The organism is Pseudomonas sp. RC2C2, assembly GCF_018390435.1.
GTDB lineage: Bacteria > Pseudomonadota > Gammaproteobacteria > Pseudomonadales > Pseudomonadaceae > Aquipseudomonas > Aquipseudomonas donghuensis.
Genome location: NZ_JAHBAX010000001.1, coordinates 1,020,636 through 1,078,306, shown reverse-complemented (window position 1 = coordinate 1,078,306; position 57,671 = coordinate 1,020,636). Strand labels below are relative to the sequence as shown.

The window sequence follows — 57,671 nt, the reverse complement described above, 5'->3', positions numbered from 1 at the left end:
GCTCCTGCCAGTTCAGTTGCAGCAGGTCATCGAGCAGTTCTTCCTGCTGGCTTTCGCCCAGCAGACGGTCCGCCAGGCCCAGGTCCAGGGCATCGGTGGCGTTGATCGGTGCGCCGGTCAGGCCCAGGAACAAGCCCAGCTTGCCGGGCAAGCGGGACAGGAACCAGCTGCCACCGACATCCGGGTACAGGCCGATGCTGATTTCCGGCATGGCCAGGCGGCTGCTTGGCGTTACCACGCGCACATTGGCGCCTTGCAACAGGCCCATGCCGCCGCCCAGCACGTGGCCATGGCCCCAGCAGATCAGCGGTTTGGGGTAGGTATGCAGGTGGTAATCGAAGCGATACTCGGCGCTAAAGAATTGCGCCGCCAGGGGCGGTACCCGGCCGGGATGGTCGCTGCAGGCCTGGGCCAGGCTGCGCACCTCACCGCCAGCACAAAAGGCTTTGGCGCCACTGCCGCGCAGCAGTACGCAGACGATGTCCGGGGCATCGGCCCAGGCCTTGAGCTGTTCATCGAGTACCTCGATCATTGGCAGCGACAAGGCATTGAGGGTTTGCGGCGCATTGAGCGTGGCGACACCGATGCGCGCGCCGTCGACGCCGGTGAGTTCTTCGCACTGTACTGCAGCCATGGGCGACCTCGTGGTTGATCCGCACAAGTATGGCCGCTGCTGGTGATTTCGGCGGTCGCCGGTCGGATCGATTGACAAGCGCAGGCAGCTTTCCTAGTGTCGCGCCATTGTTTTACGGACCCGACCATGACTGACGACGACCGCATCAAACTTGAACCGAGCTGGAAAGAGGCCCTGCGCGCCGAATTCGACCAGCCCTACATGCACCAGCTGCGCGAATTCCTGCGTGAGGAACACGCCGCCGGCAAAGAGATCTACCCGCCAGGCCCGCTGATTTTCAACGCCCTCAACTCCACGCCGCTGGACCAGGTCAAGGTGGTGATCCTCGGCCAGGACCCGTACCACGGCCCGGGCCAGGCCCATGGCCTGTGCTTCTCGGTGCAGCCGGGGGTGGCGCCGCCGCCGTCGCTGGTGAACATCTACAAAGAGTTGCAGCGTGACCTGAACATCGAGATCCCCAAGCACGGCTGCCTGCAGTCCTGGGCCGAGCAGGGCGTATTGCTGCTCAACACCACCATGACCGTCGAGCGTGCCAATGCCGCGTCCCACGCCAACAGGGGCTGGCAGTTCTTCACCGACCGCATCATTGAGGTGGTCAGCGAACACCAGCCCAACAGCGTATTCCTGCTCTGGGGCGCCCATGCCCAGAGCAAGCAGAAGCTGATCGATGCCACCAAGCACCTGGTACTCAAGTCGGTGCATCCATCGCCGTTGTCGGCCTACCGGGGCTTTCTCGGTTGTGGGCATTTCAGCCAGGCCAACCGCTTCCTCGAGCAGCGCGGGCTGACCCCGATCGACTGGCGTTTGCCGCCGGTTTGAGGCCGGGTACCTAGCATTTTTGTCAGTTTCGGCCGATTTGAAATAGGCATCTAATACTTCCAGGTTTTCCACCGCAGCCGGCGACTAGCGGGCTGCCACGGTCCTCTTCTCTGGAAGGAGCTGTCGCCATGGCTCACGATGCTGATGATCCTGTAAATCCCCGGGAACGCTACGCAGCGCCGGTCATCCCGGCCGCAATGGAGCTGACGGACGATGACCTATTGGGGCATTTGGTCCGCAAGGAAGATCAGCTACGCCCATTGGACATCAGGATCGAGGAGATCTGGGCTGATTACAGTGCCGCTCCTCCGAACGTGGATACGAAAGTTGAGTTTCTCTGGCGAAGCGATGTGGTTGAAACATTTACCTTCACTCAGCCAGTGATTCCGGAAGATGTGATCCCGGTTGTCTGCAAGATGCCCTCGGAGTACATGGCGGCGCCTGGCCCCGCCCGGGTCGAGTACCGCGTTACGGTATCGTTTAACCCGTCCACTTCTCACGCAACGCACCTGTTCATCGATAAGCAGGCGCCCAATGGCGACGAAGAAGGTACACCCCTGCAGTTTGACCAGGAAGTCCTGATCAGCGGCGTTACCGAGGATTATCTCAGCCGGCACGACACGGTCGATGCCCGGGTCGAGCCTTGGCCAGATATCAGGGGGGGCGACCTGCTGACCTACTACTGGGAAAAGTTGCCCGTTATCGATACGGATGAGCAATCACGCGAACTGCCCTATGCCGGTGAGTTGCGCATCACCGATGTCAATGCGCCGATCATCGTGCAATACGATGCGATGCTGGTCCGTGAGAGCGGTTCAGGCCCGCATAAAGCCTACTATCGCCTGGAAGATCGAACCGGTAACCGCGGGCCAAAATCCGAGGTCCAGCCAATTGAGGTAGTGCTGGATGAATTGCCGGGCGACCTGCCTGACCCTCGGGTGCCCAGGTTCGATATCGATGGGCTGATTGACCTGGAAGATGCCCGCGCAGGTGTCGAGGTTCACATCGACGTCATCAGCGATGCACAGCAAGGCGATCAGGTTCAGGTCTACTGGCGTAGTTTGGCGCTTCGCCTTATCACCATTGCCGAGAACCAGCAGTGGCCTTTGAGGGCCCCGGTCAGTTGGGCAATCCTCGCGGCGGGAGGCTTTGCTGCACCTTTTGTTGATCGGGTGCACTATACCTGGCGACGTGGCGGGGCTTCGCTCACTTCTACGACCCTATGGGTGGACGTCGACCTGACGGTGGCCGGTCCGCCTCCGGGTCCAGGCCCGGTCAACCCCTTGTTGCTACCGGCTGTGGTCAAGGGCCTGACAGCCGATGATGTACTCACAGGCGCCGATGCCGGGCAGGACGCGCGCGTCGAGATCCTTCTATACGACAACCCGCAAGACGGCCAGGTGCTGGAATTGTTCTGGGGGAGCCATCCGCAGGCGGTAGATCGCTACGAGGTGAAGGCTGAGGATGTCGGCGGGCAATTGATCGTGCTGAGCGTTCCTTGGGCGATTATCCATAGTGTCGGCAATTCACCTGCCCTGCCGATGCAGTACACCACTTTCAACGGGGTTAACCGGCAACGGTCGCCCATTACATCCGTGCGTGTCGAGGTGCGAGTCATCGAAGGCCTGGCACCCGCCACTTTCCCAGACGCCGATCGAAACCAGTGGATCAACTGCAGCAACGAACCGTGGCTGGGCGTGCGGGTTGAAATTCCGAAAGACTCGCAATTTCAGGTAGATGACAAAATTACCCTGCACTGGGAAGGCGACTACGGCCAGATAGGCAATAACCCTATTCCCGGGACCCAGGCAAGTTTCGAACATGTGCTGACGCGTGAGGATCTTGAGTCCGAGCAGGGTTACATCTTTACCGTGCTGCCCTACGACCCGTTGATCAAGTTGGCAGCACGGGAGGACGGGCGTGGCGGCGGGAATGTCCGTTACCGACTTGATAAGGCTGACGGAAGCGGTGCGGGCAACTCTGGATTAGCGCGCGCGACTCTCTGTCCTCGATCTGAGCACGGGTTTGTACTGTGATCCGGAAACTTGAACAGTGTTGTGCATGAGGTTTTGTTCAGCACGGTGAAGTGCTGAACACCCGTACTTAGGGTGACGTTCTGCTTTTAACAATGTTTGGCTTTGTTACCACTTGGCTGCTGGACGGCAGAGTGGCGGCTGGGGCCGACGGTGTGGTGCTGATGGTGTTCCAAATCTATTTATATTTTCAGGAGATACCAAGATGACCAAGTTTGAAGAGACAACCGGTGTGCCGACTGTAAAAGCCAAGACGCGAGCGCCGCAGCCTAGACGTTTTCGGAATTTTTTCAATCCGCCTGTTCCCACTAACACAGAGCAAAATATTGAAGGGGGACAGATTAATTTGCTGCGTACACCGAAAATCCCCGAAGGGCTCAAGGTGGACATTCCGGCTTTTACTACAGTCGGGCCGCCCAGTACGATCGATACGGTAACCGTTTACATTAACGAAAAGCCCGTTCACAGTTTTGAGTTGCCGGTGCCCCATGTGGTCTCGTTTCCCATTCCCGTGACGCTGCAGGATCCGGTGCTTGAGTCTCACGGTGAGAAAATCGTCTACTTTGATGTCGTCAACTCCATAAATCCCAATGATGGGGTTTCGCAAAATCTTACGGTAACAGTCGACAGGCTAGATCCGAATCTTGGCGCTTTTCCAGCGGCCATCATTCTTCCGGCGGATCTGCCGGATGCCACGGTGACGCCTGAGTATCTGGAAGCGCACGACAATCAGTTAGTGTTGCAGATTCCAGACTACCTTGACCCGCAAGTGGGTGACTATTGGGCAATCCTCTTTGGCGATGAGCAGTCGCAACCCAATAAGGGCGGGCTGGTCAGTGAAAGGCCCATCAATGTAGTGCTGACAACAGACGAGTTGCTCCTTGCTGGGCCGGGTACCAAGCAGGTGACCTATATACTGGAAGACCGGGCCGGCAATCCGAGCAAGCTGGCACACCGTCAGCAAGTATTCGTAATCCTCGAGCCAACGCCCATCGACCTGCTACCACCCAGGGTGGATGCAGCGCCCATTGATATTGTCGAGGCACGTGAAGGCGTGCTGATCGAGGTGGATGAATATACCAATGCCCTGGCGGGCGATGAAGTACGTGTGTACTGGAATGATATTTATGTGAATCGAGCCATCCTGCCGCCAACGCCTAACTGGCCTTTGCCGTTTACTGCATCGTGGGCGACTATTTCCAACGGGGTCGAGGGGACCGCGCATACGGCCAAAGTGCGCTATGAAGTCATCCGCAGCAAAACCTACCCTTCTCCTGTCCTGGACGTGGAAGTTGACCTGGAGTTGATTGGGCCGCCTAACCCGGGCGAGCCCGATCCGGTCAATCCGGAGCTGGATGTTCCGCTCCTGACCTCGTCGACGGGGGAACTGAATCTTCTGCGCCCAGAGGATGCAGGCCAGCCTGCCGACGTCAGTTTTACCCTGTATGATCCTGCGCAAACGGGGGAGGTTATTCGGCTTTACTATGGTCCGGAAAACCTGTTGGTGGCCACCTACACAGTGCTGAGCACAGACACTCCCGGTGATTCGATCCCGTTGCAGATCAGCTGGGACGATATTGTCACGGTCGGCAATGGAACGGACATTCCGCTGTTCTATAAAACTTTTGCCAATGCGACCACCACCAACTTCCAGTCGTCGGGCAGTCAATTGGTGGATGTCAGTGCCATTCCATTGGCAGCGGTCAACGAGCCTGAGTTGAATTTGCTCGGTAACCAAGTGGGTATCAGTTGTTCCGATTTTCCATGGCGAGGTGTTAATGCCAGGATTCTTGATGCTCAACATCTTCAAGTGGGCGACACCATTACTTTGCACTGGCTGGGCCTGGAAGGTTTTACCAATTCGGTGCCTGTCGAAGCGACGCGTTCATCTTTTACACGGGAAGTACTCAATCAAAACGAAGTTGACACTGGGGTAAATCTCATAATCCCATGGATTCCCTGCATGGAACCGCTACGCAGCGGCTTTGTCGAGCTGTATTGGATTCAGGAACGTGGTGGCCAGGCAATTGGCCGTTCTCCAGTGAAGTCTTACTACTACTTTGGCGAACAGGGGACCGGGCTTTGCCCAGGAAGGCCATAAGCTGATTGTTTGATAATGAATGAAGCCGAGCAATGCTCGGCTTCATTTTTTCTATATAGACGCGACACTACCTGTTGATTGCGCCTACTTCTTATGAGGAATATTCCTACATAAGATTCTGTCAGAAGTTTCTATTCTGCGCTCCGAACAAACGGGGCTTGAACTAGTTGGCTCTGTTTAATCCGGAACTGAATAGTCTCAATGCTGCGGAGTAGAATCTCATGACCAAGCCAAGCATCTTCAAACCCTCGGCGCTTTCGTGCGCCTTGCAGGCAGCCCTTGTCGCACCTTTGGTGATGGCATCGGCTCAGGCCCTGGCTATCACCAAGGTTGTCGAAAGCAACCAGACCTTTACCGCTACCTCGGGGACGCCGTCCTACAACTATCGCGTAATGGAAAATGCCACCCTGAATGTCCAGGGTTCCCGTACCGAGCACATTCAAGTGCGCAAGGGGCTGTTGAACATCGACGGTGGCACGGTCACTGCCGGGGGCTCAAACAACGCTGTTGCCCTGGTCAGTGGTACCGCCCGCATCGCTAACGCTCGTATCGATAGCGCCCAAGGCAGTGGCCTGACGATTGGTCGATTAATGGATAGCTCGGCAACCGGTTCTGAGGTCCAGGTCCAGAGCAGCGAAATCACCGGTGGCCGATTCGGTGCAACGCTCAGCGCCTATAGCAGCCTGTCGCTCAAAGACTCGAGCCTGAGCGGCGCTACGGCTGATGGTCTGCTGATGATCGGCGGCCAGGCGCAGACGTACAACAGCGTGATAGAAGGCGCCGAGAGCGGCGTGCGCTTGTCCCATGAATACTATGGCTCTGAAGCCAACGAGCAGGCCCCGACGTTGCTCCTGGACAATAGCAAAGTGATCGGGGGGACTGGAGCGGCCCTGGTGGTGGACTCTGCAACTACCGCCCGTATCGACGTGCTCAATGGTTCGAGCCTGGAAGGCGCCAACGGCAACTTGCTTGAGCTCAAGAACGCCGGCTCGGCGGATATGCAGGTCAGCCGCAGCACCCTGGTCGGTAACATCCTGGTTGGTGAAGGCAGCACTGCAAATCTGGACTTGAGCAACGCCAGCCTGGAAGGTGACGTGATCGTCGCCGCGGGCGGCGCGGCGCAACTGAGCCTGAACGATCAATCGCTGTTCAAGGGGCGCCTGGAAAACGTCGACGCATTGGCGCTCAATGGCGACAGCACCTGGGCGCTGATTGACGACAGCCAGGTTGAGCAGTTGAGCCTGCAGGGCGGTCATGTGCAATTCGGCGAGCCTGGCCAGTTCTATCGCCTTGACCTGGGAGAGTTGTCTGGCAACGGCACCTTTCATATGTCGGCTGACTTCGCCACTGGCGAAGCCGACCTGCTCAATGTCAGCGGTCAGGCCAACGGTCAGCACACCCTCGCCATCAGTGCCAGTGGTCACGACCCGGCTAACGTTGAACGGATCACCGTGGTCACTACCGGCGGCGGCGACGCCGAATTCAGCCTGTTGAACGGTCCTGTAGACCTAGGTGCGTTTTCCTACGGCTTGACCAAGGAAGGCAACGACTGGCACCTGGACACCGAGAAGAAGGTCATCAGCCCAGGCACCCGTTCGGTCCTGGCGCTGTTCAATACCGCACCAACCGTGTGGTACGGCGAGCTGTCGTCGCTGCGTACCCGCATGGGCGAGTTGCGCTACAACGAAGGTAAAAGCGGCGCCTGGGGCCGGGCTTATGGCAGCAAGTACAACGTTGCCGAGTCGTCTGGCACCGCCTACAAGCAAACCCAGCAGGGCTTTACCCTGGGTGCCGATGCCCAGGTGGGCGACAGCCAATGGCTGGTCGGTGTGCTGGCCGGTCATAGCAAGTCCGACCTGGACCTGAGCCGCGGTACTACCGGTACTGTCGACAGCTACTACGCCGGTGCCTATACCACCTGGCTGGACCAGGACAGCGGTTATTACTTTGACGCGGTGGCCAAGGTCAACCGCCTCGACAACAAGTCCAAGGTGGCGATGAGCGACGGCAGCCAGGCCAAGGGCAACTACAAGACCAGCGGTGTGGGTGCATCGGCCGAGTTCGGTCGTCACATCAAGCTCGATGACGGCTACTTCGTTGAACCCTTCGCCCAGGTGTCGGCCGTGAGCATCCAGGGTGCGTCCTACGACCTGGACAGCGGCCTGAAGGCTGAAGGTGACCGTACTACCTCGGTGCTTGGCAAAGCCGGTGCCACGGTGGGTCGCAACTTCGACCTGGGCGAGGGCCGTTTTGCCCAGCCGTATCTGCGCGCTGCCGCGGTGCATGAGTTCGCCAAGAACAACCAGGTCAAGGTCAACGACAACGTGTTCAACAACGACCTGTCCGGCTCGCGTGCCGAGGTCGGTGCCGGTATTGCCGTGTCGCTGTCCGAGCGCCTGCAGTTGCATGCCGATATCGATTACAGCAACGGCGACAAGATCGAGAAGCCGTTCGGTGCCAACGTCGGGGTGCGTTTCACCTGGTAAGCGCGTAAAGAAGAAGAGGAAGCCTTGGCTTCCTCTTTTTTTGTTTCAGTCGCAGCGTTTGTCCCAATGCCTGAACAACGGCTCGGCCAGAAACAGCACGAACAGCAAACGCATCACCTGCAGCGCCGTGACCAGCGGTACCGACAGTTGCAAGGTTTCGGCGGTCAGGCTCATTTCGGCGATGCCGCCGGGCATCATGCCCAGGGTCAACGAGCGCAGGTCGAGGTTGGTCATGACGCTGAGCACGCAGGCGGCGATACCGGCGATCAGCATGGTCAAGGCCGTGGCGATCAAGGTGCGCCCGAGAAACGACGGCGCCCGGCGAAAGAACGCGCGGTTGAAGTGGCAGCCCAGGCCGCTGCCGATCAGCCATTGGCCGATCTGGCTGGCGCCGTCGGGCAGGGCAACCTGCAGGTTGGCGCTGACACTGGCCACCGCCGCCACCAGCAACGGCCCGAACAGCCACGGGTTGGGTTGTTTCAAGCGCTGCCAACCCAGGGCCAGCAACACGCCCAGCGGGCAGATCACTACCAGCCAGCTCCAGTTGACGCTGCCGGTGTGGGTCAACGGCACGCCATTGCCGAGCAAAAACTTGAACAGCGCCGGCACGCACAGCACCACCGCCAGTACCCGCAAACTCTGCGCTGCCGCCACCTGGCTGAGCACCGCGCCGTTGCGGGCGCCGAGGTTGACCATCTCCCCGGAGCCGCCGGGCATGCTGGAAAAGAACGCCGTGGCGCGGTCTTCACCAGTACGGCGCAGCAACCACACCCCGACCACACTGGAGACGCTGGTGATCAGTGCCCCGCAGAAAATCAAACCGAAGTTGCTCGCCACCTGCTCGACCACCGCCGGGGTGAAGTGCAGGCCGATACCGATGCCGATGATCCACTGCCCGCATTTGCGCCCACCGGGGATCTCGCTCAGTTGCCAGGGCGTCAGGCAACGCACCAGGATGATCGCCAGCAACGAGCCGACCATCCATGGCAGTGGCCAGCCGACCCTGCTGGCGAGGTAACCGCCAGCCAAGCCGACCAGGCCGGTGGCCCAGTACAGTTTCAGGCGGCCATCAGACATCGGCCAGGGCACGGCGCTGAAGGCTGCGCTTGCGCCAGATGCGCAGCAGCGGCAGGAGCATCATGGCGATGGTCAGGCCCCACACGCTGACGCTGATCGGGCTCGACCAGAGGATGTCCAGGGCGCCGTTGGAGATCGACAGCGCACGGCGCAGGTTCTGCTCCATCAGCCCACCGAGGATGAAGCCGAGGAGGATCGGCGACAGTGGGAAGTCCAGCTTGCGCAGGATGTAGCCGAAGATGCCGATGCCGATCATCAGGAACAGGTCGAAGGTGGTGGCATGCACTGCGTACACACCGATCGCGGTGATGATCGCGATCACCGGCACCAGTGCCCAGTTCGGCACGGCGAGGATGCGGGTGAAGATGCGGATCATCGGGATGTTGAGGATCACCAGCATGATGTTGGCGATAAACAACGAGGCGATCAGGCCCCAGACGATGTCTGGCTGCTGTTCGAACAGCATTGGCCCCGGGGTGATGTTGTACAGGGTCAGGGCACCGATCATCACCGCCGTGGTGCCCGAACCGGGTACGCCGAGGGTCAGCATCGGTACCAGGGCGCCGCAGCAGGAAGCACCGATGGCGGTTTCCGGCGCCGCCAGGCCGCGTTTGTCACCCTTGCCGAAGGTGCCGCTGGCACCGGCAATGCGCTTCTCGGTCATGTAGGCCACGGCGCTGGCCAGGGTTGCGCCGGCACCGGGCAACACGCCCATGATGAAGCCGAGCAGGCCGCAGCGAATGTTGACCAGGAACACCGAGGCCGCTTCCTTGAAGTTGAACAGCATGCGTCCGGTGGCTTTCACCGCTTCGTGGCCGTGATGGGTTTTTTCCAGCAGCAGGAGGATCTCGCTGATGGAGAACAGGCCCAGGACCAGCACCACGAACTGGATGCCGTCGGCGAGGTGCACGCTGTCACCGGTAAAACGGTACACACCGCTGTTGGCGTCGATGCCGACGCTGGAGAGAAACAGCCCGATCAGCGCCGCGATGAAGGTCTTCAACGGCCGGTCACCGGCCATGCCGCCGAGGCAGACAATGGCGAACACCATCAGCACGAAATATTCCGCCGGGCCAAAGGCGATCGCCCATTTCGCCAATAGCGGTGCGAACAGCACCATGCCACAGGTAGCGATTAAGGCGCCGATGAACGAGCTCCAGGCCGACAGCGACAGCGCCACTCCGGCCAGGCCCTGGCGGGCCATGGGGTAGCCGTCGAGGGTGGTCATTACCGTCGAGGCTTCACCGGGGATGTTGAGCAGGATCGAGCTGATCCGCCCACCGTATTCGCAGCCCAGGTACACCGCTGCCAGCAGGATCAGCGCCGACTCCGGCGGCAGGCCGAGGGCAAAGGCAATCGGGATCAGCAGCGCCACGCCGTTGATCGGGCCCAGGCCCGGCAACAGGCCGACCACGGTGCCGATCAGTGTGCCGGTGAGGGCAGTAACCAGGTTGTAGGGGCTCAGGGCGACGCCGAAGCCCTGGCCGAGATAGCCAAGCGTATCCATGTCAGTTCTCCAGAACGTCGAGCAGGCCGAGGGGCAGGGGCACATCCATCACACGGTCGAACAGCCAGTACAGGGCGATGCTCATCAGGCCGATGATCACCACGCTGGGCAGCCAGCGTCCGCCATACAGGCGCGCCATCGGCACGCCGATGAGGATGCTGCTGACAATGAAGCCCAGCGGCTCGAAGGTAGCGGCGAAGACCAGCAGCAAGGCGACGCAGAGGCCGATCTTGTTCAGGGTTTCGCGGTCCAGTTTGGGCTCGTCATCCTTGCGGACGATGGGCGTGGGGCGAAAGGCCAGGTACACAAGGCCCGCAGCCATCAGGCCGAGCATCAGCAAGGGATAGGCGCGTGGCCCGACCGGTTCGTAGGAAAAAGCTGCCTGGTAGGGCCAGGCCATCACTGCCAGGGCGGCGCACACCGCCAGCAAAAACAGGGCGAAGAGGCGTTGCAGGATCATTGGGGAATCCTCTTTTCGCGGGGCAAGCCCGCTCCCACAGGTCAACGCTGCGTCTGTGGGAGCGGGCTTGCCCCGCGATGCGTTCGAAAGGGGAGAGGCTTACTGAATCAAGCCAAATTCCTTGGCCAGGGCCTTGTAGTCAGCCACCTGTTTCTTCACGTAGGTGTCCAGCTCGGCGCCGGTCATGGCGAAAGGGAACAGCTCGCGCTGGTCGCGCAGCTTGGCGAACTCTTCCGAGGCCAGCAGCTTGTCGAACGAGGCTTTCCACCAGTCGTACTCTTCATCGGTCACTTTCGGCCCGAGGTAGAAACCGCGCACCACCGGCCAGACGATGTCATAGCCCTGTTCCTTGGCGGTGGGGATGTTCTTCATTTCCGGCTCGTCCAGGCGGGTTTCGGCAAACACCGCGAGCAGGCGCATGTCTCCGCTCTGGATGTGCGGCATGGAGTCGGAGATATCGGTACTGCCGACCTGAATATGGCCGCCGAGCAGCGCCGTGGCGATTTCGCCGCCGCCTTCCAGGGCTACATAGCGCAGGTCGCGCGGGTTGATCCCGGCGGCCTTGGCGATCAGCGCGGTCTGCATCCAGTCCTGGCTGCCGACGGTACCGCCGGAGCCGATCACCACCTTGCTCGGGTCTTTTTTCAGCGCTGCGACCAGATCGTCGAGGGTCTTGTAGGGCGAATCGCTTTTCACTGCGATGGCACCGTAACTGGTGCCCACCGCCGCCAGCCAGCGCACGGCGTTCTCGTCGAAGCGGCCGAACTTGCCTTGTGCCAGGTTCAGCAGCGAACCACTGGACCAGGCCACCAGGGTGCCGGCATCGGCCGGACGCTGGGCGACCACAGCGTTATAGGCCACCGCGCCGACACCACCGGGCATGTAGGTGACGCGCATCGGCTTGCTGAGGATCTTCTCGTTGATCAGGGCGCTTTGCACCAGCTTGCAGGTCAGGTCGAAGCCACCGCCGGGCGAGGCCGGGGCGATGCATTCGGGGCGTTTCGGTTCTGCGGCCAGGACGTTACCGGCAAGCAGCAGGCAACCGGTGGCGAGGGCAATACGGCGCAGTGAAAAAGTCATCGTCTATCTCCGTGAGCATTATTGTTGTCGGGGATTACCACAGCGCAAGGCTGTAACTCACCAGCAGTCGCACTTCGTCGGCATCGCGGGCGAAGTTGGAACGGAAGGTGGCGTTGCGCAGGCGCACGGCGACGTTTTTCAGGGCGCCACTTTGCACCACGTACTTGAACTCGGTGTTGCGTTCCCACTCCTTGCCCTCACCGCCATCGGCCAGGCTGACATTATCGCCGCTGATGTAGCGGGTCATGAAGGTCAGGCCGGGGATGCCCAGCTTGGTGAAGTCATAGTCGTAACGAGCCTGCCAGGAGCGCTCGTCGGCGCCGGCAAAGTCGTTGATCTGCACGAAGTTGACCAGGTACGGGTCGGCGCCATCGACATAGGGGAAGGCCGTGTCGCCGGACAGGTGCTGGTAGCCGGCGCTGAGCTTGTGGCCATTGAGGCCGTAGCTGAGCATGCCGTTGAGCGCGGTGTTGTCGATGTTGCCGCCGCGAGCCTGGCCCTGGTCGTCACTGAAGGCCATGCGCAGGTCGGCGCCGAAGGTCCCCGGGCCCCAGGGCTGGGAGGCGATCATGCCGACGAAGTGCTGACGGTAGACATCGTCGAGCTGGGCCCAATGATAGCTGCCGGTGATCTTGTCGGTGAATTTGTAGTCCAGGCCGGCCATGTCGAAATGGTTACCGGCGACGGTGCCGAGAAAGCGGCTGTTCTTGTTGTTGAGGGCAATGTCTTCGTTGTTGGTGCTGTCGCGGTCACGGGCTTTTTCCAGGCGCCCGCCGGTGAAGGTCAGGTTCTTGATCTCGCCCGAGGTCAGCAGGCCACCCTCGAAGGTCTGCGGCAGGATGCGCCCGTCGTTGGGCTGCAGGGTGGGCAGTTCCGGGATCAGGGTGCCGACCTTCAATTCGGTCTCGGAGCGTTTCACCTTGCCGGTCAGGCCGAGCTTGGAGTACTCGTCGGCGGCGCGGCCATCGTCATGGGTCGGCAGCAGGCCGGTGCCGGTGCGGTCGGGGCTGGAGTCGAGCTTGATACCAAGCATCCCCAGGGCATCAAGGCCAAAGCCTACAGTACCTTCGGTATAACCTGACTCGAAGTTGAGCATGAAGCCCTGGGCCCACTCGTCCCGTTTGGACTGCTGGGCGCTGGTACCGTCGCGAAAGTCGCGGTTGAAGTACATGTTGCGGGTTTCAAAGCTCGCCTTGCTGTCATCGAAGAAGGCGGCCTGGCTCAACGGGGCGACGCCGGCAAGGGCGAGGGCGCTGGCAACTGCGGTCTGGCGGGAAGGTAGACGTCGGGTAGGCGCGTACGCCTGCGGCTGCATGGACAGCATCGTGGAGTGACTCCGTTATTGTTCTTATTAGTTCGGACCTTGGGTCCGGTTTTACGGCAAGCAGAGTGAGCCGTGAGAGGATGCTAGGACGTGAACCTTTCGCTAACCTTTCAGCAGCTTTTGATTGCTGCGAAGGCTTCACAGGCGGGCTGTCGGCTGTACACTCCGCGCCATTGAACGCGACGCAAAGGGGAGAGATCGATGCGTGTGCTGCTCGTCGAAGACCATCTGCAACTGGCCGAAAGCGTGGCCCAGGCCCTGAAAAGCACCGGTCTGACCGTGGATGTGCTGCATGATGGCGTGGCCGCCGACCTGGCCCTGGCCAGCGAGGAATACGCCGTGGCGGTGCTCGATGTCGGCCTGCCGCGCATGGACGGTTTCGAGGTGCTGGCGCGCCTGCGCGCCCGCGGCAAAACCGTGCCGGTGCTGATGCTGACCGCGCGCAGCGACGTCAAGGACCGGGTCCATGGCCTGAACCTGGGCGCCGACGATTACCTGGCCAAACCCTTCGAACTGACCGAGCTGGAAGCGCGGGTCAAGGCCCTGTTGCGCCGCAGCGTCCTCGGTGGCGAGCGCCAGCAGCGCTGCGGGCCGCTGGTCTATGACCTCGATACCCGGCGTTTCACCCTCGGCGAAGAGCTGCTGACCCTGACCTCCCGCGAGCAGGCCGTGCTCGAAGCGCTGATCGCCCGGCCCGGGCGGGTGATGAGCAAGGAGCAACTGGCCGCCCAGGTGTTCGGCCTGGATGAAGAAGCCAGCGCCGACGCCATCGAAATCTACGTGCACCGCCTGCGCAAGAAGCTCGATGGCCATCCTGTGGCCATCGTTACCTTCAGGGGGCTCGGCTACCTGCTCGAGCATAAAGATGCGTGACAGCGGCAGCCTGCGCGGGCGGCTGCTGTGGAACCTGGCGATCCTGCTGGTGGTGCTGATGCTGGCCAGCGGCCTGAGCGCCTACTGGAACGGTCGCGAAGCCGCCGATACCGCCTACGACCGTACCTTGCTGGCCTCGGCGCGGACCATTGCCGCCGGCCTGTCGCAGCGCGACGGCACCCTCAGCGCCGATGTGCCTTATGTGGCCCTGGACACCTTCGCCTACGACAGCGCCGGGCGCATCTACTACCAGGTCAACGATATTCATCAGCGCTTGATCTCAGGCTACGAAAACCTGCCGGCACCGCCGCCCAATACCCCGCGCACTGACGACTACCCGGCCCTGGCACGCTTCTACAACGCCCGCTACCTGGGCCAGGACGTGCGTGTGGTCAGCCTGCTCAAGGCGGTCAGCGAGCCGAACATGAACGGCATGGCCGAAATCCGCGTGGCCGAAACCGAAGAAGCGCGGGTGCGCATGGCCCGCAGCCTGATGGCCGATACGTTGCTGCGCTTGGGCATGCTCGCCCTTGGCGCCCTGATGCTGGTGTGGTTTGCCGTCAGCGCTGCCCTGCGCCCGCTGGAGCGCTTGCGCAGTGCCGTGGAAGAACGTCAGCCCGATGACTTGCGGGCCTTGCCGGTGGTTCAGGTGCAGCGCGAACTGAGCCCGTTGGTACGCGCGCTGAACCACTTTACCGAACGCCTGCGCGGTCAGTTCGAGCGGCAGGCGCAGTTCATTGCCGAAGCCGCCCATGAGCTGCGCACGCCCCTGGCGGCACTCAAGGCACGGGTCGAATTGGGTTTGCGCTCGAATGAGCCGCAGGTCTGGCGCGAAACCCTGGAGTCCGCTGCGCAAGGCACCGATCGCCTGACCCATCTGGCCAACCAGTTGCTATCGCTGGCGCGGGTCGAGAACGGCGCGCGGGCGATTGCCGAGGGCGGCGCGCAACGCCTGGACCTCAGCCAGCTGGCCCGTGAACTGGGCATGGCCATGGCGCCGCTGGCCCATGCCCGTGGCGTGGCCCTGGCGCTGGAGGCCGAGGTGCCGGTGTGGGTGCGCGGCGAGCCAACGCTGCTCAACGAGCTGCTCAGCAACCTGGTCGACAATGCCCTGGCCCATACACCCAAGGGCGGCAATGTGATCCTGCGGGTCAGCGCCCCCGGCATTCTTGAGGTTGAAGACGACGGCCCGGGCATTCCTGAGCACGAGCGGGAAAAAGTCTTCGAGCGTTTCTACCGGCGCAGTGCCCAGGGTACCGGCCTGGGCCTGGCGATTGTCGGCGAGATCTGCCGCGCGCATTTGGCGCAGATCAGCCTGCATGATGGCGAGCGTGGTGGCTTGAAGGTACGGGTCAGCTTCAGCGCCGACTAGCGGAACATCGCCTTGGCGTCGAGCAGGTCGCTGGCCTGCAACTCGGTGCCGGTGGGCAGGCGCAGATGGCGGTAGGCGGGCAGGGCGGCCAGTGGTCGTTCCTTGCTGTTGCTGCTGAGCACCTGGGCGATCTGCACGATATCGACGTAATCGACCTTGTCGGTGCCGCGGTCCAGGTCCTGGATCAACCCGGGCAGGTGCACCAGTTGCTCGGGGAACTCCCACACGCTGAGGATCTTGTCGCCCAGTGCCGGATGGATCTGCTCGATCACATAGTTCAGGCTGACCGGGTCGGAAAGCAGCTCGTTGTGCTCTTCGGCATACAGCAGGATCGGCAATACACCAATCTGGTGAACCAGCCCGGCCAGTGCCGCCTGGTCCGGCTTGAGCTGGGTGAAGCGCAAGCACAGTTCATAGCTGATGCCGGCTACTTCCAGGCTTTTCGCCCAGATCTCGCGCATTTTTTGTTCAACGACATCGGAGCGGGCGTGGAAGATCTGTTCGATCACCAGGCCGATCGCCAGGTTGCAGCTGTAGTTGATGCCCAGGCGGGTGATGGCCGTGTGCAGGTCGGTGACCTCGGTGGCGGCGCGCAGCAAGGGGCTGTTGACCACCTTGATCAGGCGCGCCGAGAGCGCCGCATCGCGGCCGATCACCTTGCTCAGGGTGCTGACGCTGATCTCGCTGTCTTCGGCGGCTTCGCGAATGCTCAAGGCCACTTCCGGTAGGGTTGGCAGCACCAGGTCATCGTTGTCGATGGCGCTCAGCAGGTGGGCCTGGATCATCTCGGCCATCTTGTTCATGGTGATTCTCTACCGCAATTGAGGAGTGCCCCGCCCATAAAGGGCGGGAGCAGGCTCAGCGCTGGATTTCGCGATCGCGATCCAGTTCGTAAGGGAGCGTCAGCAGCGCCAGGCGCGGGCCTTCGGGGCTGCCCAGGTGCAGGTTGTCGTCTTGCACGGCATCGGCGCTCAGCACGGCCAGCAGTTCGCTGCCCTGCTCGCTGCGGGCGGCCAGCACCACTTCACCGACAGAGGAGTTATGGGTTGGCGAGAACACTTCGGTCCCGGGCTCCGGCAGGCTGCCCTCGGCCAGGGCCAGGCGGTACTGGCGGCGCTTGAGCTTGCCCAGGTATTGCATGCGCGCGACGATTTCCTGGCCGGTATAGCAGCCTTTCTTGAAGCTGACGCCACCAACGGCTTGCAGGTTGATCATCTGCGGGATGAACAGTTCGCGGGTTTGCGGCATGACCTGGCCAATGCCGGCACGGATCTGGCCGAGCAGCCAGTCGTTGAGGTCGGCGTTGGCAAGCTTGGCGGCCAGTTGGGCTTGCACCGCTTCGGCCTGCTCGGCAGGTACCCACAACTCGACACGAGCGGCCGATACCGCGATGGCGATCAGGCCGTTGTGACGACTGACGGCGTCGGTCTGCGTCGGCACTTCCAGGCCCAGGGCTTGCAGGGCAGCTTCACCGTCGTGCAGGCCGAAGCGCACCCAGGCGGCACTGTCGTCGGTCAGCTTGGCCTTGGAGAACACCGCGTACTTCTTGAGGTCGGCCAGTTGCGGCTCGAGCAGTTCGCGGGTCATCGCCAGCAGGTAGCCATCACCCTCGGCAAGGATGCGAAAGCTCGACTGCATGCGGCCTTTGACCATGCAGCGGGCGCCGAGGCTGGCAGTATGGTCGTTGAGGTAACTGATATTGCAGGTCAATTGGCCTTGCAGGAACTTGCCGGCGTCCGAGCCGCGGACGGCGAGAACGCCTTCGTGGGAAAGGGTGCAGAAAAAAGCGGAGTCGGCCATGGTTTATCGCAAGGTGATAGGACTGGGGCCCATGATAGAGCGCTGTCGGCAAAATAGGTAGTTGAGTGCAGGCCTCTGTCATTATTTGCTCACATGTCCGGACCAACGTCGCGTGTCCCTCGGGCGCGGGCTCTGTATACTGGCGGCCTATTTTAGGAGGGCTTCATGGTCGAACAATCTGAACTCAACCGGCTCTTTTGGCACAGCCGCCGCGGCATGCTTGAGCTCGATGTATTGCTGGTCCCGTTCAGCGCGGAGGTCTACCCAACCCTGAGCGAGGCCGATCGTGAGTTGTACAAGCGCCTGCTGAGCTGCGAAGACCAGGACATGTTCGGCTGGTTCATGGAGCGCAGCGAGTCCGAAGACCCGGAGCTGCAACGCATGGTTCGCATCATCCTGGACCGTGTCCAGCCCAAGTGAGCGCTTCGAATGTCGCTGGCAGGGCTCAAGGGTTCTGCTGGCGGCTTACCTCGCCAGTCTGCTGCTAGCCCTGTTGGCGCTTGGCCTGCTGCAGGTGCCACTGTGGTTGCGCCTGGTAGCCATTGCCCTGTGCCTGTTACACGCGCTGTGGACTATTCCCCGGCGCATTCTGCTGACCCACCCCCAGGCCATTACCGCACTGCGTCGCGATGCTCACGGCTGGCAGTTGTTCAGCCGCGCCCAGGGCTGGCAGGCGGTGCAGCTCAAGCCCGACAGCCTGGCCTTGCCCGGGTGGGTGGTGCTGCGCTTTCGCAGGGTCGGGCGGCGTTTAACCGAAGGCCAGTGCATCGCCTTTGACGCGCTGGAGCCGGTGCAGCACCGGCGCCTGCGTTTGCGCCTGAAGTTCAGTCGGCGTAGGTGGGCGGCTGCAGGATAGTGTCATGGGCCTCACTGAGCATGCCCGGGTAATCCAGGGTGTAGTGCAGGCCACGGCTTTCCTTGCGCTGCATGGCTGAGCGAATCATCAGCTCGGCAACCTGGGCCAGGTTGCGCAGCTCGATCAGGTCGCGGCTGACCTTGTAGTTGCTGTAGAACTCGTCGATTTCGTCGAGCAGCAGGCGCACTCGGTGTTCGGCACGCTGCAGGCGCTTGTTAGTGCGCACGATGCCCACGTAGTCCCACATGAAGCGCCGCAGTTCGTCCCAGTTGTGGGCGATGATCACGTCTTCGTCCGAGTCGGTTACCTGGCTTGCGTCCCAGCACGGCAGCGCCTGCGGCATCTCGACCTGGTCCAGGCGGGCGACGATGTCGTTGGCGGCCGAGCGCCCGTAAACGAAGCATTCGAGCAGCGAGTTGCTGGCCATGCGGTTGGCGCCGTGCAGGCCGGTGAAGCTGGTTTCGCCGATGGCGTACAGGCCCGGCACGTCGGTCAGGCCTTGTTCGTCGACCATCACCCCGCCGCAGGTGTAATGGGCGGCCGGCACCACCGGGATCGGCTGGCGGGTGATGTCGATGCCGAAGGTCAGGCAGCGCTCGTAAACGGTGGGGAAGTGGCTTTTGACGAACTCGGCCGGTTTGTGGCTGATGTCCAGGTAGACGCAGTCCACCCCCAGGCGCTTCATTTCATGGTCGATGGCGCGGGCGACGATATCGCGCGGGGCCAGTTCTTCACGGGGGTCGAAGCGCGGCATGAACCGCTCGCCGTTGGGCAACGTGAGCAGGCCGCCTTCACCACGCAGGGCCTCGGTGATCAAAAAGCTCTTGGCCTGCGGGTGATACAGGCAGGTCGGGTGGAATTGATTGAATTCAAGGTTGGCCACCCGGCAACCGGCGCGCCAGGCCATGGCAATGCCATCGCCGCAGGCACCGTCGGGGTTGCTGGTGTACAGGTAGACCTTGGCCGCGCCGCCGGTCGCCAGCACGGTGAAACGGGCACCGAAGGTGTCGACTTCGCCGGTATTGCGGTCCAGTACATAGGCCCCCAGGCAGCGATCGCCGTCCTGGCCCAGACGCCGCTCGGTGATCAGGTCGACTGCCACCCGCTGCTCCAGCAGCTCGATGTTCGGGCGCAGTTGTGCTTGTGCCAGCAGGGTAGTGAAGATCGCCGCACCCGTGGCATCGGCGGCGTGGATGATGCGTCGATGGCTGTGGCCGCCTTCGCGGGTCAGATGAAATTCAAAACCGCTTTCTTCGTCGCCGGCGTGTTCGTCACGGGTGAAGGGCACGCCCTGGTCAATCAGCCATTGAATCGCTTCGCGGCTATGCTCAACGGTGAAGCGCACGGCGTCTTCATGGCACAAGCCGCCGCCGGCATTGAGGGTGTCCTCGACGTGGGACTGCACCGTGTCGGTATCGTCCAGTACCGCGGCCACGCCGCCCTGGGCCCAGAAGGTCGAGCCATTGGCGAGGTCGCCCTTGCTGAGCACGGCGACGCGCAGGTGGCCGGGAAGGGTCAGGGCCAGGCTGAGGCCGGCGGCACCGCTGCCGATCACGAGAACATCATGTTGGAATTGTTGGCTCATGTCAGGACACTAGTATCTGAAGGGGGGGATCGGCACAATAGTCAGGCGCTTATGGCATTGTGAAACTATCGTGAATCTGGACCGGCTGCCTTTATAGCAGTCACAAGGCCCTGATTTCCAATGGCGCTTGCACAGTCCTGGTAGCCTTCTGTGGGAACTTTCCGTGATGTATGGATATCCATAGAAGGCTGCCCGCACGCCATAATGCCGCGGCGACGCACGACAGGCGCCCCATGAAGGCACTGTTTGCGTATTCGAGACCCGATTATCGACGCAGGCGGCCGTGACCGCGCTGCGTTTTTCGTGCGAGCCGACCAAGGGCCGCAGGAAACTTGCTTGGAGGGGAGAACTTTTGCGCAAAGCCCGAGTCTATGGTTGCAAGCCTGAACGGTGGCGGGTGCGACGCTCCTTCGAGTTCACTGAGGAGTGTTCATGCTAACCCAGGAAGAGGATCAGCAGCTTGTCGAGCGCGTGCAGCGTGGCGACAGGCGAGCGTTCGATCTGTTGGTGCTGAAGTATCAGCACAAGATTCTCGGGTTGATCGTGCGTTTTGTCCACGACACCCATGAAGCCCAGGATGTGGCGCAAGAAGCTTTCATCAAGGCTTACCGCGCGCTTGGTAATTTTCGCGGTGACAGCGCCTTTTATACCTGGCTGTACCGTATTGCTATCAACACGGCAAAGAACTACCTGGTGTCCCGCGGTCGGCGGCCACCGGACAGTGATGTAAGTTCCGAGGATGCGGAATTTTACGACGGCGATCACGGCCTCAAGGATCTGGAGTCCCCCGAGCGCGCGTTGTTGCGAGATGAGATCGAAGGCACCGTCCATCGGACCATCCAGCAGCTGCCAGAAGATTTGCGTACGGCGTTAACTTTACGTGAATTCGATGGTCTGAGTTACGAGGACATTGCGAGCGTCATGCAGTGTCCGGTGGGTACCGTGCGCTCTCGAATCTTCCGCGCTCGGGAGGCCATAGACAAAGCCCTGCAGCCGTTGTTGCAGGAAACCTGAGACAGCGGCGACAGCCAAGAGAGGAACCGCCATGAGTCGTGAAGCTTTGCAGGAATCGCTGTCCGCGGTGATGGATAACGAAGCGGACGAGCTGGAGTTACGTCGGGTATTGAATGCCGTCGACGATCCTGAAACCCGTGCTACCTGGTCGCGTTACCAGGTTGCCCGTGCAGCCATGCACAAGGAGCTGGTGCTGCCACGGCTGGATATCGCCTCGGCCGTATCCGCCGCCCTGGCCGATGAAGCCGCTCCTGCCAAGGTCAGCCGTGGCCCGTGGCGCAGCCTGGGCCGCCTGGCCGTCGCCGCTTCGGTGACTGTCGCGGTACTGGCCGGCGTTCGTCTGTACAACCAGGATGAGATCAGCGGTGCCCAGCTGGCTGCCCAGCAACCGGCCCAGCAAGGTCTGAGCCTGCCACAGGCGCAAGGCCCGGCCGTATTGGCAGGCTATAGTGAGAATGCAGAACAGCCGGGCCCGATGGCCAATGGCGTGCTGCAAGGGCAAACCGGCTGGCATGACCAGCGTCTGCCTGGCTACCTGCGTCAGCATGCTCAGGAAGCAGCCCTCAAGGGTACCGAGAGCGCTCTGCCGTATGCACGTGCAGCCAGCCTGGAAAATCGTTAAGTAAGGAGGATCATGCGCGCGCTACCTCTCATACCGCTGCTGCTTGGTGGCTGGTTGACGGTGCCGGCCCTTGCCGCCAACTCCTCGCCGCAGGCAAGTGACTGGCTCAAACGTCTGGCCCAGGCCGAGCAACAGCAGAGTTATCAGGGTACTTTCGTTTACGAGCGTAACGGTAGTTTCTCCACCCACGACATCTGGCATCGCGTCCAGGACGGCAAGGTCAGCGAGCGGTTGTTGCAGCTCGACGGCTCAGCCCAGGAAGTCGTGCGTGTCGATGGCCATACCCAGTGCGTAAGCGGGGCCCTGGTCCCGGGTGTGGCCAACACCCCGGAAGCGGCGGCGCGAGTGCTTGACCCTTTGAGGTTGATGAGCTGGTACGACCTCGGGGTCGCCGGCAAGTCCAGGGTGGCAGACCGCGAAGCGGTCATCGTCACCCTTACCCCGCGTGATCAACACCGCTATGCCTTCGAGCTGCACCTGGATCGCCAGACCGGGCTGCCGCTCAAGTCGTTGATGCTCGATGATGGTGGACGTTTGCTCGAACGCTTTCAGTTCACCCGTCTGGACACCCGTGACGCACCATCCGACGATCAGCTCAAAGCCAGCGATATCTGCAAGCCGGTCGCGCAACTGACCGCTCAGGCCGCGCAGCCTGCCACCGGTTGGCGTTCGGACTGGCTACCCCCGGGCTTTGAACTGATCAACAGTTCGGTGCGCAAGGATCCGCAAAGCAAGAACGCCGTCAGCAGCCTGATGTTCGACGATGGCCTGGCGCGCTTCTCGGTGTTCGTCGAAGCCCTGGACAAAGGCACTGCCGCTGATATCCGCACGCAACTGGGGCCGACCGTTGCCGTCTCGCGGCGCCTGACCACGCCCAAGGGCGAAATGATGGTCACCGTGGTGGGCGAGATCCCTATCGGTACTGCCGAACGCATTGCGCTGTCCATGCGCGCCCAGGATGCCCAGGCAAAAAAATGAGGCGCAGGCAATGAGGCTGACAAGGCGAGGATTGCTTGGCTGACATGATTGGCAAGCTTTGCAGTTTGCAAAAACTCCAGAATTTTTCTATAGGTCAGTCCTTTCGGGGGCTGGCCTTTCCTGCTTCTGCAGGTCCCTACTGCTAACCACGCTCGTTGTGACGGGAGCCGTATGTCAATACCACGCTTGAAAACCTACCTATCGTTGTTCGCCGCCGTGTTCATGCTCGGTCAGGTGCTCACCGCCCAGGCCGAAGCCCTGCCGGACTTCACCACCCTGGTCGAGCAGGCGTCGCCTGCGGTAGTGAACATCAGTACCAAGCAGAAACTGCCTAACCGCACGTACGCGGCGGGCCAGGTGCCAGATCTTGAAGGCCTGCCGCCGATGTTCCGCGAATTCTTCGAGCGCAACATGCCGCAAGCCCCGCGTTCGCCGCACGGCGACCGTCAGCGCGAAGCGCAATCGCTGGGTTCGGGTTTCATCATCTCCAGTGACGGTTATGTGCTGACCAACAACCACGTGGTTGCCGACGCCGACGAAATCATCGTCCGCCTGTCGGACCGCAGCGAGTTGCAAGCCAAGCTGGTCGGCACCGACCCGCGCACCGACGTAGCCCTGCTCAAGGTCGAAGGCAAGGACCTGCCGACCGTCAAGCTGGGTGATTCCGAGAAGCTCAAGGTCGGTGAGTGGGTGCTGGCCATCGGTTCGCCGTTCGGCTTCGATCATTCGGTGACCAAAGGTATCGTCAGTGCCAAGGGCCGTACCCTGCCCAACGACACCTACGTGCCGTTCATCCAGACCGACGTGGCGATCAACCCGGGTAACTCTGGTGGCCCGCTGTTCAACATGAACGGTGAGGTGGTCGGTATCAACTCGCAGATCTTCACCCGTTCCGGCGGCTTCATGGGCCTGTCCTTCGCCATTCCGATCGACGTGGCGCTGGATGTTTCCAACCAGTTGAAGAAAGACGGCAAGGTCAGCCGCGGCTGGCTGGGCGTGGTGATCCAGGAGGTCAACAAGGACCTGGCCGAGTCCTTCGGCCTCGACAAGCCGGCCGGTGCCCTGGTGGCCCAGGTCCTGGAAGACGGCCCGGCGGCCAGGGGTGGCCTGCAGGTCGGTGACGTGATCCTGAGCATGAACGGTCAGCCAATCGTCATGTCCGCCGACCTGCCGCACCTGATCGGTGGTCTCAAGGATGGTGCCAAGGCCAAGCTGGACATCATTCGCAACGGCAAGCGCCAGTCCCTGGATGTGACCATCGGCGCACTGCCGGATGATGACGCCGAAGTCAGCACCAACCTCAACGGCGGTGTCGAGCGCAGCAGCAACCGTCTGGGCGTATCGGTGTCCGACCTGACCGCCGAGCAGAAGAAGGCCCTTGAACTCAAGGGCGGCGTGGTCATCAAGGAAGTCCAGGAAGGTCCGGCGGCGCTGATCGGCCTGCGTCCGGGCGATGTCATCAGCCACCTGAACAACCAGGCGATCCTTTCGGCCAAGCAGTTCACCGAAATCGCCAAGGAACTGCCGAAGAACCGTTCGGTGTCCATGCGTGTCCTGCGTCAGGGGCGCGCCAGCTTCATCACCTTCAAACTGGCTGAATAAGTCGGGTTGAACAAAAAAGGGCAGCCTCGGCTGCCCTTTTTGCTGGGCGCCGCCCCAGGCCCCCGCAGGTTTTCCTGGCTCATTTGCGGGTCAGGTTGCCAGCATGCAAGCATTTCCCACAGCTCCCGTGCCCACAGTTCACGTGACGCCAACGTCAAGCTTCAGGTACAATTCCCGGCTATTTTTCGGTGGGCGTCCGGCCCGCAGCCTTTTTGAGTGTTGATCCGTGAGTGATTTGAGTCATATCCGCAATTTCTCCATCATCGCCCACATTGACCATGGCAAGTCGACCCTGGCCGACCGCTTCATTCAGATGTGCGGTGGCCTGACTGCGCGTGAGATGGAAGCCCAGGTACTCGATTCCATGGACCTGGAGCGTGAGCGCGGTATCACCATCAAAGCCCACAGCGTCACCCTGCACTACAAGGCGCAGGACGGCAAAACCTACCAGCTGAACTTCATCGACACCCCCGGCCACGTTGACTTCACCTACGAAGTCAGCCGCTCGCTGGCAGCCTGTGAAGGTGCCTTGCTGGTGGTCGATGCCGGCCAGGGCGTAGAAGCCCAGTCGGTCGCCAACTGCTATACCGCCATCGAGCAGGGCCTTGAGGTCATGCCGGTGCTGAACAAGATGGACCTGCCCCAGGCCGACCCGGACAAGGTCAAGGACGAGATCGAGAAGATCATCGGCATTGACGCCACCGACGCCGTGGCCTGCAGCGCCAAGAGCGGCATGGGCGTGGACGAGGTGCTCGAGCGCCTGGTGCACACCATTCCAGCCCCTACCGGTGACATCGAGGCGCCGCTGCAGGCGCTGATCATCGACTCCTGGTTCGACAACTACCTGGGCGTCGTCTCCCTGGTGCGCGTCCGTCACGGCCGGGTGAAGAAGGGCGACAAGATCCTGGTCAAGTCCACCGGCAAGGTCCACCTGGTCGACAGCGTCGGTGTGTTCACCCCCAAGCACACCCAGACCGCCGACCTCAAAGCCGGTGAAGTAGGCTTCATCATCGCCAGCATCAAGGACATTCACGGTGCGCCGGTGGGTGACACCCTGACCCTGAGCACGACCCCCGAGGTCGAGGTGCTGCCCGGTTTCAAACGTATTCAACCGCAAGTCTATGCCGGCCTGTTCCCCGTCAGTTCCGATGATTTCGAAGATTTTCGTGATGCATTGCAGAAACTGACCCTGAACGACTCGTCGCTGCAGTACCTGCCGGAAAGCTCCGATGCCCTGGGCTTCGGCTTCCGTTGCGGCTTCCTCGGCATGCTGCACATGGAGATCATCCAGGAGCGCCTGGAGCGCGAATACGACCTGGACCTGATCACCACCGCGCCAAGCGTAATCTTCGAGGTCAAGCTCAAGACCGGCGAAACCATCTACGTCGACAACCCGTCGAAACTGCCGGATGTGTCCTCGGTCGAAGACTTCCGTGAGCCGATCGTTTCGGCCACCATCCTGGTGCCGCAGGAGCACCTGGGTAACGTCATTACCCTGTGCATCGAGAAGCGTGGTGTGCAGCGCGACATGCAGTTCCTCGGTTCGCAGGTGCAAGTACGCTACGATCTGCCGATGAACGAAGTGGTACTGGACTTCTTCGACCGTCTGAAGTCCACCAGCCGCGGTTATGCTTCGCTGGACTACCATTTCGACCGCTACCAGTCGGCTAACCTGGTCAAGCTTGACGTACTGATCAACGGTGACAAGGTCGACGCCCTGGCGCTGATCGTGCACCGCGACAATGCGCACTACAAGGGCCGCGCATTAACCGAGAAGATGAAGGAACTGATTCCTCGGCAGATGTTCGATGTGGCAATCCAGGCCGCCATTGGCGGGCAGATTGTTGCGCGTACCACTGTCAAGGCGCTCAGAAAGAACGTACTGGCCAAATGCTACGGTGGCGACGTTAGCCGTAAGCGCAAGCTGTTGGAGAAGCAGAAGGCCGGTAAGAAACGCATGAAACAGGTCGGCAACGTGGAAATCCCACAAGAAGCCTTCCTCGCCGTGCTCAGGTTGGATAGTTAGGTCCTATGTCGCTAAATTTCCCGCTGTTGCTTGTCATCGCCGTTGCCGTCTGCGGTCTGTTGGCCCTGGTCGATCTGCTGTTCCTGGCCCCGCGCCGGCGTTCGGCAATCGCCAACTATCAGGGCAGCGTCAGCCAGCCTGAAATGGCAGTGGTCGAGCGTCTGAACAAGGAACCGTTGCTGGTCGAGTACGGTAAATCGTTCTTCCCGGTGCTGTTCATTGTCCTGGTGCTGCGTTCGTTCCTGATCGAACCGTTCCAGATCCCTTCGGGGTCGATGAAGCCGACCCTGGAAGTGGGCGATTTCATCCTGGTGAACAAGTTCTCCTACGGGATTCGCCTGCCGGTGATCGACAAGAAGGTCATCGAGGTGGGTGACCCGCAGCGCGGCGATGTCATGGTGTTCCGCTACCCGAGCGATCCGAACGTCAATTACATCAAGCGGGTGGTTGGCCTGCCGGGCGACCAGATTCGCTACACCAGCGACAAGAAGCTGACCGTCAACGGTCAGGCGATTGCCGAGCAACTGGTCGGCATTGAGCCTGGGACCCTGGGCAGCGCCGAGCTGTACAAGGAAAAACTGGGCGAAGCCGAGCACCTGATCCGCAAGGAAATGAGCCGCTATCGCATGCCGCCTGACCAGCAATGGACAGTCCCGGCCGGCCATTACTTCATGATGGGCGACAACCGCGACAACTCCAACGACAGCCGTTACTGGGATGACCCGAGCATTCCCAAGGCACTGCACGGCATGGTTCCGGACAAGAACATCGTCGGCAAGGCCTTTGCGGTCTGGATGAGCTGGCCAGAGCCTAAACTGAGCCACTTCCCGAACCTGTCGCGGGTCGGGTTGATCAAGTAACACCACAACGGCGCTGTCCTGGGACAGCGCCGAATGCGTTTCTGGCATAGGCTGTGTTCAGGGATCTCGCGATTCCACCGAGCATCGCGGCCAGCGAGCATGAGCCAAACAGTCTTTCAGGATGTTGATTTGAACAACGCGTTAAATCCGACGGTAGCCCCGATGGCGGCGTACCGAGCTGTAAAGTGTGAGCCTGGTGCCCTGGCGCGCGGGCTGAATTTCGACCACGAACTGCGCGTGGGTACACTGTGAGCGTTTCCTTGAGCCGCCTCGAGCGCCAGCTCGGTTATACCTTCAAGAACCAGGAGCTGATGCTGCTGGCCCTGACGCACCGCAGTTTTGCCGGGCGTAACAACGAACGCCTCGAGTTTCTCGGCGATGCGATCCTCAACTTCGTCGCTGGTGAAGCGCTGTTCGAGCGTTTCCCCCAGGCCCGCGAAGGCCAGCTGTCGCGCTTGCGGGCGCGTCTGGTCAAGGGCGAGACCCTGGCGGTACTGGCCCGTGGCTTTGACCTGGGCGAATACCTGCGCCTGGGCTCGGGCGAGCTGAAAAGCGGCGGTTTCCGCCGCGAGTCGATCCTTGCCGATGCCCTGGAGGCGCTGATTGGCGCCATCTACCTGGACTCGGACATGCAAACCGCCCGCGAGCGGGTGCTGGCATGGCTGGCAGGCGAATTCGAAAGCCTGACCCTGGTCGATACCAACAAGGACCCGAAAACCCGTCTGCAGGAATTCTTGCAGTCGCGGGCCTGCGAACTGCCGCGCTACGAAGTGGTGGATATTCAAGGTGAACCCCATTGCCGGACGTTTTTCGTCGAATGCGAAGTGACCCTTTTGACTGAAAAAAGCCGAGGGCAAGGCGTCAGCCGGCGTATCGCCGAGCAAGTCGCGGCCGCCGCAGCACTGATCGCCCTGGGCGTGGAGAATGGCAATGACTGATACCAACACTACCCGCTGCGGCTATGTCGCCATTGTCGGCCGCCCGAACGTGGGCAAGTCGACCCTGCTCAACCACATCCTCGGGCAAAAGCTCGCGATCACCTCGCGCAAGCCGCAGACCACTCGCCACAACATGCTCGGGATCAAGACCGAAGGTGATGTCCAGGCGATCTACGTCGATACCCCGGGCATGCACAAGAGCAACGAAAAGGCGCTCAACCGCTACATGAACAAGACCGCCTCGGCCGCCCTCAAGGACGTCGACGTGGTGATCTTCGTCGTTGACCGCACCAAGTGGACCGACGAAGACCAACTGGTGCTCGAGCGTGTGCAGTACGTGCAGGGGCCGGTGATCCTGGCGATCAACAAGACCGACCGGATCGAAGAGAAAGCCGACCTGATCCCGCACCTGCAGTGGCTGCAGGAACAACTGCCAAACGCTGAAATCGTGCCGATTTCGGCCCAGCAGGGGCACAACCTCGACGCCCTTGAAGGGCTGATCGCCAAGCACCTGCCGGAAAACGATCACTTCTTCCCGGAAGACCAGATCACCGACCGCAGCAGCCGCTTCCTGGCCGCCGAACTGGTGCGCGAGAAGATCATGCGTCAGCTCGGCGCGGAGCTGCCATACCAGATCACCGTGGAAATCGAAGAGTTCAAGCAGCAGGGCAAGATCCTGCACATCCATGCGCTGATCCTGGTCGAGCGTGACGGCCAGAAGAAGATCATCATTGGCGACAAGGGCGAGCGGATCAAACGCATCGGCTCCGAGGCGCGCAAGGACATGGAAGTGCTGTTCGACGCCAAGGTCATGCTCAACCTCTGGGTCAAGGTCAAGGGTGGCTGGTCCGACGACGAACGCGCCCTGCGTTCGCTGGGCTACGGCGACCTCTGATTGCTCCAGGCCCGGTAGCGTCCGCTGCCGGGTCGAACCTCTTCTGAAGCGCCGCTCATGGAACTGCCAGTTGGCCAACCGGCCTATGTGCTGCACAGCCGGGCCTACCGTGAAACCAGTGCGCTGGTGGATTTCCTCACCCCGCAAGGGCGCCTGCGCGCCGTCATGCGCCGTGCCCGTGGCAAGGCCGGCAGCCAGGTGCGCCCCTTCGTCCCCCTGGAAGTCGAGTTTCGCGGCCGCGGCGAGCTGAAAAACGTCGGCCGTCTGGACAGCGTCGGCGTGGCCGCCTGGCTGCATGGCGATGCGCTGTTCAGCGGGTTGTACCTCAACGAGCTGCTGATTCGCCTGCTGCCGGCTGAAGACCCGCATCCGGTGGTGTTCGAGCACTATGCGGCGACCTTGCAGGCCCTGGCGGCGGGACGGCCGTTGGAGCCACTGCTAAGGGCGTTCGAATGGCGCCTGCTGGACGAGCTGGGCTATGCCTTTGCGCTCGATCAGGACATCAACGGTGATCCGCTGGTGGTTGATGGCCTGTACCGCTTGCAGGTCGATGCCGGGCTTGAGCGGGTCTACCTGTTGCAGCCGGGGCTGTTCAACGGTGCCGAGCTGTTGGCCATGGCCGATGCCGACTGGGAAATTCCTGGCGCCCTGAGCGCGGCCAAGCGCCTGATGCGCCAGGCCCTGGCCGTGCATCTGGGCGGTCGGCCGCTGGTCAGTCGCGAACTGTTTCGCAAGCGCTGAACAACGTCGTATGCTGTGGGGCTCAATCTTCAGGAGAGCCTCTTCGTGACTCAAAGCAACCGCATGCTGCTCGGCGTGAACATCGACCACGTGGCGACCCTGCGCCAGGCGCGTGGCACCCGCTACCCGGACCCGGTGAAAGCCGCGCTGGACGCCGAAGAGGCCGGTGCCGATGGCATTACCGTGCACCTGCGCGAAGACCGCCGGCACATCCAGGAGCGCGACGTGCTGCTGCTCAAGGACGTGCTGCAGACGCGCATGAACTTCGAAATGGGCGTCACCGAAGAAATGATGGCGTTCGCCGAACGCATTCGCCCGGCGCATATCTGCCTGGTACCGGAAACCCGTCAGGAGCTGACCACCGAAGGCGGCCTGGATGTCGCTGGCCAGGAGGCGCGGATCAAGGCCGCAGTCGAGCGCCTGTCGCGCCTGGGCTCGGAAGTGTCCTTGTTCATCGATGCCGACGAGCGCCAGATCGAAGCCTCGCGCCGTGTCGGTGCGCCGGCCATCGAGCTGCACACCGGCCGTTATGCCGATGCGCAAACCCCCGGCGAAGTGGCCGAAGAGCTCAAGCGCGTGGCCGATGGCGTAGCCTTTGGCCTGGGCCAGGGGCTGATCGTCAATGCCGGTCATGGCTTGCATTACCACAACGTTGAGGCAGTGGCGGCGATCAAGGGTATCAATGAACTGAACATCGGCCATGCGCTGGTGGCTCATGCACTGTTCGTCGGCTTCAAGTCGGCGGTGGCAGAGATGAAGGCGTTGATCCTGGCGGCCAGTCGGCACTAACAGATTCGACGCCCATCCTGTGGGAGCTGGCTTGCCAATGATCGAGCGCGTAGCGGTCGCCTAATAGGCAGTGGATGTGCTGCCTGTACTGGCCTCATCGCTGGCAAGCCAGCTCCCACACGATTGGGTGTAGGTCCATTTATTCGGTAGTATCGGCAAACACCAGGCTGAACCGCGTCACTCCCTGCAGTTCGCTGTGCACCTCAACCCGTCCGCCATGCACCTGCATGATCGAGCGCACGATCGCCAGCCCCAGCCCCGTCCCGCCTTCCAGGCGCGAGCGCCCCGAACCCACGCGGTAAAAGCGTTCGAACAGATGCGGCAAATGCGCCTGGGCAATGCCCGGCCCGTGATTGACCACCGACACCCACACCGAACCGTCCCGGCGTTCTATGCCAATGTTGATCGGCTGCCCCTCATCGCCATGACGGATCGCATTGCTGAGCAAGTTGGACAGCGCCCGCTGCACCATCAACCGCTCACCCATCACCGTGCCCCAGCCCTGCACATGCAAGGTAATGCCCTTTTGCTCGGCATTGCATTCGAACAGTTCGCACACCCGCTGCACCTCGTCGGCCAGCACCACCGGTTTGAGCGGCACCTGCGCCTGCGGCTGGCTGACCTGGGCGAGGAACAGCATGTCGTTGATGATGCGGTTCAGCCGGGTCAGTTCCTCGATGCTGTTCTCCAGCGCTTCGCGGTACTCGTCGTTGGAGCGCTCGCGGGTCAGGGTGACCTGGGCCTTGCCCATCAGGTTGCCGATGGGGGTGCGCAGTTCATGGGCAAGGTCGTCGGAAAATTGCGACAGCCGCTGCACGCCGTCGTCCAGGCGGTCGAGCATGATGTTGATTCCGCCCGCCAGGTCACCCAGCTCTTGCGGCAGGCCGGCTTCCGGCAGGCGGTGGCTGAGGGTTTGCGCCGAGACCTGTTCGGCAACCCGGCGAAAGCGGCGCAATGGCAGCAGACCGCGCTGGACCAGCTTCCAGGCGCCCAGGCCAATCAGCAACAGCAGCAGCGGCAAGGCCCAGAGGGTCGAGCCCAGATAGGCCTGGAGCAGGGCATGGTCGTCGGCACGGTTGACCGTCAGCAGCACCCGCACCAGGGTGCCGTCCTGCAGGCGCATCAGCCGCGAAGCGGTCAGCAGATGGTCGCCATCCTGATCGCGCCACGGGCTGAAGCTTAGCTGCGGGCCGCTCTCAATCTGCAGCAAGGCGCTGGCTTCCAGGGCCGGGCCCAGGGTCAGCAAGGCCGAGTGGCGGCCGGTCAGGGCAATCACGCTCAGGCTCAGGTTGTCGTGGCCCATGATCACATCCAGCAGCGGATGCACCGGTGTGCGCAGGTCGGCGGCTTTCAGGTCAATCGTCAGGCTATGCTCGATCTGCACCATCTTGTTGGCCAGGTGCTTGCGTGCCCGGCTGTCCAGCTCGTGGTCGAGGGCAAATACCGCCAGGCAAGCGAGCAGCAGCACCAGTGCCGCGCCCATCAGGCTGACGCTCAGGCCCAGGCGCAGCGACAGGCGCGCAGGTTTCATTCGCGAGCCTCAAGCACATAACCGACGCCGCGCAGGGTGTGGATCAGCTTATCGTCGAACGGGTCGTCGATTTTCGCCCGCAGGCGGCGGATCGACACTTCCACCACGTTGGTGTCGCAGTCGAAGTTCATGTCCCAGACCAGCGAAATGATCTGCGTGCGCGACAGCACCTCACCGCTCTGGCGCATCAGCAGGTGCAGCAGGGCGAACTCCTTGGCGGTCAGGTCGATGCGCTGGCCGTTGCGGTAGGCGCGATGGCGGCTAGGGTCCAGCTCGAGGTCGGCGACCTTGAGCGTATTCGGTTGCAGTGCCTGGTCGTTGCGCCGCAGCAGGCTGCGGATGCGCGCCAGCAGCTCGGGGAATTCGAAAGGTTTGAGCAGGTAGTCGTCGGCACCCAGGTCCAGGCCCTTGACCCGGTCGGCCAGCCGGCCGTGGGCCGTGAGCATCATGATCCGCGTACTGGATTCTGCACGCAGGCGCTGCAGTACGGTCCAACCATCGAGCTCGGGCAGGTTGACGTCGAGAATGACCAGGTCATAAGCCTGCTGGCGAGCCAGGTGCAGGCCATCGGCACCGGTGTGGACGCAATCGACGATGTAACCGTTTTCGCGCAGGCCCTGTTGCAGGTATTCGGCAGTGCGCAGTTCGTCCTCGACAATCAGTAGACGCATGGGGTGACTCGTTGGTAGTGAAAGACGCTGATTCTCAACCCTATAGTTACTGCAAGGTCAAGCGGTGAAGTGCATCGAGCGGCGGATACTAAGCCATCCGGGCGCACGGTTTACCTGGATTACAGATTTGTAATACTTGAGTCATCCTGGCGATAAACCCCGATTACTAGAGTGCGGGCTCCGATCAAGGCGCAGGAGTCCGCCATGTTTTGCACCCTCGACAGGCCAGGCACAGGCCCAGGCCGAATAGTGCTGGCCCTGCTGTTGCTGGCCTTGCCGTCGCTGGCCCTGGCGCAAGCGCGCGTACTGACCCTGGAGTCGGCCCTGCAGGCGGCCCGCGACAACAACCCCGAGCTTGCCGCGGCGCGCTGGGGCATCGACATTGCCGCAGGCGAACGGCGCCAGGCCGGCGTGTTGCCAAACCCGGCGCTGAGTTGGGAGGTGGAAGATACCCGCAAGGGTTCGCAAACCACCACCGTCGGTGTCAGCCAGCTGTTCGAGCTGGGCGGCAAACGCGGTGCGCGCCTGGACGTTGCCGACCGCGATGCGCAGCTTGCAGCGCTGGAACTGGAGCGCCAGGGCAACGCGCTGCGTGCCGATGTCATTGGCGCCTTCCAGGCCGCTGCCCAGGCCCAGGAAGGTTTGCAACTGGCCGAGCAGTCACTGCGCTTGAGCGAGCGCGCACTGCAGGTGGTGCAAGGCCGGGTCAAGGCCGGCAGCGCCTCGCCGGTCGAGGCAACCCGTGCCCAGGTGCAGTTGTCCGAGGTGCGCCTGGAGCAGGGCCGGGCTGAACAGAGGTTGACCATTGCCTACCAGCAACTGGCAGCGCTGACCGGCGCGCCAATGGCCCCGTTCAGCCGGGTCGACGGCGGCCTGGGCGCTGACAGCTCTCTTCCAAGTCGCACACTGTTGCTCGATCGCCTGGAGCAGACCGCCGATCTGCGTCTGGCCCGTCTGCAGATCGACCAGCGCGAAGCGGCCCTGGGTCTGGCCCGCAGCCAGCGCATCCCCGACCTGACCGTCAGCGTTGGCAGCCAGTACAGCGAAACCGACCGTGAGCGCATCAATGTGGTCGGCCTTTCGGTCCCGATCCCCTTGTTCGACCGCAACCAGGGCAACGTCCTCGCCGCCGCCCGGCGCGCCGACCAGGCCCGCGATCAGCGCAATGGCGCCGAACTGCGCCTGCGCAGCGAAGTGGTCCAGGCCCTGACCCAGTGGAGCACGGCGGCCCAGGAAGTGCAGACCTTCGAACGCTCGATCCTGCCCTCGGCGCAGCAGGCGCTGGATGCCGCCACCCGTGGCTTCGAGCGCGGCAAGTTTGCTTTTCTCGATGTCCTCGATGCCCAGCGCACCCTGGTGGCGGCACGCCTGCAATACCTGCAGGCCCAGGCCCAGAGCAGCGAGGCGCGGGTTCGCCTGGAGCGGATCTTTGGCGACCTGAGCCTCGCCACTCGTTGAACGCGACCTTCACCTGACTATTTGCTGAGGAACCTGCATGAACAAGAAGTCCACCACGCTGCTGGTCGCGGCCCTGCTGCTCGGCCTGGGCCTGGGTGTGCTGCTGGCGCGCCAGGGCGGCCCGGTTGCCGCCGCCCCCGCATCCGCTCACGCCCATACCGAAGGCGATCACGAGGAAGAACAACATGGCGAGTCGGAAAAAACTGAAGACGGTCATGAGGAAGAGGGCGCGCTGACCCTCAGTCAGGAGCAGATCGACCTGGCCGGCATCGAGCTGGCTGCCGTCGGCCCGCGCCAGTTGCAACGCAGCCTGTCGCTGCCGGGCGAGATCCGTTTCGACGAAGACCGCACCGCGCACCTGGTGCCGCGCGCTGCCGGGGTGGTCGAGTCCGTCGCTGTGGTGCTTGGCCAGCAGGTCAAGGCCGGTGACCTGCTGGCAGTGATCGCCAGCCCGCAGATCTCCGAGCAGCGCAGTGAACTGGCGGCCAGCCAGCGTCGCCTGGAATTGGCGCGCAGCAGCTACCAGCGCGAGAAGGACCTGTGGCAGGAGGGCATCTCCGCCGAGCAGGATTACCAGCAGGCCCGCCAGGCCCTGCAGGAGGCGGAAATTGCCCAGGCCAACGCCCGGCAGAAGATCAGCGCCCTGAGCGGCAGCGTGGTCCTGGCTGGCGGCAACCGCTATGAGTTGCGTGCACCCTTTGCCGGGCAGATCGTCGAGAAGCACTTGGTGCCGGGCGAGGTGGTCAACGAAACCAGCGCTGCCTTCACCCTCTCGGACCTGTCGCGGGTCTGGGCGAGCTTCGGCGTGGCGCCCCGTGACCTGCCCAAGGTGCGCGCCGGCATGCCGGTGACCCTTGTCGCCAGTGAACTGGGCGAGCAGGTCAGCGGCACGGTTACCCACGTGGGCAGCCTGCTCGGCGAGCAGACCCGTACCGCCACCGTGCGCGTCACCCTCGACAATCCACGAGGCGCTTGGCGCCCGGGCCTGTTCGTCGCCGTGCAGGTGCCCACCGAGCAGTACACCGCCGCCCTGAGCGTACCGGACCAGGCCCTGCAGACCCTGGAAGAAAAGCCCACGGTGTTCGTGCGCAGCGCCGAGGGCTTCATCGCCCAAACGGTGGAGCCGGGGGCCAGCGCCAACGGTTTTGTCGAGATCCGCAAAGGCCTGCAAGCCGGCCAGCAGGTCGCGGCGCAGGGCAGCTTCATCCTCAAGTCGGAGCTGGGCAAGGCCAGCGCCGAACACGCCCACTGACCGGGAACCTCACATGTTCGAACGCCTCATACAATTTGCCATCGAGCAGCGCCTGATGGTGCTGCTGGCGGTGCTGCTGATGGCCGGGCTGGGGGTTGCCAGCTACCAGAAGCTGCCGATCGATGCCGTGCCGGACATCACCAACGTCCAGGTGCAGATCAACACCCAGGCCGCAGGCTTTTCGCCGCTGGAGACCGAGCAACGCATCACCTTCGCCATCGAAACCGCCATGGCCGGGTTGCCGGGGCTGGAGCAGACCCGTTCGCTGTCGCGCTCGGGGCTGTCGCAGGTGACGGTGATCTTCGAGGAAGGCACCGACCTGTTCTTCGCCCGGCAACTGGTCAACGAGCGCCTGCAGCAGGCTCGCGAGCAACTGCCTGAAGGCGTTGAAGCGGCCATGGGGCCAATCTCCACCGGCCTTGGCGAGATCTTCCTGTGGACGGTCGAAGCCGCCGACGATGCGCGCAAGGCCGATGGCAGCCCCTACACGCCGACCGACCTGCGCGAGATCCAGGACTGGATCATCAAGCCGCAACTGCGCAATGTGCGCGGGGTGGCGGAGATCAACACCATCGGTGGTTTCGCCAAGGAATACCAGATTGCCCCGGACCCCAAACGGCTGGCGTCCTACAAGCTGACCCTGAGCGATCTGCTCACCGCCCTTGAGCGCAACAACGCCAACGTCGGTGCCGGTTACATCGAGCGCCGTGGCGAGCAGTTGCTGATTCGCGCCCCGGGGCAACTGGCCGGCATCGATGACATTGCCAATATCGTCCTGGCCAACGTCGACGGCACGCCGATCCGCGTGCGCAATGTCGCCGAGGTCGGTATCGGCCGTGAACTGCGCAGCGGCGCGGCGACCGAGAACGGCCGCGAAGTGGTGCTCGGCACGGTGTTTATGCTGATCGGCGAGAACAGCCGCACGGTATCCCGGGCGGTGGCGCAAAAGCTGGTGGAGATCAACCGCTCGCTGCCTGAAGGGGTGAGTGCGGTCACTGTTTACGACCGCACCAACCTGGTCGACAAGGCCATTGCCACGGTGAAGAAGAACCTGATCGAAGGGGCGATCCTGGTCATCGTCATTCTGTTCCTGTTCCTTGGCAACATCCGCGCGGCGCTGATCACCGCCATGGTCATTCCGCTGTCGATGCTGTTCACCTTCACCGGCATGTTCAGCAACAAGGTCAGTGCCAACCTGATGAGCCTGGGCGCATTGGACTTCGGCATCATCGTCGATGGCGCGGTGGTGATCGTCGAAAATGCCATTCGCCGCCTGGCCCATGCCCAGCAACATCACGGCCGCCTGCTGACCCGCTCCGAGCGCCTGCACGAGGTGTTCAATGCCGCCCGCGAAGCGCGCCGGCCGCTGATTTTCGGCCAGTTGATCATCATGGTGGTGTACCTGCCGATCTTTGCCCTGAGCGGGGTCGAGGGCAAGATGTTCCACCCGATGGCATTTACCGTGGTGATCGCCTTGCTCGGCGCCATGCTGCTGTCGGTGACCTTCGTGCCCGCGGCCATCGCGTTGTTTGTGACCGGCAAGGTCAAGGAAGATGAAAACCTGCTGATGCGCAGCGCCAAGCGTGGTTATGCGCCGCTGCTCAAATGGGTCATGGGCCATCGGCCGCTGGCCTTTGCCCTCGCCGCTATGACTGTGCTGCTTTCGGGCATGCTGGCCAGCCGCATGGGCAGCGAGTTCGTGCCGAGCCTGAGTGAGGGCGACTTTGCCCTGCAGGCCCTGCGCGTACCCGGCACCAGCCTGAGCCAGTCGGTGCAGTTGCAGCAGCGCCTGGAGCAGAGCGTGCTCAGCCAGGTGCCGGAGGTAGAACGGGTGTTTGCCCGCACCGGTACGGCCGAGATCGCCTCGGACCCGATGCCGCCAAACATTTCCGACAGCTATGTGATGCTCAAACCTAAGGATCAATGGCCCGACCCGAGCAAGAGCCGCGAGCAACTGATCGCCGATATCCAGCGCGCCAGCGCGCGGGTGCCGGGCAGCAACTATGAGCTGTCGCAGCCGATCCAGTTGCGCTTCAACGAGCTGATCTCCGGGGTGCGCAGTGATGTCGCGGTGAAGGTGTTCGGCGATGACATGGCAGTGCTCAATAGCACCGCGGCGAAGATCGCCAGTACCTTGCAGGCGGTGCCGGGGGCGTCGGAAGTGAAGGTCGAGCAGACCTCCGGCCTGCCAGTGCTGACCATCGATGTCGACCGGGACAAGGCGGCGCGTTATGGCCTCAACGTAGGCGACGTGCAGGACACCATTGCCGTGGCCGTGGGGGGGCGCCAGGCTGGAACCCTGTATGAAGGCGATCGGCGTTTCGACATGGTCGTGCGCTTGTCCGATAACCTTCGGACCGACATCGACGGTTTGTCGCAACTGCTGGTTCCGGTACCGGCCAGCACGGGCAGCGGCGGCCAGATCGGCTTTATTACCCTCGCCGATGTCGCCAGCCTTGAGCTGGTGCAGGGGCCCAACCAGGTCAGCCGTGAGGACGGCAAGCGCCTGGTGGTGGTCAGCGCCAACGTGCGCGGCCGCGATATCGGTTCGTTCGTCGACGAGGCGGCGGCGCGCATCGATAGCCAGGTGAGCATCCCGGCCGGTTACTGGACCCGCTGGGGCGGGCAGTTCGAGCAGTTGCAGTCGGCGGCGCAGCGTCTGCAGGTGGTGGTGCCGGTGGCCTTGCTGCTGGTCTTTGGTCTGCTGTTCATGATGTTCAACAACCTCAAGGACGGGTTGCTGGTGTTCACCGGTATTCCTTTCGCCCTGACTGGCGGGGTGGTTGCCCTGTGGCTGCGGGATATCCCCCTGTCGATCTCGGCAGGCGTGGGGTTTATTGCCTTGTCCGGGGTCGCGGTGCTCAACGGCCTGGTGATGATTGCCTTTATCCGCGGCCTGCGCGAGCAGGGGCGTTCGCTGCATCAGGCCATCGACGAAGGTGCACTGACGCGCTTGCGGCCGGTGTTGATGACCGCGTTGGTGGCCTCCCTTGGCTTTATCCCCATGGCCCTGGCCACCGGCACCGGCGCCGAAGTGCAGCGGCCGCTGGCCACCGTGGTGATTGGCGGCATCCTTTCATCAACGGCGTTGACCCTGCTGGTACTGCCCGCGCTGTATTACTGGGCTCACCGCAAAGACGAGGAGGAGGTCGTATCTGAGGTGACGAAACTGTAATTCGCCGCTCATCTTCGGGTTATTCAGCCCTTGTCAGGATACCCATGGCGCCCGCATTGCGGGCGCCTTGCGTATTTCTGCGAAAAATCAGGAGTTGAAGATGGGGAACAAATCCACAGCCTGTTTGACCGGCGCCCTGGCCCTGGCCAGTTGTGCGACCGCCAGTGCCGTCAGCCAGCCCGAGGGCGGGGGCTTTATCGAAGACAGCAGCCTGACGGTGCTCAGCCGTAACTTCTATTTCAACCGCGACTACCGTAAAGGCGAACAGTCGCCCACCGGCAAGGCGGGCTACGCCGAAGCCTGGGCCCAGGCCTTTATCGCCCGCTTCGAGTCGGGCTATACCGAGGGCACGGTCGGTTTTGGCCTGGATGCCCACGCCATGCTCGCGCTCAAGCTCGACAGCGGCGATGGCCGCAGCGGCGGGCGCAGTTCGTTCGACATGTTGCCGGTGGACCGCAATGGCGATACCGCCAGCAACTTCAGCAAGCTGGGCGGTGCGATCAAGGCGCGCTTGTTCGACACCGAGCTCAAGTTTGGTGACGTGTTCCCGACCACGCCGGTGGTGCATTTCGGCGACTCGCGCCTGTTGCCGGAAAGCTTCACCGGCTGGACCCTGGAGAACACCAGCCTGGCGGGCCTGAAAGTGCAGGGCGGGCGCTTGCACGCCATGAGCCAGCCGCTGTCGAGCAACAACCGCGACGGCTTCGTGACCTTTTACGCCGGCCCCGTCGATTCGCCCTGGCTGGGCTACTTCGGTGGCGATTACCAGGCCAGCGACAACCTCAGCCTGAGCCTCTACAGCAGCCGTTTGAAGGACGCCTGGGATCAGTACTACGCCGGTATCAGCTACAAGTACCCGATCACCGACGAGCTGACCGGTTTCACCAGTTTCAACTACTACAAGGCCAAGGATGAAGGCCAGCAACTGCTGGGCAAATTCGACAACGATATCTGGAGTGCCCGCGTCGGCGTGAGCTATGGCGCCCATACCCTGGCCCTGTCGCACCAGCGCAACCAGGGCGACAACGATTTCGATTACCTGCGCCAGTCCGACTCGATTTACCTCGACAACTCGATCCAGTACAGCGACTTCAACTCGCCGAAAGAGCGCTCGTGGATGTTGCGCTATGACCTCGACATGGCCGCCTATGGCGTACCGGGCCTGTCGTTCATGAGCCGTTACGGACGTGGCAGCGGCATCGATTACTCCGATGCCAATGGCGTGTACATGCGCCGCGATGCCGAGGGTAATCCGCTGACCGGGCAGAAGCGTTGGGAGCGCGATATCGAAGCGAAGTACGTGGTGCAGTCCGGCAGTCTCAAGGACTTGTCGCTGCGTGTGCGTCAGGCCACGACCCGGGCCTCGGCCTTCGAATCGGACCTCGATGAAGTACGCCTGATTGTCGAGTATCCGCTGACCCTGCTGTAGGGCGAATCTTGCAGCACTGTAATGTGCGGCTCACCTTGGCGTTAGCTTGCCCTGCGTAAGATTGAACTGTCCTGAAATTCAATCACGAGGTGAGCAACATGAGCCTGAACAAGTATGTGCTGATGGCTGTATTGGCCCTGGGCAGCAGCGCGGCGCTGGCTGAAGGCGGAGCGGAGCGGTCGAAGCAATTCTGGGAAAACTTCCGCCTCAGCCAGGAACAGATTCACGGCAAGAAGGACCAGGCGCTGGCCGCGTCCGACTCGCAAAAGCGTGACACGGCGACCAAGCAGGTCGCCAAGGAGTAGCTCCATTCACCTTGGAAGCTCCCCGCTCCTTTGGAAAAGGTGAATTTTTGGCGCCCATTTGGGCGCCTGTTTTATTTGCGTGCCACCAGCACCGCGCGCCGTGGTGCCGGCAGGCCTTCGAGGGTGCGGCTATGGTCGTTGGGGTCGAGGAAGTCGCTGAGCGACTGGTAGCGCATCCACTCGGTGCTGCGCTGCTCTTCGACGCTGGTGGTGCTGACATCGACGCAACGCACATCGCTGAACCCGGCGCGGCGCAACCAGCGTTCCAGGGCTGGCACCGACGGCAGGAACCAGACGTTGCGCATTTGTGCGTAGCGATCTTCCGGCACCAGCACCTGATTTTCATCGCCTTCGATCACCAGGGTTTCCAGCACCAGTTCGCCGCCCTTGACCAGGCAGTCCTTGAGCGCCAGCAGGTGCTCGATGGGCGAGCGGCGATGGTAGAACACGCCCATGGAGAACACCGTGTCGAAGCCTTCGAGGTTGGCCGGCAGGTCTTCGAGGGCAAACGGCAGGTGCCAGGCCGGTAGCTCCGGCAGGTAGCGCTGCACGGCCTGGAACTGGCAGAAGAACAGCCAGTTGGGGTCGACACCGATGACGCTGTCGGCCCCGGCGCCGAGCATGCGCCACTGGTAGTAGCCGTTGCCGCAACCGACATCCAGCACCCGCTTGCCCTTGAGGTCCAGGTGCGGGGCGACCCGCGACCACTTCCAGTCCGAGCGCCATTCGGTGTCGACGTGCACGCCGAACAGGTCGAACGGCCCCTTGCGCCACGGTGACAGGCCCATCAGGGCCTGCTGCATGCGCGCTCGGGTGTCGTCATCGCAGTCGCAATCCAGATTGAGGCCGTTTTGCAGGTCGATGTGCGTAGGCACCAGTGCCGGCAGGGCGTCGAGCGCAGCCTGCCAGCGTTCCAGGTCGCCATGACCTTTTTCCATCTTGGCGTCGAGTTGCGCTTGCAGGCCTTGCGCCCATTGCGCCAGGGGGGTGCCCGCCAAGCGGCGGACCAGGGGGGACAGATCAATCATGGCAGGGCAATCAACGAGGCAAAGTTTAGGCATTGGAACCAGGGCACGACCTTGGAGAAACCGGCCGCCAGCAGGCGTTCGCGGTGCTCTTCAAGGCTGTCGGGTTTCATCACGTTCTCGATGGCGCTGCGCTTCTGGGCAATTTCCAGTTCGCTGTAGCCATTGGCGCGCTTGAAGGCCACGTGCAGGTCGGTGAGCAGCGCGTGTTCATCGGCATCTTCAAAGCGCAGCTTCTCCGAAAGGATCAGCGCACCGCCCGGCAGCAGCGCCTGGCGAATACGCGTGAGCAGTTCCAGGCGTTGTTCGGGGGCAATGAACTGCAGGGTGAAGTTCATCGCCACCACCGAGGCCGGCTGGAACTCAAGGGCAAGGATGTCGCCTTCGATCACCTCGACCGGCAACAGCTCCTGGAACATCGAGTCCTGGGCATTGAGGTACTGCCGGCAGCGCTCGACCATGGCCGCCGAGTTGTCGATGGCAATCACCCGGCAACCCTCGCTACGCACATGCCGGCGCAGGGCCTGGGTCACGGCACCGAGCGAGCTGCCCAGGTCGTACAGGGCAGTGTTGGGCTGGGCGAACTGGGCGGCGAGCACGCCGAGGTTCTCGACAATGGTCGGGTAACCGGGCACCGAACGCTTGATCATGTCCGGGAACACCCGCACCACGTCTTCGTTGAAGGCGAAGTCGGGCACCTGGCCAAGGGGCTGGGCGAATAGGCGGTCGGGTTCTTTGCTCACGGGGGCAATCCAGGCGTTGGGCGGTAAAGGGCCGGCATTTTAGCCAAACTGGCCGCAGGATGCATGGCCCGCTGACCAGCGCGGCCTACTTGACCGTGATTGCGCAATCGAAGGTCTGCACCGGGCGCACTTCCGGGGCCCAGGGTTGCTGGTAGACCAACAGCAGATGGCTTTCACCGGCGGCCTGGGCCTGGAAACGCCACAGCGATTGCCCGGCGCTACCGACGATGCCGGCATCTTCCGGGTGGCTGTAGACCTCGGGGCCAAGGCTACGCAGGATGCCCGCGGCCGGGTTCTGTAGCAGCCAGCGATAGCCGGTACTGGGGTTGCTGGGCAGGGTCAGGGTCAGGGTCTGGCCCAACTGCAGATGTACAGGGCACTGGCTGGCCTTTTCCAGCACCACATTCTCGTGCCGGCCTGGTGTTTGTGAACAGGCTGCCAGGAGTGACAGGCCAAGGACCAACAGCTTGCATTTGGTGTTCATCGACAATTCTGTCCGTCAGGTTGGTATTGGCTTTCAGGAAAGCCTGCCCTCTGCAGGGCACTTCACAGCGGGATTAGTTTGAAGGTCCCCGCCGAGTCGGCGTTTTAACAGGGACGTGGTCATGAGCAGTACACAGATCAATTTTGACACATTGCAGACTGAGGCTGAGCACCTGCCTGGCAATCTCATTCAGGCAATGGCGGAACGCGATGGCCCCGACGAGGGTGGGTTGACGCTGACACGAGAGCATATTGTCACCCTTAACCAGTATGCCAACTATACCTTCCAGCTTCCTGTTACCAAGGATGCAGTGATTCGCTGGTTGGGCTATTCCACCATCAAAGAGCCGGACCTGATGCCGGACAAGATGGAGGCGATGCACAAGCAGTTACAGAAACACGGACGCCGTTGGACAGTACTTGCCGACAATAGCAAGAAGCTTGGCTTCGAGTTGGCGGCCAGTGCCAATGGCATCAATACCACTGGCGACGAGATATTGGTCATTCTCGAAAACAGCCGTGCGCTGGGCAAGCGCAGGGACGCGTGGGAAACCATCAAGTTCGACAAGGCGATCAGCCTGGGGACAGAAGACCGCCACAGGGTTCTCGACCTGGTGGACTACATGGAGATACTGCGCGAAGACGTGGACCTGTTTTCTCGGCGTGTGGGCGCTGTCCGGGAAGAGACTGAACAGTTTCGCGATACCGCGCGTGAACAGCTGATCCCCTTGGTCGCGGTAAAAACCCAGGCGATCAAACGTCAGAAGGCGAGCGGGGCAGTACAGCAGCTGCGTGAAGATCTCGCCGAGCTGGACAATGAAATCAAAAAACTTGAAGCCGAGTATGACCAGTATGTCAAAGCCGCGCTGAGTGGCCTGGCTGCGGGGCCGCTGGGCGCGGCTATAACCGGCGGCATCTATGGCAGCAAGGCGGCGAAAGTCCGCAAGGAACGTAACAAGCTGCAGGGCCAGCGCGGTGAACTCAGCCAGAAACTCAAGGCGGCCGTTCACCTGGAAGGGCTGGTGGAAGACCTCGGCACTCAAATGGGACAGCTGGATACTCGACTCAGGGATGTGGTGACAGCCGCCTCTCACCTGCAATCGGCCTGGCAGTTGATCGGGGTGTACATCGATACATCGATTGAGCACCTCCAGCGTATCGAATCCAATCAGGAGTTGTTCAAGTTTGCGATATTTTTCAAACGCTTCATTGGGCAATGGAAAGACATTGAGAAGTTTGCCCAGCATATGAATCGTGTCTTTGATGACGCCGCAGCCGCCAAATAAGGATATAACGTAATGAATGATAATGTTGTCGCTTTGAGTGCTTCGCTTAATGTCCCGAATATGGACAAGATTCTCTCGGTCGTGTCGGCATACTCGGCGTTTTGGGAGCAACGTAGATTTGGCTTTCTGCCATTGCTGCATGAATCAGTTGAACGGCACTACAAAGGGATGCAACGGTACGTTGATGGCTTGGCTAAAAATTCGGAAGTGCTGGCGGTCACCATAAAGTCATACCAGCTTGATGAGCTGATTGACGATTTTCGAGAGGCCTCGGGAGACCCTGAAGAAGAGGAGTTCTTCCTGGAGGAACTGCAGATCTCAAAAAATAAGATCGCTGCAGAACTGGATGTCGTGGTCTCTGGGGTGATGACCGCTACAAAGTCCATCGCCAGCCTGCCGGTTTATGATACGAGCCGCGACCAGGCCAGTTACCTGGAGACTCAGGAGCGCCTGGCCAGCAGGCTACAGGCGCTAACCGATACGCTCAACGGTAAACGCGAAAACCTTGCCGAGCTGGAAAAAGCCATCGGTGTGTTTGAGGCCAATGGCATCGAGCAGCTGTTCCAAGGCAAATTGCCAACGGTTGAACAGCTTCAGGGGCTGGTCGCTCAGGGCGCCACAACGGCCGGCGCTGCCGTAGCGGTCGAGCAGGCACTGGAGGCGCTGGGCAAACTGATGGAGGGCGTGCAGCAAGGCATGCAGTATTCACGGCTGCAAGACCAGCGTCGGGCGCTGCGCACGGAAGTAAACGAACTGATCGCTGAACAACGCGAAAAGGAGCAACGAGCGACTCAAGTGAAGGGCTATCTGCAAGCCCTGGTGGAGTATTCCGTGCTGAAACCAAAGCGCCTGGAATGGCTGGCTGAAAAGCAGAAGATTCATGTGCAACTGGAGACAGTGGCCAGTCAACTACGCAGGATAGAACTGGACAGTTTTGAGGGCGCGCAGGCGTTCAATCAGTTGCTGAAACAATTGCTCGCCTATGTTCAACATATAGTTTTCCAGTTCCGTCGAGCATTTTAATCATTGCCGTGTCTCCGTGCGCCACCCATTGTTAGTTAAACCGGGTGGCGCGCTGAATGGCGAGCAGGAGAGCGCTAATGATGACTGCAAATGGAATGCTGGATAAAAACTGGCAAGTACAAGCTTCACGTCTTCCCGGCGCGTTGTTGAGCGCCATGGCGTCAGGGCAGGACACCGGTGCCCTGAGTTTGTCGCCAACACACGTGCGTGACCTCAATGAGTATGTCGCCTATACACGGGGATTGCCCAACTCACCGGCTGGCATTTATCAGTGGATGGGTGGAGGGCAGGCGAACCCTTGGACATTGATTCTCAGCGCGTTGATGTCCTCGAACCCTGAGCTGAATGGTAACGCCATGCTGACATTCTCTCGCCAGGTGAAACAGCATGCCAACGGCTGGGAGGTGTTGTATGGGAAAAACCTGCAGCTGACCCATACGTTGGTCACTGTCGCCAGCAACATCAACCGTTCAGGGGAGGTCATTCTGGATGTGTGCGCACAAACCAAGGCATTGGGTAAGCAACGTGAGGCCTGGGATGCTTTGCTGGGCGGTGAGGCGCTGGCGCTTAGTGTGGCCGATCGGCAAATTGTGTCGTCCTTGCCCATGTACGTGAATGCACTCAAGGAGCAATTGAAGGGATACGCCCGCGAGGTCGAGCGTGTGCGCATCGAGGCCACTCGGTTTCGCGATGAGGCTCGGATACAGGTCATTCCTGCGGCGACGAGAAAGGTCAATGAAATTGCCAAGTTGGTAAAACCAGCGACCCAGGGCGGTATCGCGGGGATTCTCGGGCAGATACTGCAATCACGTTTCCTGGAACTCTCAGGAAAACTGCGGAAACTGGAACAACTGCTCAGAGCCGTGGTGACGGCTTCGTCTCATGTTCATTCAGCCTGGCAAAGCCTCACTGCTTACATCGATGCGTCGAGTAATCAGCTGCAGCTCGTTACCTCAGGCCAGCAACTGGCCCGGTTTGCGATCTACTTCGGGCGGTTCCTGGGGCTATGGAAGACAATTGAACAAAGCGCGGTGCAGATGAACCGCACGCTGACCCGGTATCAGCCGTGAGCGTTAGGTAGCCGTACTCGAGCAGGTTGACGCGGGCTCTCAGAGCCCGCGTCTTCCAGAACCCCTTCAGGTGAACAACACCTTCGCCACATCACTGAAGCGCTTGGCGAAGTGCACGCTCAAGCCTTCCTTGAGGTAATCCGGCAACTCCTCGAAGTCTCCCCGGTTGGCTTCCGGCAGGATCAGCTCGAAGATCTTCTGCCGCCGCGCGGCAATGACCTTCTCGCGCACCCCGCCAATCGGCAGGACCTTGCCGGTCAGGGTCAACTCGCCGGTCATGGCCACGCCTTTCTTCGGCGCCTGGTCGCGAGCCAGCGACAGCAACGCACTGGCCATGGTCACCCCGGCGCTGGGGCCGTCCTTGGGTGTGGCGCCTTCGGGCACGTGCAGGTGTATGAAAGCTTCATTGAAGTAGCTTGGATCACCGCCGTATCGCTTGAGGTTGGCGCTGACATAGCTGTAGGCGATTTCGGCAGACTCCTTCATCACATCACCCAACTGACCGGTCAGCTTGAAGCCGCGGTTGAGGGTGTGGATGCGCGTCGCTTCGATCGGCAAGGTGGCGCCGCCCATGCTGGTCCAGGCAAGACCGGTGATCACACCCTTGCCGGAGAGCACCTGTTCGCTGCGAAACACCGGCATGCCCAGTGAGGCTTCGAGGTCCTTGGGGGCGATCTTGATCTTTTTCTCGGGGTCCTCGAGCAGTTGCACTACCGCCTTGCGCACCAGCTTGCCCAGCTGTTTTTCCAGCTGGCGTACACCGGCTTCGCGGGCATAGCCCTCGATCACCGTGCGCAGGGCGCTGTCACTGATGCTCAGGCTGGTCTTGGCCACCCCGGCTTTTTGCAACTGCTTGGGCCACAGGTGGCGCTTGGCGATGGCCAGCTTTTCTTCAGTGATGTAGCCGGACAGGCGAATCACTTCCATGCGGTCGAGCAATGGTCCGGGGATTGAGTCCAGCGTGTTGGCGGTACACACGAACAGCACCTTGGACAGGTCCAGGCGCAGGTCCAGGTAGTGGTCGAGGAAGTCGACGTTCTGCTCGGGGTCGAGGGTTTCCAGCAGCGCCGAGGCCGGGTCGCCCTGGTAGCTCTGGCCCATCTTGTCGATCTCGTCGAGCATGATCACCGGGTTCATCACCTCGACGTCCTTCAGTGCCTGCACCAGCTTGCCCGGCTGGGCACCGATGTAGGTCCGGCGATGGCCCTTGATCTCGGCCTCGTCGCGCATGCCGCCGACGCTGAAGCGATAGAACGGCCGGCCCAGGGATTCGGCGATGGACTTGCCAATGCTGGTCTTGCCGACGCCTGGCGGGCCTACCAACAGCACAATGGAACCGCTGATCTCGCCCTTGTAGGCGCCAACGGCGAGGAACTCGAGGATGCGTTCCTTGATGTCACCCAGGCCGGCGTGATGCTGGTCGAGCACCTTGCGCGCGTGCTTGAGGTCGAGTTTGTCCTTGCCGTACACGCCCCAGGGCAGGGCGGTGGCCCAGTCCAGGTAGTTGCGGGTGACGGCGTATTCGGGCGAGCCGGTTTCGAGGATCGACAGCTTGCCCAGCTCTTCGTCGATGCGCTTTTGCGCGGCGGCGGGCAGGGTCTTGCCTTGCAGGCGCTGCTCGAACTGTTCGAGGTCGGCGCTGCGGTCGTCCTTGGTCAGGCCCAGCTCCTGCTGGATGACCTTGAGCTGCTCCTTGAGGAAGAACTCGCGCTGGTGCTCGCCGATCTGCCGATTCACTTGCGCAGAGATCTCGTTCTGCAGGTGCGCGACTTCGACTTCCTTGCGCAGCATCGGCAGGACCTTTTCCATGCGCTTGAGCATGGGCACGCAGTCGAGCACCTCCTGCAACTGGTTGCCGGTGGCCGAGGTCAGCGCGGCGGCAAAGTCGGTCAAGGGCGATGGGTCGTTGGGGCTGAAGCGGTTCAGGTAGTTCTTCAGCTCTTCGCTGTACAGCGGGTTGAGCGGCAGCAGCTCCTTGATCGCGTTGATCAGGGCCATGCCGTAGGCCTTGATCTCGTCGGTCGGCTCGCTGGGTTGATGCGGGTACTCGACCTCGACCAGGTACGGCGGGCGATGATGCTTGAGCCAGGTGCGGATACGTACCCGGGTCAGGCCCTGGGCGACGAACTGCAGCTTGCCGTTTTCGCGGCTGGCATGGTGAACCTTGACCAGGGTGCCGTACAGCGGCAGGGCCGAGGTGTCGAAATGACGATGGTCTTCTGGCGGCGAGTCCATGAAGAACAGGGCCAGGGAGTGATGCGGGGTCTTGGCTACCAGATCCAGGGTTTCGGCCCAGGGTTCTTCATTGACGATCACCGGCAACACTTGCGCGGGGAAGAACGGGCGGTTGTGGATCGGGATGATATAGACCTTGTCCGGCAACTGTTGGCCCGGCAAGGCAAGGTTTCGGCCGCTGTGTTCGGAGGCTTCGAGATGCTCGACTTCGGCGGTTTCCTCGGGACGTTCCGGTAGATCCTGCTGATCGCTCATGGCGCACCTGCTCAATGACTATGGTGCTTAGATGGGGCGGGTGGAGGAAAGATTCAAGCTTCAAGCTTCAAGCTACAAGCCGCAAGTGGGGAGCGCGGTGCTTGCAGCTTGAAGCTTGCAGCTAGCAGCTAAGGTCTACTCAGCCAATTTGTAAGCGATGACGTAATCGCCCATCTTGGTGCCCAGCGAGCCGTGACCACCGGCGGTCACCAGCACGTACTGCTTGCCGTCCTTGCCGGTGTAGGTCATCGGCGTGGCCTGGCCACCGGCCGGCAGGCGCGATTTCCACAGCTCCTTGCCGGTGTTGGTGTCATAGGCACGCAGGTACTGGTCCAGGGTGCCGCTGAGGAAGCCCAGGCCGCCAGCGGTGACGATCGAGCCGCCCATGCTTGGCACGCCAATCGGCAGGCCGATCGGGATCGGCGAGCTGTCACGGCTGGTGCCGTTTTTGTGCTTCCACACCACCTGGTTGGTGGTCAGGTCGATGCCGGCCACGTAGCCCCAGGCTGGCGCCTGGCATGGCACGCCCAGAGGCGACATGAACGGGTGCATGATCACCGCGTAGGGTGCGCCGGTGTTCGGCTGCACACCGCTGGTTTCGCTCTCGCGCTTGCTGCCGGCGGCGACATCGGCGCGCGGCACCATCTTCGAGACGAAGGCCATGTAGTTCGGGCTGGTGAACAGCAACTGACGCACCGGGTCGACCGAGACGCTGCCCCAGTTGAACACGCCGACGTTACCCGGGTAGACCAGGCTGCCCTGTAGCGATGGCGGGGTGTACTGGCCTTCGTAGCGCAGTTCGCGGAACTGGATGCGGCAGAGCATCTGGTCGAACGGGCTGGCGCCCCACATGGCCTGTTCGGTCAGCTCCGGGCCGAGCAGGTTGAGGTCCGAGCGGGCCTGGGTTGGCGCGGTGCGGTCGCCTTCGACGGCACCTTGTGGTACCGGGATTTCGCGGATCGGTACGATCGGCGTACCGTCGCGACGGTCGAGCACGTACAGGCTGCCCTGCTTGGTCGGGGCGATCAGCGCAGGCTTCACGCCGTCGGCGGTTTTCAGGTCAAGCAGGGTTGGCTGGCTGCCGACGTCCATGTCCCACAGGTCGTGGTGGGTGAACTGGTAGTTCCAGCGTACCTTGCCGTTGGCCAGGTCCAGGGCGACGATACCGGCGCTGTACTTCTCGGCGCCCGGGGTGCGGTCAGCGCCCCACTGGTCCGGGGTCTGGTTGCCCAGCGGCAGGAAGACCATGCCCAGCTTCTCGTCGACACTGGCCAGCGACCACATGTTTGCCGAGTTGCGGCTGTAGGTCTTGCCGGGTGCCAGCGGTGCGGTGTCGTCGGGGTTGTTGCTGTCCCAGTTCCACACCAGGCGACCGTCGTGCACGTCGTAGGCGCGGATCACGCCGGACGGTTCGTTGGTCGACTCGTTGTCGGTAACATGGCCGCCGATGATTACCAGTTCGCGGGTGATCGCAGCAGGCGAGGTGGAGTAGTAACCGCCAGCAGTGAACGGGCCGATGCCGGTGGTGAGGTCGATCACACCCTGGTTGCCGAAACCTTCACAGACCTTGCCGGTGTCGGCGTTCAGGGCGATCAGGCGGGCGTCGGCGGTCGGCAGGTAAAGGCGGCGCGGGCAGGCGACGGCAACGGCCTGGCCGGCGTCGCTGATTTTGGGGGCCGGGCTGCCGTCGGCATTGACGTAGTTGTTCTCGTCGTAATACGACACACCACGGCAGGTCATGTGGGCGAAGCCCTTGAAGCCTACCGGGCTCTTGATCTGCGGGTCGAAACGCCAGATCTCCGCACCGGTGTCCGGGTCCAGGGCCAGCACCTTGCTGTGGGCGGTGCAGGCATACAGCTTGCCGTTGACCTTCAGCGGGGTGTTCTGGTTGGTCAGCTCGACCGGGTCGTTGTCGGTTGGCAGGTCGCCAGTGCGGATGCGCCAGGCTTCCTGTAGCTTGTGCACGTTCTGCGGGGTGATCTGGCGTAGCGGCGAGTAGCGGTCGCCGAATTCGGTGCGGCCATAGGCCTGCCACTCGCCATCAGGCATTTGCGGCGCGGTGCTGCTCATCTCGGCGCTTTCGCGGCCCAGCTCGCCCTTGACTTCACCCGGGTGGGTGAACTGGCTGGCCACCGCCGTGGCACCGGACAGCGCCACGGCCAGGCTCAGCAGGCCGATGTTGGCCTTGGACGGGTTGCCCAGCAGTGGGCGGCGCGCCCACGGCAGCAGCAACACTACGCCCAGGGCGAACCACAGGGCCAGGCGCGGGACCAGTTGCCACCAGTCCAGGCCCACTTCCCACAATGCCCACAGGGTGCTGCCCAGCAGCACCAGGCCATACAGACCCAGGGCGTTGCGGCGCAGGGCCAGCAGCAGGATGCCGGACAGGGCGAAGCCGATACCGGCGATCAGGTAATACAGCGAACCGCCCAACTGGCTCAGTTTGATACCGCCAGCCAGCAGGGCCAGGCCCATCAGCAACAGCAGCACACCGATCAGTCGCGGCAGCCAGCGGGTTCTACTCAAGGCACCATCAGTGCTCATCGTGTGTTCTCCGTTAGGTGAAAAGGGAGGTTAGAAACTGCTCTGGATCTTGATCCCGCCGATCAGTGCGTCATCGACCTGGCTCACGCCACCGGGATGGCGGATGTACTGCAGGTTCGGGCGCACGGTCAGCCAGTCGGCCAGGTGGATGCCGTAATACAGCTCGGCGCTGTACTCGGTGTCCTGGATCGGACGGAACAGGGGATCGTTGTAGTCGCTGACGCCGCGAGCCTGATTGATGGCCTGGGCGTTCTTGCGGTAGGCAGGGTTGACGTGCACGCGTGCCAGGGCGAAACCGATGTCGTCCTTGGCGCGGGCATCGAAGGGCCCCTTGTACACCACACCTGCCTGAACATAGTTGTCGATGGCATTGGTCTTCTTGTCGTGCAGCGTGGCGTTGGCGAATACGCTCAACCCTCGCGAGTGGTCTGATGCCAGCGACGTCACCTGTTGCTGGGCACCGAGCCAGAAGCCGTGCTTGCTCGAACTGCTGCGATAAGCCTGGCCGCTCAGTGCTGCCGGTTGTTCGTTGCTGTCCTTGTAGACATCGCTTGCCTTGGCATTACTGTAGTAGTAACCGGCGCGATATTCCCCTTTCAGGCCGTTAACCGCCGGGCTCCAGACCAGTTCGACCGGAATCACCGCGCCCTGGGTACCGCTGCCGCTGAGCTTGAAACCGTTGCCGCGATCGAGGTTGGAGGGGTTCTGCTCATAGGCGCCGATTTGCGCGTACAGCTCTGGGGTCAGGTTGTACTTGACCCGCAGCGCCCACTGGCTGACTGGCCAGTTGTACCAGATGTCACCGACCCAGTTGCCCACCTGGGAGCCGCAGAACGCCAGGTTCTGAAAGTCGCACGGGAAGCTGTTGAAGTCCTCGCCCTGGCCGAAGCGGCCGAATTTCACATCCAGCGCGCCGTCGAAGTACTTCTGCTTGATCCACATCTGGGTCAGCCGCCAGGTCTGGCCACGGCCCCAGATTTCCTGGGCCGAGGTAAAGCCACCGACCCGTGGGTCATTGATGCGGTCGTTGCTGATGTTGTCGCCGTGGCGCTGGGTAACGGTCAACTGAAACTCGGCGTCGTGCCAGCCGAGGATCTTCTGCAGGTCCAGGTGGCTGCCGAGGGCGAACTGGCCGCTGTAGCGCGCGGTTTCGTCATCGTCGTAGCCACCATGCAGGTTGGCGCCCATCTCGCCGGTGTAACCGAGGGTGAAGTCGTAGCCGCGTTCAGCCAGCTCCGTGCGGGTGCCGCCCCAGTCGCCAAGCATCCATGGCGAGTCGCTGGCGAACATCGCCGCGGCCTGGGCGCAAGGCGCGAGGCTGGCGATGGCCAGACCCGAAAGCAGTGTCCGGGTGGCGGGGGAAAAGCGGAAACGATCATTCTGAGGCATGAGATAGCGCTATCTTTTGATTATTGAAAAAACGGCAAGGCCACCGAGTTCCGAGGATCATCGGCGATAAGGCTGCAGGGAAATAAACTGAAGCGGTTCAGCTTGCGGCGGGGAGGATATAGCTGAACTTGTAAGAAAAAAAGTCAATTCAGCAAGAGTCACCGTTGCCGGATCGGTAACAGTCCGGCTGAGGCAGGTGACACTGATCCCTTGTGGGAGCCGGCTTTGCCGGCGATGAGGCCGGCACAATCAGCACATCAGGCGCTGACTGGGCGCAGACCAATACGACCAATACGACCAATCGCCGGCAAGGCCGGCTCCCTCGGGATGGGTGTTGACTTAGAAGGTGGTACGCAGGCCAACCTCGACACTACGCCCTGGTGCCGGGGCGATGTCGCGCAGGATCGAGCTTGAGTAGCGCACGGTCTGGTCGGTGAGGTTCTCGCCGCGGACAAAGGCCAGCCACTGGCTCTGGCCGATGTCGAAGCGGTAACCCACGCTGGCGCCGAGGGTGGTGTAACCGTCGGTGCTGGTCTCGTTGGCCGGTTTTTTGTGCTGGGCGCTGGCGTGTTGCACATCCACCCGTGCCTGCCAGCGGTCCAGTTCCCACAGCAGGCCGCTGTTCAGGCGCAGCGGGGCGATGCGCGGCAGGTCTTCGCCAGTGTCGAGGTTCTTGGCCCGGGTGTAGTCGCCGGATAGTTCCAGAGCAAAGCTGCCGTAGCGGTTTTGCGCCAATTGCCAGCGGTCCTGGGCCTCGATGCCGTAGAAGCGCGCGCGAACCCCGTGGTAGAGGTATTCGGGCACATCGCCGCCGTGGTCATGATCATGGTCGTGATCGTGCTCTTCATCGCCGTGATCATGGTGGTGGTCATGGCCTTCGCGCAGGTTGCCGCTGGCCAGCAGGCCGATGTAGTTGCGGAAATGACTGTAGAACACGCCGACGCTGCCCTTGTGCGTGCCATTGTCGAAGCGCAAGGCCAGGTCGCTGGAGATGGCTTTCTCCTTGCTCAGGTTCGGATCGCCGACCTCGTAGGTGCCGGTGGCGACGTGGGCGCCGTTGGCGTACAGCTCATAGAAGGTCGGTGCGCGCTCGGTGTAGCCCAAGGTTGCGGCCAGGGACCAGACCGGGGTCAGCTCGTAGACTGCGCCAGACGACAGGCTGGCGGCGGTGAAGCTGCTCGAGCGATCGGCCTCGGCAAAGCGCTCGCTGCCCTTGCTGTCGGGTTCGACCCGGGTGTGTTCCAGGCGTCCGCCCAGGCTCAGGTTCAGGCGTTCGGTGGCTTGCCACTGCTCGAGCATGAACAGCGCCAGGCTGTTGGTGTCGGTCTGCGGTACAAAGGCTTCTTCGCCGAGGGCGGAAAACTCGTTGCGGCTGACCTGGGCGCCAATCACCCCTTCGACCGGCCCCAACGGTTGGTGCCGGGCCTCGACCCGCGCCTCGTAGCCCTTGTTCTTGAACGTGGTGTGCACCTCGCCGCTCTCAAGCTCGCGGTGCTGGTAGTCGGTGTAGCCGAGGTCGACCTTCACCGAACTGAACGGGCCGTCGAGGTCGCGCAGTTCCGAGGCGAAGCCGTAATGATCTTGCTGCATGTCCAGGCGTACGCCCGGCTCGGCCACCGAACCGTAATTGGAGTCGTAGCGGCTGTAGGAAAGGCCGGCGTAGCCGTGATCCCAATGATAGGAACCGCCCAGCGCGCCACCGTCCTGGCGACCGTCGCTGTTTTCCAGGCGATGCTTGCTGCCCGGTTCGTCGGCGTCGCGCACTTTCGAGCTGCGGGCGTAACCGGGAATACGCAGGTCATTGAACTGGCGGCTGTTGGCGTCCAGGTGCAGGGCGAAGCGGCCGTCACCCGCTTCCAGCTTGCCGGCGCTGCTGCGGGTGGTGTCGGCGCCGCCGTAGCGCAACTCACCGGCACCGTGAATGCCGTCGATGGGCGAGGTCGGGATGCGGTTGTCGAAGCTGTTGACTACCCCGCCAATGGCGTTGCCACCGTAGAGCAGGGCCGCCGGGCCGCGGACGATTTCGATGCGTTCAACGGTGGCCGGGTCCAGCGGCACGGCGTGGTCATAGGACAGCGACGAAGCATCCAGAGCGCCGACGCCGTTGCGCAGGATGCGGATCCGGTCGCCGTCCAGGCCGCGGATCACCGGGCGGCTGGCGCCGGGGCCGAACCAGGTCGAGGCAACACCGGGCTGGTTGTTCAGGGTCTGGCCGAGGCTGCCTTTCTGTTGCAGGGTCAGGTCGTCGCCGTCGAGCACGGTGCTGGGCGCGGCCAGTTCACTGTTACCCAACGGGTTGGCGGTGATCACCTGAGGTTGCAGCTCGACGGCTTGGCTCAAGGGTGAAGCCAGCCAGAGCGCGGCGGCGAGGGGGGAGAGGCGCAGGGGTAAGTGACGCATGGAGGGAAGGGGTCCTTGGCAGTGTTATAGTATTGATACAGTATAACATTACCGTTAAAGATAAAACGCCCATGCGCTGGCTAGAGCCTTTGCCCACACTAGAATGTCTGTAAGCAGCACCTTGAATGCGAAAAGTCTGAAGACTTGCAGCCGTGCCTCGGCTAAGGTGCGCACCTTTCGTTGGCTGGAGCACAGGCATGACCGCCGCTAATCAGAACCCGCTGCATGGCGTGACCCTGGAGCAGATCCTTACCGCGCTGGTAGCGCACTACCAATGGGACGGCCTGGCTCAGCGCATCGATATCCGCTGCTTCAAGAGCGACCCGAGCATCAAGTCGAGCCTGACCTTTTTGCGCAAGACGCCCTGGGCCCGGGAGAAGGTCGAGCGCCTGTACCTGAAAATGCAACGCGGCCGCTGAGCCGGTGAGCCGGCGCAGGTTGTTCATCGCCCTGGCCGCGTGCCTGGGCTGGAGCGCGCTGGCGATCCAGATGTACCTGCTGTTGCTGGCGCGCTGGCAAGAGCAGGCCAGCTTGCTGGGCGGCCTGGTGACGTTGTTCAGTTTTTTCACCGTGCTCAGCAACACCCTGGTCGCCGTAGTGCTCAGTCACGCGGCATTCGGCCGCGACTCGCCGCTGCGCCGCTTTTTTCTCGCGCCCTGGATCAGTTCCGGGATTGCCGCGAGCATTATTCTCGTGGGCCTCGCCTACAGCCTGTTGTTGCGTCACCTGTGGCACCCGCAGGGCTGGCAATGGCTGGCGGACGAGCTGCTGCACGACGTCATGCCGCTGCTGTTCGTGGCTTATTGGTGGTGTTGTGTAGAAAAGGGCAGCCTGCGTTTCAGGCATCTGCTGGCCTGGCTGCTGTACCCGGCGGGGTATTTTGCCTACACGCTGCTGCGTGGGCATGTGATAGGGGTCTATCCCTACCCGTTCATCGATGTTGCCGAATTGGGTTACGCGCAGGTGCTGCTCAATGCGCTGTCGATCCTGGGCGGATTTGTCGCCATCAGCCTGCTGTTGCTCGGCCTCGATCATTGGCAGGGCGGGCGCCTGGCCAAGGCCAGGACGCAACCCTGAGGTAGCCTGTTACTCGTCGTCGTGCGGGTCGAGGCGCCAGTAGGCGACAGCCTTGATCAGCTCTTCCTTCACGCCTTTTTCATCGACCAGCAAACGCTTGGCCTGGCGCGTCAGCGATTTCTCCAGAGCGACCCAGGTGTACAACTGACCGCCTGGCAGCGACAGCCCCTTGATGACCTCAAGCAAGGCCTGCTGGTGGCGTTGCACCCAGATGACCTCGACTTGCGCTGCGCTCGGCAGCGGTTGTTGTTCCCGGGCATCTTCGATTTCTATCAGCGCCAGTACCTTGCGCCCGGCCGGCAACTCTTCCAGGCGTCGGGCAATGGCTGGGATGGCGGTTTCATCACCGATCAGCAGGTAGCTGTCGAAGATGTCCGGGACCACCATCGATGCACGAGGCCCGGCGATGTTGAGTACCTGGCCGACCTGCGCCTGGGCCGCCCAGGTCGAGGCAGGGCCGTCGCCGTGCAGGACAAAGTCGATATCCATTTCGCCGTTCGTCAGATCAATGCGCCGTGGCGTGTATTCGCGCATGGTCGGGCGCACGCCATCGCGGCTGAAATCGAGGTTGTCGAGCGCAGCCTGCTCTTGTTCCGAGCAGGCAAACATCAACTTGACGTGATCGTCGCTACCGACGCTGGTAAAGCCTTGCAGCTCCGGCCCGCCGACGGTGATGCGGCGCATGCGCGGGGTCAGCTCGGTGACCCGCAGCACGTTCAGGCGACGGTGTTTGATCTCGTGGTTGACGCGGTGAATGGTGGTGTTTTCGCTAACAGTCATTCGGCTTTATCCGTTGAGGTCGCAATAGGCCCTGCGACGATGGCTTTGGCGGTGTCGTTCAGTAGCGTACGGACCCGCTCGATTTCCGTTGGGTTCCAGCGCCCGCTATGCATTTGCAGGGCATGACGCAGGTTGTGCACGGCTTCGTGGATTTCTGCCGGGCGATCGTGGCCACGCAACGAGCGTTTGCTGACTTCAATGCGCATGCGCACGCCGTCCAGGGCAATGGCTTGGTCCGCGAGGGATTTCTGGCCCGCTGCAGTGATGCCGTAAAGACGCTTGCTGCCTTGGGTTTTGCCGCTGATCAGCTCGGCTTCTTCCAGAAAATTAAGGGTCGGGTAGATCACCCCGGGGCTGGGGCTGTAGCTGCCATCGAAAAGGGTTTCGATCTGGCGGATCAGGTCATAGCCGTGGCAAGGCTGCTCGGCCAGCATCGACAACAGCAGCAATTTCAGGTCGCCGGGGGCAAAGACGCGGGGGCCGCGGTCGCCACGTTCGCGGCCGTGACGACGCTCGAAACCGTCGTGCCGCTCGCCATGCTCGCGGTGATGGGAATGATGGTCACGCATTGGGTGTCTCCGTTTGGGTTAGATGTATCTTCAGATATTACTCAAGATATATCTTAAATCAAGCGGGAGAATAGGAATATTTCTCATGAAGTAAAGGCGGTAACCGGAAAAACGCGTAGGAACTCTTAAGGTTTTTCTTACAGAACTCTCGGATTGCCTTGATCTACACGCGCGCAAGTCATCCCTAAGATTCGCCACGTTTTCTTCATCCGTGAGTATTTCACCGTGGCACCTTCCATTTTTTTCATCGGGCTGCTCTGGGGCCTGTCATTTTTTGCCCAGGCCAATTTCTCGCTTACCCAGACTGCACGTGAGCACAGTGTGCGGCATGAGCTGGACACCAACCTCGATCGTCTGGTCGAGCGTGCACACCAACTGATCGGCGTGCCCTATCGCTGGGGCGGCATGTCGGTAAAGGGCGGGTTCGATTGCAGCGGCCTGCTGGTCTACCTGTTTCGCCATGAGGCCGATATCAAGATACCGCGCACCACGACGGCCA

Annotated in this window: 49 protein-coding genes (2 of these 49 cut by a window edge); 29 read left to right on the top strand and 20 right to left on the bottom strand. The window is 62.0% G+C overall.

Annotation, left to right across the window (positions count from 1 at the left end; genetic code table 11):
• Window positions 1-634 carry the 5' portion of an enoyl-CoA hydratase/isomerase DspII gene (gene dspII, locus KHO53_RS04940; protein WP_213570049.1) on the bottom strand. 476 nt of this gene lie to the left of the window's left edge, so 634 of the gene's 1,110 nt are visible here — the first part of the coding sequence; the start codon lies at window positions 632-634; its stop codon lies beyond the left edge, outside the window.
• Between the two features lie 126 nt (window positions 635-760).
• Here dspII and ung point away from each other — a divergent pair, with 126 nt between their 5' ends.
• From ung to KHO53_RS04920, 4 genes are all read left to right on the top strand, one after another.
• A complete protein-coding gene (gene ung / locus KHO53_RS04935) occupies window positions 761-1,453 on the top strand; it encodes a uracil-DNA glycosylase (protein ID WP_010220954.1) in 693 nt (230 codons plus the stop codon).
• A gap of 128 nt (window positions 1,454-1,581) precedes the next feature.
• Complete coding sequence (locus KHO53_RS04930) at window positions 1,582-3,489, top strand: hypothetical protein (protein WP_213570048.1); 1,908 nt, start codon at window positions 1,582-1,584, stop codon at window positions 3,487-3,489.
• A 202-nt stretch (window positions 3,490-3,691) separates the two neighbouring features.
• Window positions 3,692-5,587: a hypothetical protein gene (locus KHO53_RS04925; RefSeq protein ID WP_213570047.1), complete on the top strand. Its 1,896-nt coding sequence runs from the start codon at window positions 3,692-3,694 to the stop codon at window positions 5,585-5,587.
• 221 nt (window positions 5,588-5,808) lie between these two features.
• The gene (locus KHO53_RS04920) at window positions 5,809-8,073 is read left to right on the top strand and encodes an autotransporter outer membrane beta-barrel domain-containing protein (RefSeq protein WP_213570046.1); all 2,265 of its coding nucleotides are present in this window, start codon (window positions 5,809-5,811) and stop codon (window positions 8,071-8,073) included.
• Window positions 8,074-8,118: 45 nt separating this feature from the next.
• Here KHO53_RS04920 and KHO53_RS04915 read toward each other — a convergent pair whose 3' ends face one another.
• From KHO53_RS04915 to KHO53_RS04895, 5 genes are all read right to left on the bottom strand, one after another.
• Window positions 8,119-9,150: an AbrB family transcriptional regulator gene (locus KHO53_RS04915; RefSeq protein ID WP_010220958.1), complete on the bottom strand. Its 1,032-nt coding sequence runs from the start codon at window positions 9,148-9,150 to the stop codon at window positions 8,119-8,121.
• Complete coding sequence (locus tag KHO53_RS04910) at window positions 9,143-10,657, bottom strand: tripartite tricarboxylate transporter permease (protein ID WP_010220959.1); 1,515 nt, start codon at window positions 10,655-10,657, stop codon at window positions 9,143-9,145. The genes KHO53_RS04915 and KHO53_RS04910 overlap by 8 nt, the downstream gene beginning before the upstream one ends.
• Before the next feature lies 1 nt (window position 10,658).
• Window positions 10,659-11,117, bottom strand: a complete 459-nt coding sequence (locus tag KHO53_RS04905; protein ID WP_213570045.1) for a tripartite tricarboxylate transporter TctB family protein — start codon at window positions 11,115-11,117, stop codon at window positions 10,659-10,661.
• Between the two features lie 99 nt (window positions 11,118-11,216).
• The gene (locus KHO53_RS04900; protein ID WP_036996685.1) at window positions 11,217-12,197 is read right to left on the bottom strand and encodes a Bug family tripartite tricarboxylate transporter substrate binding protein; all 981 of its coding nucleotides are present in this window, start codon (window positions 12,195-12,197) and stop codon (window positions 11,217-11,219) included.
• A 34-nt stretch (window positions 12,198-12,231) separates the two neighbouring features.
• Window positions 12,232-13,521, bottom strand: a complete 1,290-nt coding sequence (locus KHO53_RS04895; RefSeq protein ID WP_213570044.1) for an OprD family porin — start codon at window positions 13,519-13,521, stop codon at window positions 12,232-12,234.
• A gap of 201 nt (window positions 13,522-13,722) precedes the next feature.
• Between KHO53_RS04895 and tctD the strand changes: the two genes are divergently transcribed.
• On the top strand, window positions 13,723-14,394 hold the full coding sequence (gene tctD / locus KHO53_RS04890) for a two-component system response regulator TctD (RefSeq protein WP_010220964.1): 672 nt from the start codon (window positions 13,723-13,725) through the stop codon (window positions 14,392-14,394).
• On the top strand, window positions 14,387-15,766 hold the full coding sequence (tctE, locus tag KHO53_RS04885) for a two-component system sensor histidine kinase TctE (RefSeq protein WP_010220965.1): 1,380 nt from the start codon (window positions 14,387-14,389) through the stop codon (window positions 15,764-15,766). The genes tctD and tctE overlap by 8 nt, the downstream gene beginning before the upstream one ends.
• Here the strand turns inward: tctE and KHO53_RS04880 are convergent.
• Together KHO53_RS04880 and ygfZ are read right to left on the bottom strand one after the other, a co-directional pair.
• On the bottom strand, window positions 15,763-16,569 hold the full coding sequence (locus KHO53_RS04880; protein ID WP_010220966.1) for an HDOD domain-containing protein: 807 nt from the start codon (window positions 16,567-16,569) through the stop codon (window positions 15,763-15,765). The genes tctE and KHO53_RS04880 overlap by 4 nt on opposite strands.
• A 55-nt stretch (window positions 16,570-16,624) precedes the next feature.
• A complete protein-coding gene (gene ygfZ / locus KHO53_RS04875) occupies window positions 16,625-17,566 on the bottom strand; it encodes a CAF17-like 4Fe-4S cluster assembly/insertion protein YgfZ (protein WP_036996683.1) in 942 nt (313 codons plus the stop codon).
• A gap of 165 nt (window positions 17,567-17,731) precedes the next feature.
• On the opposite strand from ygfZ, the gene KHO53_RS04870 reads away from it, so the two are divergent.
• Window positions 17,732-17,986 carry an FAD assembly factor SdhE gene (locus KHO53_RS04870; RefSeq protein WP_010220968.1) on the top strand — a complete coding sequence of 85 codons (255 nt, stop codon included), beginning with the start codon at window positions 17,732-17,734 and terminating at the stop codon, window positions 17,984-17,986.
• The gene (locus KHO53_RS04865; protein ID WP_036996682.1) at window positions 17,970-18,422 is read left to right on the top strand and encodes a protein YgfX; all 453 of its coding nucleotides are present in this window, start codon (window positions 17,970-17,972) and stop codon (window positions 18,420-18,422) included. The genes KHO53_RS04870 and KHO53_RS04865 overlap by 17 nt, the downstream gene beginning before the upstream one ends.
• Here KHO53_RS04865 and nadB read toward each other — a convergent pair.
• Window positions 18,391-20,007 carry an L-aspartate oxidase gene (nadB, locus tag KHO53_RS04860; RefSeq protein ID WP_010220970.1) on the bottom strand — a complete coding sequence of 539 codons (1,617 nt, stop codon included), beginning with the start codon at window positions 20,005-20,007 and terminating at the stop codon, window positions 18,391-18,393. The two genes, KHO53_RS04865 and nadB, sit on opposite strands and share 32 nt — an antisense overlap.
• 432 nt (window positions 20,008-20,439) lie before the next feature.
• Between nadB and rpoE the strand changes: the two genes are divergently transcribed.
• The 10 genes from rpoE (at window position 20,440) to pdxJ (ending at window position 30,472) form a co-directional block, all read left to right on the top strand.
• Window positions 20,440-21,021 carry an RNA polymerase sigma factor RpoE/AlgU gene (gene rpoE / locus KHO53_RS04855; RefSeq protein ID WP_010220971.1) on the top strand — a complete coding sequence of 194 codons (582 nt, stop codon included), beginning with the start codon at window positions 20,440-20,442 and terminating at the stop codon, window positions 21,019-21,021.
• A 31-nt stretch (window positions 21,022-21,052) separates the two neighbouring features.
• The gene (locus tag KHO53_RS04850) at window positions 21,053-21,643 is read left to right on the top strand and encodes an RseA family anti-sigma factor (protein WP_010220972.1); all 591 of its coding nucleotides are present in this window, start codon (window positions 21,053-21,055) and stop codon (window positions 21,641-21,643) included.
• 12 nt (window positions 21,644-21,655) lie between these two features.
• The gene (locus KHO53_RS04845; protein WP_010220973.1) at window positions 21,656-22,621 is read left to right on the top strand and encodes a MucB/RseB C-terminal domain-containing protein; all 966 of its coding nucleotides are present in this window, start codon (window positions 21,656-21,658) and stop codon (window positions 22,619-22,621) included.
• 222 nt (window positions 22,622-22,843) lie between these two features.
• Window positions 22,844-24,223, top strand: coding sequence for a DegQ family serine endoprotease (locus KHO53_RS04840; protein WP_213570612.1), 1,380 nt, complete (start codon window positions 22,844-22,846; stop codon window positions 24,221-24,223).
• Window positions 24,224-24,449: 226 nt separating this feature from the next.
• Complete coding sequence (gene lepA / locus KHO53_RS04835) at window positions 24,450-26,249, top strand: translation elongation factor 4 (RefSeq protein ID WP_045197631.1); 1,800 nt, start codon at window positions 24,450-24,452, stop codon at window positions 26,247-26,249.
• 5 nt (window positions 26,250-26,254) lie between these two features.
• Window positions 26,255-27,109 carry a signal peptidase I gene (lepB, locus tag KHO53_RS04830; protein ID WP_213570043.1) on the top strand — a complete coding sequence of 285 codons (855 nt, stop codon included), beginning with the start codon at window positions 26,255-26,257 and terminating at the stop codon, window positions 27,107-27,109.
• 248 nt (window positions 27,110-27,357) lie between these two features.
• Entirely contained in the window at window positions 27,358-28,047 is a 690-nt protein-coding gene (rnc, locus tag KHO53_RS04825; protein ID WP_010220977.1) for a ribonuclease III, read from the top strand.
• Entirely contained in the window at window positions 28,040-28,942 is a 903-nt protein-coding gene (gene era / locus KHO53_RS04820; RefSeq protein WP_010220978.1) for a GTPase Era, read from the top strand. Before rnc ends, era begins: the two co-directional genes overlap by 8 nt.
• A 57-nt stretch (window positions 28,943-28,999) precedes the next feature.
• Window positions 29,000-29,683 (top strand): DNA repair protein RecO, encoded by a 684-nt coding sequence (gene recO, locus KHO53_RS04815; RefSeq protein ID WP_010220979.1) that lies wholly within the window; start codon window positions 29,000-29,002, stop codon window positions 29,681-29,683.
• A 63-nt stretch (window positions 29,684-29,746) separates the two neighbouring features.
• Window positions 29,747-30,472 (top strand): pyridoxine 5'-phosphate synthase, encoded by a 726-nt coding sequence (gene pdxJ, locus KHO53_RS04810; RefSeq protein ID WP_249684443.1) that lies wholly within the window; start codon window positions 29,747-29,749, stop codon window positions 30,470-30,472.
• Between the two features lie 139 nt (window positions 30,473-30,611).
• Here the strand turns inward: pdxJ and KHO53_RS04805 are convergent, their stop codons facing one another.
• Together KHO53_RS04805 and KHO53_RS04800 are read right to left on the bottom strand one after the other, a co-directional pair.
• Window positions 30,612-32,003 carry a heavy metal sensor histidine kinase gene (locus KHO53_RS04805; RefSeq protein ID WP_100782816.1) on the bottom strand — a complete coding sequence of 464 codons (1,392 nt, stop codon included), beginning with the start codon at window positions 32,001-32,003 and terminating at the stop codon, window positions 30,612-30,614.
• Entirely contained in the window at window positions 32,000-32,674 is a 675-nt protein-coding gene (locus KHO53_RS04800) for a heavy metal response regulator transcription factor (RefSeq protein WP_213570042.1), read from the bottom strand. The genes KHO53_RS04805 and KHO53_RS04800 overlap by 4 nt, the downstream gene beginning before the upstream one ends.
• Window positions 32,675-32,878: 204 nt before the next feature.
• Between KHO53_RS04800 and KHO53_RS04795 the strand changes: the two genes are divergently transcribed.
• The 5 genes from KHO53_RS04795 (at window position 32,879) to KHO53_RS04775 (ending at window position 40,293) form a co-directional block, all read left to right on the top strand.
• Window positions 32,879-34,132 carry a TolC family protein gene (locus tag KHO53_RS04795; protein ID WP_050989986.1) on the top strand — a complete coding sequence of 418 codons (1,254 nt, stop codon included), beginning with the start codon at window positions 32,879-32,881 and terminating at the stop codon, window positions 34,130-34,132.
• Between the two features lie 37 nt (window positions 34,133-34,169).
• Window positions 34,170-35,384 carry an efflux RND transporter periplasmic adaptor subunit gene (locus KHO53_RS04790; protein ID WP_100782818.1) on the top strand — a complete coding sequence of 405 codons (1,215 nt, stop codon included), beginning with the start codon at window positions 34,170-34,172 and terminating at the stop codon, window positions 35,382-35,384.
• 13 nt (window positions 35,385-35,397) lie between these two features.
• Complete coding sequence (locus KHO53_RS04785; protein ID WP_213570041.1) at window positions 35,398-38,559, top strand: CusA/CzcA family heavy metal efflux RND transporter; 3,162 nt, start codon at window positions 35,398-35,400, stop codon at window positions 38,557-38,559.
• A gap of 100 nt (window positions 38,560-38,659) precedes the next feature.
• Window positions 38,660-39,988, top strand: a complete 1,329-nt coding sequence (locus KHO53_RS04780; RefSeq protein ID WP_103143303.1) for an OprD family porin — start codon at window positions 38,660-38,662, stop codon at window positions 39,986-39,988.
• 98 nt (window positions 39,989-40,086) lie between these two features.
• Window positions 40,087-40,293, top strand: coding sequence for a hypothetical protein (locus KHO53_RS04775; protein WP_010220987.1), 207 nt, complete (start codon window positions 40,087-40,089; stop codon window positions 40,291-40,293).
• Between the two features lie 71 nt (window positions 40,294-40,364).
• Here KHO53_RS04775 and cmoB read toward each other — a convergent pair whose 3' ends face one another.
• The 3 genes from cmoB to KHO53_RS04760 all read right to left on the bottom strand — a co-directional run bounded on the left by cmoB (window position 40,365) and on the right by KHO53_RS04760 (window position 42,545).
• Window positions 40,365-41,321 carry a tRNA 5-methoxyuridine(34)/uridine 5-oxyacetic acid(34) synthase CmoB gene (gene cmoB, locus KHO53_RS04770; RefSeq protein WP_036996676.1) on the bottom strand — a complete coding sequence of 319 codons (957 nt, stop codon included), beginning with the start codon at window positions 41,319-41,321 and terminating at the stop codon, window positions 40,365-40,367.
• A complete protein-coding gene (gene cmoA / locus KHO53_RS04765; protein ID WP_010220989.1) occupies window positions 41,318-42,061 on the bottom strand; it encodes a carboxy-S-adenosyl-L-methionine synthase CmoA in 744 nt (247 codons plus the stop codon). Before cmoA ends, cmoB begins: the two co-directional genes overlap by 4 nt.
• A gap of 85 nt (window positions 42,062-42,146) precedes the next feature.
• On the bottom strand, window positions 42,147-42,545 hold the full coding sequence (locus KHO53_RS04760) for a protease inhibitor I42 family protein (protein WP_010220990.1): 399 nt from the start codon (window positions 42,543-42,545) through the stop codon (window positions 42,147-42,149).
• Between the two features lie 121 nt (window positions 42,546-42,666).
• On the opposite strand from KHO53_RS04760, the gene KHO53_RS04755 reads away from it, so the two are divergent.
• The 3 genes from KHO53_RS04755 (at window position 42,667) to KHO53_RS04745 (ending at window position 45,923) form a co-directional block, all read left to right on the top strand.
• Window positions 42,667-43,830, top strand: coding sequence for an alpha-xenorhabdolysin family binary toxin subunit A (locus KHO53_RS04755; protein ID WP_010220991.1), 1,164 nt, complete (start codon window positions 42,667-42,669; stop codon window positions 43,828-43,830).
• Window positions 43,831-43,842: 12 nt separating this feature from the next.
• A complete protein-coding gene (locus KHO53_RS04750; RefSeq protein WP_213570040.1) occupies window positions 43,843-44,853 on the top strand; it encodes an alpha-xenorhabdolysin family binary toxin subunit B in 1,011 nt (336 codons plus the stop codon).
• Between the two features lie 77 nt (window positions 44,854-44,930).
• Complete coding sequence (locus KHO53_RS04745; protein ID WP_213570039.1) at window positions 44,931-45,923, top strand: hypothetical protein; 993 nt, start codon at window positions 44,931-44,933, stop codon at window positions 45,921-45,923.
• 66 nt (window positions 45,924-45,989) lie between these two features.
• Here the strand turns inward: KHO53_RS04745 and lon are convergent, their stop codons facing one another.
• The 4 genes from lon to KHO53_RS04725 form a co-directional block, all read right to left on the bottom strand.
• A complete protein-coding gene (gene lon / locus KHO53_RS04740) occupies window positions 45,990-48,413 on the bottom strand; it encodes an endopeptidase La (protein ID WP_036996673.1) in 2,424 nt (807 codons plus the stop codon).
• A 135-nt stretch (window positions 48,414-48,548) separates the two neighbouring features.
• On the bottom strand, window positions 48,549-50,957 hold the full coding sequence (locus KHO53_RS04735; RefSeq protein ID WP_010220995.1) for a glucose/quinate/shikimate family membrane-bound PQQ-dependent dehydrogenase: 2,409 nt from the start codon (window positions 50,955-50,957) through the stop codon (window positions 48,549-48,551).
• 30 nt (window positions 50,958-50,987) lie between these two features.
• Entirely contained in the window at window positions 50,988-52,346 is a 1,359-nt protein-coding gene (locus KHO53_RS04730) for a carbohydrate porin (protein WP_010220996.1), read from the bottom strand.
• 339 nt (window positions 52,347-52,685) lie between these two features.
• Window positions 52,686-54,746, bottom strand: a complete 2,061-nt coding sequence (locus KHO53_RS04725; protein ID WP_213570038.1) for a TonB-dependent receptor — start codon at window positions 54,744-54,746, stop codon at window positions 52,686-52,688.
• Between the two features lie 197 nt (window positions 54,747-54,943).
• On the opposite strand from KHO53_RS04725, the gene KHO53_RS04720 reads away from it, so the two are divergent.
• Complete coding sequence (locus KHO53_RS04720) at window positions 54,944-55,165, top strand: VF530 family protein (RefSeq protein ID WP_010220998.1); 222 nt, start codon at window positions 54,944-54,946, stop codon at window positions 55,163-55,165.
• 4 nt (window positions 55,166-55,169) lie between these two features.
• A complete protein-coding gene (locus KHO53_RS04715; protein ID WP_010220999.1) occupies window positions 55,170-55,823 on the top strand; it encodes a Pr6Pr family membrane protein in 654 nt (217 codons plus the stop codon).
• A 9-nt stretch (window positions 55,824-55,832) separates the two neighbouring features.
• Here the strand turns inward: KHO53_RS04715 and KHO53_RS04710 are convergent, their stop codons facing one another.
• Complete coding sequence (locus KHO53_RS04710; RefSeq protein WP_010221000.1) at window positions 55,833-56,603, bottom strand: siderophore-interacting protein; 771 nt, start codon at window positions 56,601-56,603, stop codon at window positions 55,833-55,835.
• Window positions 56,600-57,172 carry a PadR family transcriptional regulator gene (locus tag KHO53_RS04705; RefSeq protein ID WP_213570037.1) on the bottom strand — a complete coding sequence of 191 codons (573 nt, stop codon included), beginning with the start codon at window positions 57,170-57,172 and terminating at the stop codon, window positions 56,600-56,602. The genes KHO53_RS04710 and KHO53_RS04705 overlap by 4 nt, the downstream gene beginning before the upstream one ends.
• A gap of 225 nt (window positions 57,173-57,397) precedes the next feature.
• On the opposite strand from KHO53_RS04705, the gene KHO53_RS04700 reads away from it, so the two are divergent.
• Window positions 57,398-57,671, top strand: the 5' portion of a protein-coding gene (locus KHO53_RS04700; RefSeq protein ID WP_010221002.1) for a C40 family peptidase. The gene runs 227 nt beyond the window's last position; 274 of the gene's 501 nt are visible here — the first part of the coding sequence; the start codon lies at window positions 57,398-57,400; the stop codon falls past the right edge of the window.

Coding starts and splice junctions, on each gene's coding strand:
- ung (WP_010220954.1), top strand. CDS start 761: ATGACTGACGACGACCGCATCAAACTTGAACCGAGCTGGAAAGAGGCC.
- KHO53_RS04930 (WP_213570048.1), top strand. CDS start 1,582: ATGGCTCACGATGCTGATGATCCTGTAAATCCCCGGGAACGCTACGCA.
- KHO53_RS04925 (WP_213570047.1), top strand. CDS start 3,692: ATGACCAAGTTTGAAGAGACAACCGGTGTGCCGACTGTAAAAGCCAAG.
- KHO53_RS04920 (WP_213570046.1), top strand. CDS start 5,809: ATGACCAAGCCAAGCATCTTCAAACCCTCGGCGCTTTCGTGCGCCTTG.
- KHO53_RS04915 (WP_010220958.1), bottom strand. CDS start 9,150: ATGTCTGATGGCCGCCTGAAACTGTACTGGGCCACCGGCCTGGTCGGC.
- KHO53_RS04910 (WP_010220959.1), bottom strand. CDS start 10,657: ATGGATACGCTTGGCTATCTCGGCCAGGGCTTCGGCGTCGCCCTGAGC.
- KHO53_RS04905 (WP_213570045.1), bottom strand. CDS start 11,117: ATGATCCTGCAACGCCTCTTCGCCCTGTTTTTGCTGGCGGTGTGCGCC.
- KHO53_RS04900 (WP_036996685.1), bottom strand. CDS start 12,197: ATGACTTTTTCACTGCGCCGTATTGCCCTCGCCACCGGTTGCCTGCTG.
- KHO53_RS04895 (WP_213570044.1), bottom strand. CDS start 13,521: ATGCTGTCCATGCAGCCGCAGGCGTACGCGCCTACCCGACGTCTACCT.
- tctD (WP_010220964.1), top strand. CDS start 13,723: ATGCGTGTGCTGCTCGTCGAAGACCATCTGCAACTGGCCGAAAGCGTG.
- tctE (WP_010220965.1), top strand. CDS start 14,387: ATGCGTGACAGCGGCAGCCTGCGCGGGCGGCTGCTGTGGAACCTGGCG.
- KHO53_RS04880 (WP_010220966.1), bottom strand. CDS start 16,569: ATGAACAAGATGGCCGAGATGATCCAGGCCCACCTGCTGAGCGCCATC.
- ygfZ (WP_036996683.1), bottom strand. CDS start 17,566: ATGGCCGACTCCGCTTTTTTCTGCACCCTTTCCCACGAAGGCGTTCTC.
- KHO53_RS04870 (WP_010220968.1), top strand. CDS start 17,732: ATGGTCGAACAATCTGAACTCAACCGGCTCTTTTGGCACAGCCGCCGC.
- nadB (WP_010220970.1), bottom strand. CDS start 20,007: ATGAGCCAACAATTCCAACATGATGTTCTCGTGATCGGCAGCGGTGCC.
- rpoE (WP_010220971.1), top strand. CDS start 20,440: ATGCTAACCCAGGAAGAGGATCAGCAGCTTGTCGAGCGCGTGCAGCGT.
- KHO53_RS04850 (WP_010220972.1), top strand. CDS start 21,053: ATGAGTCGTGAAGCTTTGCAGGAATCGCTGTCCGCGGTGATGGATAAC.
- KHO53_RS04845 (WP_010220973.1), top strand. CDS start 21,656: ATGCGCGCGCTACCTCTCATACCGCTGCTGCTTGGTGGCTGGTTGACG.
- KHO53_RS04840 (WP_213570612.1), top strand. CDS start 22,844: ATGCTCGGTCAGGTGCTCACCGCCCAGGCCGAAGCCCTGCCGGACTTC.
- lepB (WP_213570043.1), top strand. CDS start 26,255: ATGTCGCTAAATTTCCCGCTGTTGCTTGTCATCGCCGTTGCCGTCTGC.
- era (WP_010220978.1), top strand. CDS start 28,040: ATGACTGATACCAACACTACCCGCTGCGGCTATGTCGCCATTGTCGGC.
- recO (WP_010220979.1), top strand. CDS start 29,000: ATGGAACTGCCAGTTGGCCAACCGGCCTATGTGCTGCACAGCCGGGCC.
- pdxJ (WP_249684443.1), top strand. CDS start 29,747: ATGCTGCTCGGCGTGAACATCGACCACGTGGCGACCCTGCGCCAGGCG.
- KHO53_RS04805 (WP_100782816.1), bottom strand. CDS start 32,003: ATGAAACCTGCGCGCCTGTCGCTGCGCCTGGGCCTGAGCGTCAGCCTG.
- KHO53_RS04800 (WP_213570042.1), bottom strand. CDS start 32,674: ATGCGTCTACTGATTGTCGAGGACGAACTGCGCACTGCCGAATACCTG.
- KHO53_RS04795 (WP_050989986.1), top strand. CDS start 32,879: ATGTTTTGCACCCTCGACAGGCCAGGCACAGGCCCAGGCCGAATAGTG.
- KHO53_RS04790 (WP_100782818.1), top strand. CDS start 34,170: ATGAACAAGAAGTCCACCACGCTGCTGGTCGCGGCCCTGCTGCTCGGC.
- KHO53_RS04785 (WP_213570041.1), top strand. CDS start 35,398: ATGTTCGAACGCCTCATACAATTTGCCATCGAGCAGCGCCTGATGGTG.
- KHO53_RS04780 (WP_103143303.1), top strand. CDS start 38,660: ATGGGGAACAAATCCACAGCCTGTTTGACCGGCGCCCTGGCCCTGGCC.
- KHO53_RS04775 (WP_010220987.1), top strand. CDS start 40,087: ATGAGCCTGAACAAGTATGTGCTGATGGCTGTATTGGCCCTGGGCAGC.
- cmoB (WP_036996676.1), bottom strand. CDS start 41,321: ATGATTGATCTGTCCCCCCTGGTCCGCCGCTTGGCGGGCACCCCCCTG.
- KHO53_RS04760 (WP_010220990.1), bottom strand. CDS start 42,545: ATGAACACCAAATGCAAGCTGTTGGTCCTTGGCCTGTCACTCCTGGCA.
- KHO53_RS04755 (WP_010220991.1), top strand. CDS start 42,667: ATGAGCAGTACACAGATCAATTTTGACACATTGCAGACTGAGGCTGAG.
- KHO53_RS04750 (WP_213570040.1), top strand. CDS start 43,843: ATGAATGATAATGTTGTCGCTTTGAGTGCTTCGCTTAATGTCCCGAAT.
- KHO53_RS04745 (WP_213570039.1), top strand. CDS start 44,931: ATGATGACTGCAAATGGAATGCTGGATAAAAACTGGCAAGTACAAGCT.
- lon (WP_036996673.1), bottom strand. CDS start 48,413: ATGAGCGATCAGCAGGATCTACCGGAACGTCCCGAGGAAACCGCCGAA.
- KHO53_RS04735 (WP_010220995.1), bottom strand. CDS start 50,957: ATGAGCACTGATGGTGCCTTGAGTAGAACCCGCTGGCTGCCGCGACTG.
- KHO53_RS04730 (WP_010220996.1), bottom strand. CDS start 52,346: ATGCCTCAGAATGATCGTTTCCGCTTTTCCCCCGCCACCCGGACACTG.
- KHO53_RS04725 (WP_213570038.1), bottom strand. CDS start 54,746: ATGCGTCACTTACCCCTGCGCCTCTCCCCCCTCGCCGCCGCGCTCTGG.
- KHO53_RS04720 (WP_010220998.1), top strand. CDS start 54,944: ATGACCGCCGCTAATCAGAACCCGCTGCATGGCGTGACCCTGGAGCAG.
- KHO53_RS04710 (WP_010221000.1), bottom strand. CDS start 56,603: ATGACTGTTAGCGAAAACACCACCATTCACCGCGTCAACCACGAGATC.
- KHO53_RS04705 (WP_213570037.1), bottom strand. CDS start 57,172: ATGCGTGACCATCATTCCCATCACCGCGAGCATGGCGAGCGGCACGAC.